Source organism: Aliiroseovarius sp. (assembly GCF_030148435.1).
In the GTDB taxonomy this organism is placed as follows: Bacteria; Pseudomonadota; Alphaproteobacteria; order Rhodobacterales; family Rhodobacteraceae; genus JASBTN01.
This window is the reverse complement of sequence record NZ_JASBTN010000030.1, coordinates 1-44,927: the sequence shown is the minus strand read 5'-3', so window position 1 is coordinate 44,927 and position 44,927 is coordinate 1. Positions and strand designations below refer to the sequence as shown.

The 44,927-nt window shown below is 63.0% G+C and carries 43 protein-coding genes; 25 read left to right on the top strand and 18 right to left on the bottom strand.

Going from position 1 to position 44,927, the window contains the following annotated elements; all coding sequences use genetic code 11:
- Positions 1-206 precede the first annotated feature (206 nt).
- The 3 genes from Q1V43_RS05700 (at position 207) to Q1V43_RS05690 (ending at position 4,061) form a co-directional block, all read left to right on the top strand.
- Positions 207-1,208 carry a hypothetical protein gene (locus Q1V43_RS05700; RefSeq protein ID WP_300515069.1) on the top strand — a complete coding sequence of 334 codons (1,002 nt, stop codon included), beginning with the start codon at positions 207-209 and terminating at the stop codon, positions 1,206-1,208.
- Positions 1,209-1,481: 273 nt separating this feature from the next.
- Positions 1,482-2,471 (top strand): response regulator, encoded by a 990-nt coding sequence (locus Q1V43_RS05695; protein ID WP_300515067.1) that lies wholly within the window; start codon positions 1,482-1,484, stop codon positions 2,469-2,471.
- Positions 2,472-2,771: 300 nt separating this feature from the next.
- On the top strand, positions 2,772-4,061 hold the full coding sequence (locus Q1V43_RS05690; protein WP_300515065.1) for an O-acetylhomoserine aminocarboxypropyltransferase/cysteine synthase family protein: 1,290 nt from the start codon (positions 2,772-2,774) through the stop codon (positions 4,059-4,061).
- 98 nt (positions 4,062-4,159) lie between these two features.
- Here the strand turns inward: Q1V43_RS05690 and Q1V43_RS05685 are convergent, their stop codons facing one another.
- Positions 4,160-4,867 carry an SIMPL domain-containing protein gene (locus Q1V43_RS05685; RefSeq protein ID WP_300515062.1) on the bottom strand — a complete coding sequence of 236 codons (708 nt, stop codon included), beginning with the start codon at positions 4,865-4,867 and terminating at the stop codon, positions 4,160-4,162.
- 155 nt (positions 4,868-5,022) lie between these two features.
- Between Q1V43_RS05685 and Q1V43_RS05680 the strand changes: the two genes are divergently transcribed.
- Positions 5,023-8,571, top strand: coding sequence for a hypothetical protein (locus tag Q1V43_RS05680; RefSeq protein ID WP_300515059.1), 3,549 nt, complete (start codon positions 5,023-5,025; stop codon positions 8,569-8,571).
- A gap of 9 nt (positions 8,572-8,580) precedes the next feature.
- Here Q1V43_RS05680 and Q1V43_RS05675 read toward each other — a convergent pair whose 3' ends face one another.
- Entirely contained in the window at positions 8,581-9,066 is a 486-nt protein-coding gene (locus Q1V43_RS05675) for a flavin reductase family protein (protein WP_300515056.1), read from the bottom strand.
- 255 nt (positions 9,067-9,321) lie between these two features.
- On the opposite strand from Q1V43_RS05675, the gene Q1V43_RS05670 reads away from it, so the two are divergent.
- Positions 9,322-11,739, top strand: coding sequence for an FAD-dependent oxidoreductase (locus Q1V43_RS05670; protein WP_300515053.1), 2,418 nt, complete (start codon positions 9,322-9,324; stop codon positions 11,737-11,739).
- Between the two features lie 62 nt (positions 11,740-11,801).
- Positions 11,802-12,401, top strand: a complete 600-nt coding sequence (locus Q1V43_RS05665; RefSeq protein WP_300515048.1) for a dimethylsulfonioproprionate lyase family protein — start codon at positions 11,802-11,804, stop codon at positions 12,399-12,401.
- A gap of 9 nt (positions 12,402-12,410) precedes the next feature.
- On the opposite strand, the gene Q1V43_RS05660 is transcribed toward Q1V43_RS05665, so the two are convergent.
- From Q1V43_RS05660 to Q1V43_RS05650, 3 genes are all read right to left on the bottom strand, one after another.
- Positions 12,411-13,469 carry a YeeE/YedE family protein gene (locus Q1V43_RS05660; RefSeq protein WP_300515045.1) on the bottom strand — a complete coding sequence of 353 codons (1,059 nt, stop codon included), beginning with the start codon at positions 13,467-13,469 and terminating at the stop codon, positions 12,411-12,413.
- Positions 13,470-13,513: 44 nt separating this feature from the next.
- Entirely contained in the window at positions 13,514-13,882 is a 369-nt protein-coding gene (locus Q1V43_RS05655; protein ID WP_300515042.1) for a metalloregulator ArsR/SmtB family transcription factor, read from the bottom strand.
- Between the two features lie 99 nt (positions 13,883-13,981).
- Complete coding sequence (locus Q1V43_RS05650; protein WP_300515071.1) at positions 13,982-14,383, bottom strand: thioredoxin family protein; 402 nt, start codon at positions 14,381-14,383, stop codon at positions 13,982-13,984.
- 86 nt (positions 14,384-14,469) lie between these two features.
- Here Q1V43_RS05650 and Q1V43_RS05645 point away from each other — a divergent pair, with 86 nt between their 5' ends.
- The 18 genes from Q1V43_RS05645 (at position 14,470) to Q1V43_RS05560 (ending at position 29,668) form a co-directional block, all read left to right on the top strand.
- Entirely contained in the window at positions 14,470-15,207 is a 738-nt protein-coding gene (locus Q1V43_RS05645; protein ID WP_300515038.1) for a cytochrome c biogenesis protein CcdA, read from the top strand.
- Between the two features lie 113 nt (positions 15,208-15,320).
- Positions 15,321-15,455, top strand: coding sequence for a hypothetical protein (locus tag Q1V43_RS05640; RefSeq protein ID WP_300515035.1), 135 nt, complete (start codon positions 15,321-15,323; stop codon positions 15,453-15,455).
- A gap of 215 nt (positions 15,456-15,670) precedes the next feature.
- On the top strand, positions 15,671-16,141 hold the full coding sequence (gene soxX, locus Q1V43_RS05635) for a sulfur oxidation c-type cytochrome SoxX (protein ID WP_300515032.1): 471 nt from the start codon (positions 15,671-15,673) through the stop codon (positions 16,139-16,141).
- Between the two features lie 44 nt (positions 16,142-16,185).
- Positions 16,186-16,602, top strand: a complete 417-nt coding sequence (soxY, locus tag Q1V43_RS05630) for a thiosulfate oxidation carrier protein SoxY (RefSeq protein ID WP_300515029.1) — start codon at positions 16,186-16,188, stop codon at positions 16,600-16,602.
- A gap of 23 nt (positions 16,603-16,625) precedes the next feature.
- The gene (gene soxZ / locus Q1V43_RS05625) at positions 16,626-16,955 is read left to right on the top strand and encodes a thiosulfate oxidation carrier complex protein SoxZ (RefSeq protein ID WP_300515026.1); all 330 of its coding nucleotides are present in this window, start codon (positions 16,626-16,628) and stop codon (positions 16,953-16,955) included.
- Positions 16,956-16,981: 26 nt separating this feature from the next.
- A complete protein-coding gene (gene soxA / locus Q1V43_RS05620; RefSeq protein WP_300515024.1) occupies positions 16,982-17,851 on the top strand; it encodes a sulfur oxidation c-type cytochrome SoxA in 870 nt (289 codons plus the stop codon).
- Positions 17,852-17,943: 92 nt separating this feature from the next.
- Complete coding sequence (gene soxB, locus Q1V43_RS05615) at positions 17,944-19,641, top strand: thiosulfohydrolase SoxB (RefSeq protein WP_300515022.1); 1,698 nt, start codon at positions 17,944-17,946, stop codon at positions 19,639-19,641.
- Between the two features lie 36 nt (positions 19,642-19,677).
- The gene (gene soxC, locus Q1V43_RS05610) at positions 19,678-20,958 is read left to right on the top strand and encodes a sulfite dehydrogenase (protein WP_300515019.1); all 1,281 of its coding nucleotides are present in this window, start codon (positions 19,678-19,680) and stop codon (positions 20,956-20,958) included.
- Positions 20,942-22,027, top strand: coding sequence for a c-type cytochrome (locus Q1V43_RS05605; RefSeq protein ID WP_300515016.1), 1,086 nt, complete (start codon positions 20,942-20,944; stop codon positions 22,025-22,027). The genes soxC and Q1V43_RS05605 overlap by 17 nt, the downstream gene beginning before the upstream one ends.
- A gap of 246 nt (positions 22,028-22,273) precedes the next feature.
- Positions 22,274-22,879, top strand: coding sequence for a c-type cytochrome (locus Q1V43_RS05600; RefSeq protein WP_366146208.1), 606 nt, complete (start codon positions 22,274-22,276; stop codon positions 22,877-22,879).
- 38 nt (positions 22,880-22,917) lie between these two features.
- Complete coding sequence (locus tag Q1V43_RS05595) at positions 22,918-24,192, top strand: NAD(P)/FAD-dependent oxidoreductase (RefSeq protein WP_300515010.1); 1,275 nt, start codon at positions 22,918-22,920, stop codon at positions 24,190-24,192.
- 55 nt (positions 24,193-24,247) lie between these two features.
- Entirely contained in the window at positions 24,248-24,694 is a 447-nt protein-coding gene (locus Q1V43_RS05590) for a DUF302 domain-containing protein (RefSeq protein ID WP_300515007.1), read from the top strand.
- A gap of 248 nt (positions 24,695-24,942) precedes the next feature.
- Positions 24,943-25,365 carry a YeeE/YedE family protein gene (locus Q1V43_RS05585; RefSeq protein ID WP_300515004.1) on the top strand — a complete coding sequence of 141 codons (423 nt, stop codon included), beginning with the start codon at positions 24,943-24,945 and terminating at the stop codon, positions 25,363-25,365.
- 4 nt (positions 25,366-25,369) lie between these two features.
- Positions 25,370-25,819: a DUF6691 family protein gene (locus Q1V43_RS05580; RefSeq protein ID WP_300515001.1), complete on the top strand. Its 450-nt coding sequence runs from the start codon at positions 25,370-25,372 to the stop codon at positions 25,817-25,819.
- A gap of 9 nt (positions 25,820-25,828) precedes the next feature.
- Positions 25,829-26,716, top strand: a complete 888-nt coding sequence (locus Q1V43_RS05575; RefSeq protein WP_300514999.1) for an MBL fold metallo-hydrolase — start codon at positions 25,829-25,831, stop codon at positions 26,714-26,716.
- Positions 26,713-27,063 carry a TIGR01244 family sulfur transferase gene (locus tag Q1V43_RS05570; RefSeq protein WP_300514997.1) on the top strand — a complete coding sequence of 117 codons (351 nt, stop codon included), beginning with the start codon at positions 26,713-26,715 and terminating at the stop codon, positions 27,061-27,063. The genes Q1V43_RS05575 and Q1V43_RS05570 overlap by 4 nt, the downstream gene beginning before the upstream one ends.
- Positions 27,060-28,826, top strand: a complete 1,767-nt coding sequence (sulP, locus tag Q1V43_RS05565) for a sulfate permease (RefSeq protein WP_300514995.1) — start codon at positions 27,060-27,062, stop codon at positions 28,824-28,826. The genes Q1V43_RS05570 and sulP overlap by 4 nt, the downstream gene beginning before the upstream one ends.
- Before the next feature lie 74 nt (positions 28,827-28,900).
- Complete coding sequence (locus Q1V43_RS05560) at positions 28,901-29,668, top strand: SDR family NAD(P)-dependent oxidoreductase (RefSeq protein WP_300514993.1); 768 nt, start codon at positions 28,901-28,903, stop codon at positions 29,666-29,668.
- A gap of 55 nt (positions 29,669-29,723) precedes the next feature.
- Here the strand turns inward: Q1V43_RS05560 and maiA are convergent, their stop codons facing one another.
- The 13 genes from maiA to Q1V43_RS05495 all read right to left on the bottom strand — a co-directional run bounded on the left by maiA (position 29,724) and on the right by Q1V43_RS05495 (position 43,789).
- Positions 29,724-30,359: a maleylacetoacetate isomerase gene (maiA, locus tag Q1V43_RS05555; RefSeq protein ID WP_300514991.1), complete on the bottom strand. Its 636-nt coding sequence runs from the start codon at positions 30,357-30,359 to the stop codon at positions 29,724-29,726.
- Between the two features lie 98 nt (positions 30,360-30,457).
- Complete coding sequence (locus Q1V43_RS05550; protein ID WP_300514988.1) at positions 30,458-31,657, bottom strand: MFS transporter; 1,200 nt, start codon at positions 31,655-31,657, stop codon at positions 30,458-30,460.
- Between the two features lie 6 nt (positions 31,658-31,663).
- Complete coding sequence (locus Q1V43_RS05545) at positions 31,664-31,927, bottom strand: metal-sensing transcriptional repressor (RefSeq protein WP_300514986.1); 264 nt, start codon at positions 31,925-31,927, stop codon at positions 31,664-31,666.
- A gap of 957 nt (positions 31,928-32,884) precedes the next feature.
- A complete protein-coding gene (locus tag Q1V43_RS05540; RefSeq protein ID WP_300514984.1) occupies positions 32,885-34,189 on the bottom strand; it encodes a TRAP transporter large permease subunit in 1,305 nt (434 codons plus the stop codon).
- A 3-nt stretch (positions 34,190-34,192) separates the two neighbouring features.
- A complete protein-coding gene (locus Q1V43_RS05535) occupies positions 34,193-34,744 on the bottom strand; it encodes a TRAP transporter small permease (RefSeq protein ID WP_300514981.1) in 552 nt (183 codons plus the stop codon).
- Between the two features lie 75 nt (positions 34,745-34,819).
- The gene (locus Q1V43_RS05530) at positions 34,820-35,833 is read right to left on the bottom strand and encodes a TRAP transporter substrate-binding protein (RefSeq protein WP_300514978.1); all 1,014 of its coding nucleotides are present in this window, start codon (positions 35,831-35,833) and stop codon (positions 34,820-34,822) included.
- Between the two features lie 223 nt (positions 35,834-36,056).
- Positions 36,057-36,962 carry a dihydrodipicolinate synthase family protein gene (locus Q1V43_RS05525; protein ID WP_300514975.1) on the bottom strand — a complete coding sequence of 302 codons (906 nt, stop codon included), beginning with the start codon at positions 36,960-36,962 and terminating at the stop codon, positions 36,057-36,059.
- Positions 36,949-38,094 carry a galactonate dehydratase gene (gene dgoD / locus Q1V43_RS05520; protein WP_300514972.1) on the bottom strand — a complete coding sequence of 382 codons (1,146 nt, stop codon included), beginning with the start codon at positions 38,092-38,094 and terminating at the stop codon, positions 36,949-36,951. The genes Q1V43_RS05525 and dgoD overlap by 14 nt, the downstream gene beginning before the upstream one ends.
- A 7-nt stretch (positions 38,095-38,101) precedes the next feature.
- Positions 38,102-38,854 (bottom strand): SDR family NAD(P)-dependent oxidoreductase, encoded by a 753-nt coding sequence (locus Q1V43_RS05515; protein ID WP_300514969.1) that lies wholly within the window; start codon positions 38,852-38,854, stop codon positions 38,102-38,104.
- A 43-nt stretch (positions 38,855-38,897) separates the two neighbouring features.
- Positions 38,898-40,676: an IlvD/Edd family dehydratase gene (locus tag Q1V43_RS05510; protein WP_300514966.1), complete on the bottom strand. Its 1,779-nt coding sequence runs from the start codon at positions 40,674-40,676 to the stop codon at positions 38,898-38,900.
- Positions 40,677-40,685: 9 nt separating this feature from the next.
- Positions 40,686-41,534, bottom strand: coding sequence for a fumarylacetoacetate hydrolase family protein (locus Q1V43_RS05505; RefSeq protein ID WP_300514963.1), 849 nt, complete (start codon positions 41,532-41,534; stop codon positions 40,686-40,688).
- 12 nt (positions 41,535-41,546) lie between these two features.
- Positions 41,547-42,848, bottom strand: a complete 1,302-nt coding sequence (gene eno / locus Q1V43_RS05500) for a phosphopyruvate hydratase (RefSeq protein WP_300514960.1) — start codon at positions 42,846-42,848, stop codon at positions 41,547-41,549.
- Positions 42,845-43,789, bottom strand: coding sequence for an aminoglycoside phosphotransferase family protein (locus tag Q1V43_RS05495; RefSeq protein WP_300514958.1), 945 nt, complete (start codon positions 43,787-43,789; stop codon positions 42,845-42,847). The genes eno and Q1V43_RS05495 overlap by 4 nt, the downstream gene beginning before the upstream one ends.
- Before the next feature lie 110 nt (positions 43,790-43,899).
- Here Q1V43_RS05495 and Q1V43_RS05490 point away from each other — a divergent pair.
- Positions 43,900-44,927 (top strand): LacI family DNA-binding transcriptional regulator (locus Q1V43_RS05490; protein WP_300514956.1); only part of this gene is annotated, 1,028 nt, incomplete at its 3' end.

Below are 44,927 nucleotides of genomic sequence, written 5' to 3'. Positions count from 1 at the left end.
GTCCTTGGTGGCCGACAGCATTGGCTTCACCTCGGCGGCTGAGGTGAATTGCTGCGCCATGGCCGGTCCGGCCAGAAGCGCTGCCGCCAGGAAACCTGTCTTCCAGTTCATCCGCGTCCCTCCTTCGGGCAAATCGCATACGCCGCATTCCCACGCGCCGTGTTCCACCCTATAGTGACAGAAAAATTTCGGGCAGGCAAAAGACGATGGCACGATCAGTGAAAAAGCGTTCTGAGTTCAACATCTTCGTCGTGGCGCAGGCTGGGCGTCTTGGTTACGAAGCCCTATTGTTCGCGGCCTCACTTAAGCACTCGGACCCGGGTTTCAAGGGGCGGCTCCTGGTCGGTGAACCCCAGCCGGGGCCGCGTTGGGACCGCGATCCGCGCCTGCCGGACCACATCCGTTCCGCGTTGGAAGCGTTGGGGGCGGAAATCGTGCCCTTCGACACGCCGGTCTTTGGCGGCCCTTACCCCAACGGCAACAAGATCGAGGGGCTCCTGGCCCTGCCCGAGGGCGAGCCTTTTGTCTTCTTCGACACCGATACGCTGGTGACTGGACCCCTGTCCGAGGTGCCCTTCGATTTCACCCGCCCGTCGGCCTCGATGAAGCGCGAGAACACCTGGCCGGTGATCGAGCTCTACGGTCCCGGCTACGCGGCGATCTGGCGGTCGCTCTATGACAAGTTCGGGCTGGATTTCGCCGCCACGCTGGACCTGTCCCAGCCCGACGAATACTGGCAGCGTTACATGTATTTCAACGCGGGCTGGTTCTTTGGCCCATGCCCGCGCGCCTTCGGGCGGCGGTTTGTGGAATATGCGCAAGCGATCAATGACGACCGCCCCGAGGAACTGGTGTGCCAGCAGATCTATCCCTGGCTCGATCAGATCGCGCTGCCGCTGGTGATTGCCTCTTTCGGTGGCGGGCGACCCGGGCCGGAGCTTTGCGGGCTCGATGGCGCGGTGACGTGCCACTGGCGCATCCTGCCGCTGATGTATGCGCGAGAGAGCGACCGGGTGATCGAGGTGCTGGAAGAGGTCTCGGCCCCGAACAGGATCAAGAAGGTGCTGAAGGAATACGACCCGATGCTGCGCATGATCTATCAGGGGCGCGGGCGGAAGGTTCGTGCGCTGTTCGACCGGGACAATCTGCCGCGCCGCGAGCAGGTGATCCGCAACAGGATCAAGCGCGAAGGGTTCTGGATGCGCTGAAAGACGGTTTTCGGGATGGTTATCACGTTAAGCGGTTTTTTCCGACATTATTCGCAAGTCCCGATTGCATTGAATTTGTTGTAAAATCGTCTATGAGTTGTTTTTCAAACTTGAGTACATGTGCTTTTCCTCTCACACGTTTCACGGGAAAGCAGTTCGATTTTCCTCCGTTGGTTGTGCGCGGCGCAAAAATACCCCAACATGGTCCCATTGAATTCAAATTTTTCGTGTGTACCTAGTGCGTGATCACCGTATCCGAAACTGAGGTGTCAAATGAAACTGCTTGTCGTCGATGACGATCCCATTTTTCTCGCGCTGATAGAGCTCAGCCTGGAGAGTGCCGGGTATCGTGATTACGTTACGGCAACTTCCGCGGAAGATGCGTTGAAGAAGATCGAGCAGCAGAAGGACGCGTTCGAGTGTTTCTTGCTGGATATTCAGATGCCCGGGATGAACGGTATAGAGCTTTGCAAGAAGATCCGTTCCGGGATGGGGGCGGTGGGCAGTCAGATTATCATGGTGACAGCCGCGAAAGACAAGGGATCCATGGAAGATGCATTCCATGCCGGGGCAAATGACTATGTAAACAAACCGCTCGACTTTGTGGAGTTCCAGACCCGGCTGCGCCTCGCCGAAGAACTTGTGGAGAAATCAAAGGAACTGGGTGAGTTTACCGAACAGGTCTCGAAACTGCAGCGGCAGGTGTCGGGGCTGGACGATTTTACGATTTCCACCGCGATCACGCTCCCGGACATTCCGAACTTCATCAGCAAGATTGCGATGGAGAACTATTTGCTGGCTCTCACGAAACCGGGATTGTTCAAAACGAAAACAATCGGGTTCGCAATTGCGGAATTCGAGGAAATTTTCCTGAAGGCTGAGCCCGAGGACGTGTATTACCTGCTATGCGACGTGGCAAACGCAATCGCCGCAAGCCTGAGGGACACCAGTTTCCTTTTGACCTATGCTGGGTATGGAAAGTTCATCTGTGCGACCGGGCGACAAGCCGGGATCGATGTCGAGGAACTTGAATCCCACGTGATGAATGAAGTTGTCGCCATGGGTTTGGAGTATGATACCGGGGAGGCCCTGGATCTGCATGTCCTGGTAGGAAGCCCACAATTCTGCACGCTCATGCAATTGGCCGCGCCGCTATCCCTTGCAAGAAACGCGATATCCTCGGTCGAGGAAGCCCGCATCAAGTGGAACAGCGACCACAGTATCGGGTTCCGTTCGGATAGCTACCGGCAGATGCGCCAGTAAGCGGATGAGCGAATAGGAAGCCTGTTCGGTTTCGCCGAGCGAAGCCTTCGGGATCGAAGGTCGGGCCGCTGCCCTGAGGCCGCCATGAAAGACACGCGCAGGATTGGTGCGGTGAAACCGGTCGCCAGGTGACTCGGGGTGGGCCTACCTACCCGCGTGACGAATTTCCCGCGATACAGCTGCGACGTGGAACAGTTTCCCCCGGTCGCGGGGAAATCCCCCTTCCGAACCGTCAAACCCCCGTTGATGCCCGCGCGCCAAGCCAATACGCTGCGGCGGAATGATTTCAGGGAGACAGACATGACCGATCAACCACAAGGCTTTGACACGCTGCAGATCCACGCGGGCACCGAGCCCGATCCGGCCACCGGCGCGCGCCAGGTGCCGATCTACCAGACCACCGCTTACGTGTTCAAGGACGCCGCCCATGCCGCGCGGCTCTTCAACCTCGAAGAGGTCGGGTACATCTATTCCCGCCTGACCAACCCCACCGTGAGCGCGCTACAGAACCGGATCGCCGCGCTGGAAGGCGGGGCAGGGGCGGTCTGCTGCTCCTCCGGCCACGCGGCGCAGATCATGGCGCTGTTCCCGCTGATGGGGCCGGGGCTGAACATCGTCGCGTCGAACAAGCTCTATGGCGGCACCGTCACCCAGTTCACCCAGACCTTCAAGCGCTTCGGCTGGGAAGCCAAACTGGTCGATTTCGACGATCCGGCCGCCGTGGAGGCCGCGATTGACGACAATACCCGCGCGCTGTTCTGCGAGACCCTGGCCAATCCGGCGGGAGTGCCGGCGGATATCGCCGCCCTTGCCGCGATCGGCGACAAGGCCGGCATTCCGCTGGTTGTCGACAACACCTCGGCCACGCCCTACCTGGTGCGCCCGATCGAACTGGGCGCGACACTGGTCGTGCATTCGACCACCAAGTATCTGACCGGAAACGGCACCGTGACCGGCGGCGCCATCGTCGACAGCGGCAAGTTCGACTGGATGCAGAACGACAAGTTCCCGTCGCTGTCCAAGCCCGAACCGGCCTATCACGGGCTGTGCTTCGGTGACGCTCTGGGGCCGATGGCCTTTACATTCCACTCCATCGCCATCGGACTGCGCGACCTGGGCATGACGATGAACCCGCAGGCGGCGCATTACACGCTGCTGGGCATCGAGACCCTGTCGCTGCGAATGGAGAAACACCTGGCCAATGCCCAGAAGGTTGCCGAATGGCTGGAAGCCGACGACCGGATCGAAGCGGTGAATTATGCCGGTCTGGACAGTTCGCCCTACAAGGCGCTGGCGGACAGGATCAGCCCGAAGGGGGCGGGTGCCCTGTTCACCGTGGCGGTGAAGGGCGGGTATGAAGCCTGTGTGAAACTGGTCGACAATCTGAACCTGTTCAGCCACGTGGCCAACCTGGGTGACGCGCGCTCTCTGATCATCCACTCGGCCTCGACGACGCACCGCCAGTTGTCGCCCGAACAGCAGGTCGCTGCCGGCGCCGCGCCCAACGTGGTGCGCCTGTCGATCGGGATCGAGGATGCGGCCGACATCATCGCCGACCTGGATCAGGCCCTGGCCGCTGCCACCGCCTGATCGGGTCTCCGGCCTGAAAGAAACGGAACCCCCGCCTCATCCGAGGCGGGGGTTCCTGTTTGTCCAGCTTGTGAACATTGGCCTGCAAGCCTTTGGGACTAATCTGAAATCCTGAATTCCATTACCACTTCGGCGCGCAGCTCAAGCTCTCCCTGTGCAATCGGTACCCCGCCGCCATCAGCCATGGCCATTTCGGCGCGTATCATCGGCACCGGGGCGGGTTGTGCGGAGGGTTCGCGGATCGCCATCACGGGACCAAGGCGCAGCCCGGCAGCTTCGGCATAGAGCGCGGCCCGGGCCATGGCGTCCGCCACCGCGCGTTTGCGCGCCGTGTCCAGCAGGGGCGCGGGGTCTTGAAGAGCGAACCGCAAGCCACGGAATTCATTGGCGCCATCGGTGACGGCCGCGTCCAGAATTCCACCCAGAGCGGTCAGGTCGCGGGCGCGAATGGTCACGGTGTTCGACGCCTCGTATCCGATCACCCGCGGCGGTGCATTGCGGTCATTGTCATGCGCCCGAACCGGGGTCAGGGTCAGGCCGCTGGTCTGCATGTCCCGCGCGGCGATCCCGGCCTCGGACAGCCGGGACAGCACGACAGAGGCGCCTGCATTGGTGGCCGCCAGGGCCTCGGCGGCGGTGGCGCCCTGGTTGCGTACCCCCAGGGTCAGCACGGCCATGTCGGGCGCCGCACGGGCCACGGCCTCGCCGGTTACGGTGATCCGCCGGGCGTTTTCCTCGGCGAAAGCCGCACCGCTGCCCACAAGCCAGCCGACCGCAAGCGCCAGACTCAAAACAATTTTCCTCATCACGTCCTCCATAGCTGCCCACAGGATGCGCTGTTTCCCGCCCTTGCCAAGCCCCGTCGGGACTGGACCCTTTCCATGGGCAGAATCCTGCTGTAGTTTCAACGCGGTGGCGGCGTGGGTGCCTCCGCAGGGGAATATTGCAGGCAAGGTACTCTATGAAACCGAATTTCGCTCTGGACCTCAGTCACGAGGGCATTGGCCTGTTTCACCGCGCCAAGGGCGGCTGGACCCTGGTGGGCGACGTGGCGCTGGACGACCCGGAGCTGGCGAACAAAGTCGGGATGTTGCGCAAGACCGCCGCCGACCTGTCGCCCGGCGGATTCACCACCAAGCTGATCATCCCTGAAAGCCAGATCCTTTTCACCACCCTGACCGCGCCGGGACCCGATGACATTACCCGCGAAGTGCAGATCCGCGCCGGGTTGGAGGGGCTGACGCCCTATGAGGTTGGCGAGCTGGTTTTCGACTGGCAGGCGGATGGCGATCAGGTCCATGCCGCTGTTCTGGCCCGCGAGACCCTGGCCGAGGCCGAGGCCTTCGCCGTCGAGCACCGCATGAACCCGGTCAGCTATGTCGCGCGCGGCAAGCGCGGCACCTTTAAGGGCGAGGCTTTCTTTGGCCGCACCGGGGCGGCCTCGGGCTTGTTGGGCCCGGCGCAGCAGGTGGAGCGGGACAGGAAAGACGTGCCCCTGATGAAAGGGGCTGGGGCCCGCGCCGGAGACACATCCGGAGACACATCCGCGACCCTTTCCGCGCCTGAGGCCCTGCCGGCGCAGCCCCCGGAGCCCGCGCCGCAGCCGGTCCGCCTGGAAAATCCGATCACCCCAGGGGCCACGACCGAGGAGGCCCAGGTCGACCTGGCGCCGTTCCCGGACCTTCCCGCAGAGGAGGCGGAACCCGTGGCGAAGGCCGCGCCCGCCCCGGAGACTGAGGCCCCGCCAGCCCCGACCATCGCGCCCGAACCTGAACCCGCACCTGAACCTGAACCCGATCTGGCGCTCGACCCCTTCCTGCCGGTGGAGGCCCCGGCAAACGCTTCGCAGGCGGAAGAAACCTTCGAGGACCTGCTGGCCAGCGTACCGGACCCGGCCTCCGCTGACGACGAGGCAACGGAAGTTGATCTGCTGGCGCCCTTCCCGCCTCCTCCGGTGGAGGGGGATGAAGAGCCGAACCTGCCGCCGGTCATCCCGGTCATCCGCGATCTTCCCGAAGAAGCGGCCGAACCGCACCCCCTTGGCAAGCGTGGGGCGAGGTCCGAGAAGGCGACGGCGGACGGACCCATGCGCGCCGCGGTCGAGAAGGCGGAAACGGTGCGTGACGACCGCGCGGAAAAAACCGCCGAAACCGCCGTTTTCGAGCCGCCCGAAGAAACATCGTCCCCGGGCGCCGACCCGGGGGAAGCGCCGTCGGACACACCGGCCCCGCCCGCCGAAAGCAATGCGCCGGCCGATCCCGCCGGGCCGCAGGCCTTTGTCTCGCGCCGGGTGAAACCGACCGAGGCCGCGGGCACGAAGGCCGAGACCCCCAAAGACGCTGCAGACGTGGCGCCCGCCTCCCCGCCAAAGCCTGCCGAAGACACCGCAGAATCCACCCGCGTGGCATCCGACCCGGCGCCGTCCATGCCTCCCCCGGCCCTGGGGGCGGTGGACCGTGGGGCGATGCCCAAGGGTGCGCCGGGGGTTGCGGGCCGGAAACGTGAGGCAGCGGTGCCTCCGGGCAAGGCTCTCAAAGCTGAAAGCAAACCCGCGACCGCGCATGTGCCGGTGACTGCCGATCACCTCCCCGAAGATCCGCAGCCGAAGCCCAAACGGGCCGCGCGGGCCAAGGGTCGGGGGGCGGCCCTGGCCAAGGATATCGGCAAGTCCGGCAAGTCGCTGTTGTCCTCTGCACGCAAGGGGCTGGGCAAGGGGTTGGCGGGGGCCGCCGGTGTTGCCGGTCGGCCCGGTCGCGCGAACACCGGGGCGGCGTCTTCGGACGCCGGGGGCAAGCGCGCCGCGAAGGCCGATCCCTCCGCCGCGGCCATAGCGTCACCGCCCCCGCCTGTTGTCCGGGAGAACGAGGCAGGAGAAGGGGGAAAACCCTCGGCCTTTGCCGCGATCCTGGCCCGTCACAAGGAGGGTCTGACCCGTCAGGACGAGGGTGCGGGATCAACCGGGCGCGCGGGGGAGGCGAAGACCACCGAGAAGATCGGGACGTCCACCCGAAGGAGCGCCGAAAAGACCACTCCGAAGACCACCCCAAAATCTGGCGCCCGGAAAGGCGCGGCCGCCCCCCAGGCCGACACTGCCATCGCCCCGCCACCCGAACCTACGGAAATGGAGGCGATGACCGTGTTCGGCGCGCGCCAGACCCAGTCCGTGGGCGGGAAGCCGCGCCATCTGGGGCTTGCGCTGACCCTGCTTCTGCTGCTTGCCATGGCGGTGGCCGCCGTGTGGTCGATGATGTCGTTCTCGGACTTGCCACAGGCCCGGTTCGACGAACCTGACAGTGAACTTGCCGTCGGGGTTGAACCCGAAGCTGCCCCGGAACCTGCCCCTGTCCCGGACGACGTGGCGATTGCGCCGGAACCGGACGCGGCAGCTGCCCCCCTGCCGGTGGACGAGCCGACCCCCGAGGAACTTGCGGAAATCGCGCCGGAGGAGGCGCCGCTGCCCGAAGAACCGATTGCCGCGCCGGTGGACCCCGAACCCGAGGTGCCCCTGGTGCCAGAGTTGCTGGACCGAGAGGCCGCCGCGGCGCGCTATGCGGCGTCGGGCATCTGGGAACGGGCTCCGGAGGCCACCGAAGCCCCCCTGGGGGACCGCATCAGCGACATTTATATCGCCTCGATCGACCCGGAAATCCGGGGCCGCGACCCGGTTGCCCTGCCGCGCCTGGGCGAGGCGCAGCGCCAGGACCGCCCGGACCTGCCCGGAGCTCCTGCACCGCCGGGCATCACGTTTGACTTCGACGAGCGCGGCCTGGTTCGCGCCACGCCCGAAGGCGCGCTGACCCCTGACGGCATCCTTGTGTTCAGCGGAACGCCCGAGGCCACGACCGGTCGCCGCCCGGGTACGGTCGTGCCCGAAACCAGCGTTGACGACGGCCTGGACATTCCGCGCATCCGCCCGACCCGCCGCCCGGAAGGTCTGATCGAGAACAATGAACGCGCCACGCTTGGCGGTCTGTCACGCGATGAATTGTCGGTGATCCGGCCAACCCGCCGACCAGAGGCGCTGGCGGCCGCTGCAATCGCCGCCCCGGATGCCGACGCCGTGGATGCTGCCGTGGATGCGGCCATCGAAGGGTTGAACGAAGAGGCGCTGGCCGGTGCGACCTCTTCGGCCGTCGCCACATCGCCGCGCCCCGACAAGCGTCCGAACAATTTCGACCGGATCGTTGCGCGGGCCGGGGACAATTCCGACGGGTCCGTCGCCGTAGCTGCCCCTGCGGCCGCCCCGCAGCCCTCGATCCCGACCAGCGCTTCGGTGGCCGACCAGGCCACGATTGACAGCGCGCTGAACCTGCACCGTATCAACCTGATCGGCGTTTACGGTGCGGCGAACTCGCGCCGTGCCCTTGTGCGCCTGCCCTCGGGGCGTTTCGTGAAGGTCAGCGTGGGCGATCGCCTGGACGGCGGCAAGGTCACTTCGATCTCAACCAACAAGTTGATCTATCAGAAGAGCGGGCGAAATCTGACGCTGGAAGTGCCGCCGCTGGGCTGACCGTAGCCGCTATTTCACCGTGCCGTAGGTGCCACCCAGAAAGGCCAGCGGCACGGCCTCTTCGGTGGTCACGCGGGTCACGCGGCCCAGCACGATGGAATGGTCGCCGGCCAGGGTCACGCTCTCGGTCGCGCATTCCAGCCGCGCCGCCGTGCCGTGGATGAGCGGCATGCCATGCGGGCCGGAGGTCCAGTCACACAGGTGAAACGGCTGGGCTTCGCGGGCAAACGCCTCCGACAGGGGGCGCTGTTCGGCGGTCAGGATATGAATCGCGAAATGGCTGGCCTGCGCAAAGGCGTCATGCCGTTCGGACACCAGCGCCGGGCACCAGAGCACCAGGGGCGGGTTCAGCGAGACCGAGGTAAAGCTGTTCGCGGTCATGCCGATCGGTCCGGCCTCGGTGCCGGTGGTTATCACGGTCACGCCCGTGGCGAACTTGCCAAGGGCGGCGCGAAGCTCGATCGCGTGTTCCGGGCCGGGGTTGAAGCTGTTCATGGTCGTCCTGTTGCGCGCAGATAGCAGAGCGTTTCAGGCGCGCACCCTACTGTCGGCGGGCGGGAAGGAAAAGGGTGAATTGGGCCAATCTGTCGCAGCGCGGCCGCAAGGGATTCCCGGCCTGCGCCCTGGGTGGTCCCGCCGTCCGCACGGTTTCATGTGCCAAAAACGGCATTTCATGTCGGGAAGCGGCGCAGGGTCGGAGAATCCGCCGTTATTCTGACCTTCAGGATCGTTATTCGGGAGATTTTGGGCATGAAGACCCAGGCAAAGGTCGTAGTCATTGGCGGGGGCGTCGTCGGCTGTTCGGTACTCTATCACCTGGCGCGGGGCGGCTGGACCGACGCGCTGCTATTGGAACGGTCCGAGCTGACCTCGGGCTCCACCTGGCACGCGGCGGGGGGCATGCACACGATCAACGGCGACCCCAACGTGGCCAAGCTCCAGCAATACACGATCGACCTTTACAAGGAGATCGAGGAACTGTCCGGTCAGGCCACCGGCGTGCACCTGACCGGGGGCGTGATGCTGGCGGCGACAGAGGCGCGGATGGACTGGCTCAAGGGGCTGGTTGCCAAGGGACGCTATCTGGGCATCCAGGCCGATATCATCACCCCCGAGGAAGCTCATGAGGCGATGCCCCTGCTGGATCCGTCCAAATTCGTCGGCGCGGTGCGCACCTATGTCGATGGCCACCTTGACCCCTCGGGCGTGACCTATGCCTATGCCAAGGCCGCGCGCAAACTGGGCGCCAGCATCGAGACCCACACAAAGGTCGAGGCAATCACCCGTCACGAGGACGGCTGGAAGCTGACCACGAACAAGGGCGAGGTGATCTGCGAACACGTGGTCAACGCGGGCGGGCTCTGGGCACGGGAAGTCGGGCGCATGGTCGGGCTGGAGCTGCCGGTCCTGGCGATGGAACACATGTATCTGCTGACCGAGGACATGCCCGAGGTCGCCGAGATCAATAAAAGGACCGGCACCGAAGTGCTGCACGCGGTCGATTTCGACGGGGAATTGTACCTGCGTCAGGAACGTGGCGGCATGCTGATGGGCACCTACGAGAAAGCCTGCGTGCCCTGGTCGCCGAAGCAGACGCCGTGGAACTTCGGTCATGAGCTGTTGCAGCCGGATATCGAACGCATCGCGCCCTCGCTCGAGGTCGGGTTCGAGCATTTCCCGGCGTTCCAGAACGCGGGCATCAAGCAGATCATCAACGGGCCCTTCACCTTCGCGCCCGACGGCAACCCGCTGGTCGGCCCGGTCAGGGGCCTGCCGGGATACTGGTGTGCGCTTGGCGTGATGGCCGGGTTCAGCCAGGGCGGCGGCGTGGGGCTGGCGCTGGCCAACTGGATGATCGACGGCGACCCCGGGTTTGATGTCTTTGCCATGGATGTGTCGCGTTTCGGGGACTATGCGACGCTCGCCTATACCAATGAAAAGGTTCAGGAAAACTATTCGCGCCGCTTCTCGATCCGGTTCCCGAACGAAGAGCTGCCGGGTGCGCGCCCGCTGAAGACCACGCCGATCTACGACCTGCTGGCCGCCAGGGGCGCCCGGTTCGGTGTCGCCCATGGGCTGGAGGTGCCGCTGTGGTTCGCGCCCGAGGGCGTCGAGGACGAGTTCAGCTGGCGCCGCTCGACCGATTTCGACTCGGTGGGCGCCGAAGCGCGCGCGGTGCGTGACAGCATCGGCCTGATCGAAACCTCGGGCTTTGCCAAATACACCGTGACCGGGACGGGCGCGCAGGCCTGGCTGGACAGGATGCTGGCCTGCAGGATCCCGGCCGAGGGCCGCATGACGCTCGCCCCGATGCTAAAGGACGATGGGCGCGTCATCGGGGATTTCTCGCTCGCCAATCTGGGCAATGGAGAGTTTTTCATCGCCGGCTCCGGTGTGGCCGAGGATTACCATATGCGTTGGTTCGACCAGCATATGCCGGGCGATGGTTCGGTATCGCTCGTCGCCCATGGCGCGAACATGGTCGGCCTGTCGATTGCCGGTCCCAATGCCCGCAAGCTGCTGGAAAAGTTGGTGGATCGCGATCTGGACGCGTTCCGCTTCATGGATATCGCGCGCATGGACGTGGGCATGGCGCCCTGCCTGGTCGGGCGCGTCAGTTACACCGGCGATCTGGGCTACGAGCTGTGGATGGAGCCCGCCTACCAGCGCTATGTCTATACCCGGCTGATGGAGGCAGGTGCCGAATTCGACATCCGCCCGGTCGGCATGCGCGCGTTGAATGCTCTCAGGCTGGAGAAGAACTTCGGTTCCTGGGCGCGGGAGTTCCGCCCGATCTATACTGCCGACGAATGCGGAATGGGCCGCTTCGTGGCGCTGGGCAAGGAGGCGGAGTTCATTGGCAAGGCCGCGGCCAGGGCGCATCGTGACGACGGCGGCAAGCTGCGGCTGGTGAGCTTTGTGATCAATGCAAAGGACGCCGATGTGATCGGCGACGAGCCGATCTGGAAAGACGGCGCGGTGGTCGGTTGGGTCACGTCGGGCGGCTATGCCCATGCTTCCGGCGTCTCCGTGGCGATGGGCTATGTCCCGCGCGAACAGGCGGGCGAGGACAGCGGCTGGCAGGTGGAGCTGCTGGGTGAGCTGCTGGAAGCCCGTCCGGAGCGGGTGGCGCTGTTCGACCCGGACGGCGCACGCATGCGCGGCTGAACTTGCACAGGACCGGGCGCCCTAAAGCAGGCCGTTCCCGGCGTCCCAACAGGGAGGCACCCATGTCGATCGATGCCCGCTGGCGGACTCTTCTGTCCGCCGCCCGTACCGCCCATGACAGGATCCCGGCGCTGGGGAACTTCTGCCCGTTCCCGGAGGATCTGCGCCCGGCAGAACCCGCGCCGCATCACATTCCGGCCTCGGACCTGCTGGTGGCCGATCGCGGGCTCTATGCGGGGGACGCCACCCGCCCGTTGCGCGATGCTTTCACCGCCGTCGCCCCCATCGCCCAGTGGCGCGAGACCTACAGGGGCACGGGTATCGGCGAGGATTTCCTGTCCCGCTTCGGCTGCTATTGCCTGATCGGACAGGGCGGTGCCTGGCGCAGCGGGCGGATGGCGGCCTATGTCGTCTACATGCCGCCGGGGCTGCATTACCCCTGGCACCATCACCCGGCCGAAGAACAGTACCTGGTCTTGGGCGGCGAGGCGCGGTTCATGCGAGGGGGGGAGCCGGACGAGGTGCTGCGGCCAGGTGACGTCAGCTTTCACGCCTCGAACCAGCCCCATGCGATGGAGACCGGGGATCATCCGGTCATGGCCTATGTGCTCTGGCGTAACGGATTTCAGACCGCGCCGGTGCTGTCCGGAGATGTGACCTGACCGGCGCGATCACGCGGCGGGCGCGAATCCCGAGATGAGCTGGCGCAGACCGATCGCCGCTCCTGCCAGGATGGCGAGGAAAGTCACCGGGGCGGACCAGGCCAGCAGCGAAAAGGCGGAAAGCCCCTGGCCGATCGAACAGCCCACCGCCAGTACCGCGCCCTGACCCATGATCACCGCGCCCAGGATCTGGCGTTTCAGCTCGCGCGGGTCTTCGCAGGCCTCCCAGCGGAAATGGCCCTTGAAGAGCGAACCCAGGAAGGCGCCCAGCAGCACCCCTGCGACAGAACCCACGCCGAAGTTCACGTGGTTGCCGGACGAGGTCATCAGGTAGAGGATCGTATCGCCCAGCGGGGCAGAGAATGTGTGGCTTTCCACCGGGATGGCCGAGAATCCATTTTGCAGGATGAACCAGGTGCCGGCCCAGCCGGTGATCACGGCAACGCCCGCCATCGCAGCCCAGAAAACCTCCTTGTGGGCCGCGCGGAGCTCGGCAGAGGTGAACATGGCGGCAAAGATCAGCGCGCCGGTCAGCAGGCCCAACCCCGCGACCGGCAGCCCGGTCCAGGCGGAAATGCCATGGGCAAACCCGGGCAGCGGGCCGTCGATCACATCCATTTCGGGAAAGATCGCCACGCGCAGCGGAGAGAGAGGGCCGGAAATCGCCACATAGGCCGACAGCCCCATGACCAGCACGATGACAAAGGCCCGCAGGTCGCCGCCGCCCAGCCGCGCCAGCGCGCCGTAACCGCAGTTGCCCGACAGGGCCATGCCATAGCCGAACAGAAGCCCGCCCAGGATCGAGGCCAGCGGGTTCCATTGCTGACGAAGATAAGTGGCCTCTTCCGCGCCCAGCCAACCCAGGCCGATCAGGGCGAAGGAGCCCATGACCGCCACGCCGATGGCGATGCCCCACATGCGCATGCGCAGGGATGATCCGGCATAGAGCATGTCCTCGATCGCGCCCAGGGTGCAGAACCGGCCCAGCCGGGCGGCGAGGCCCAGCAAAAGCCCCCCGAACAGCCCGACAAGGGCCGCGAGGCTGGAGTCACTGATCCAATCGAACATGTCTTTTCTCCCGTGCGCCCAGCAGCAGCCACCGGGAGCCCGGCCTATTCGGCCGCTTTCGCCCGGGGCGCGTCGTCGTCCTCCTCGGCGCAGAACATCTCGTAGATGGTCTCGAGGATGCGTCGCGGACGGTCGTCGGTCAAGGAGTAGTAGATCACCTTGCCATCGCGTCGCGGCGTCACCAGCCCTTCGAGGCGCAGGCGCGCGAGCTGTTGCGACACGGCGGCCTGACGGGCGTGCAGGAGCTGTTCCAGCTCCGTCACCGATTTCTCACCAGTGACCAGATGGCACAGGATCATCAGGCGGCCTTCATGAGAGATCGCCTTGAGCAGATTCGACGCATCACAGGCGCTGGCCATCATCTTGTCCAGCTCCTCGGGTGCCATGTCCTCTCGGATCACCGGCAGTGCCATATCGTCGTCCTTTCCGCTCTCAACACGATTTACCCCCCATACAGCAACGGGGGCGGGGGGTGCAACCGGACCGCAGGTCGCAGTCTCCGGGGTGTGGCTTCAACCCTGCACGGGGTCGAACCCCAGGTGGTCGGCCAATATCCCACCAAGCAGGCCCCAGAAGAAGTCCTCGCCCGGATATCCTTCGATCCGCGCCAGTTCCCGGCCATCCTCGACCAGCACGAAAGTCGGGGTGAACAGCACCGGCCGGGCAAAGGCAATACCGGAGGTATCGTCGCGGGTTTCGACGATTTCCACCTTGCGCAGCGGAGCCAGCTGGCCTTCGGGCGTCTTGGGGTAGATCGCGCCCAGCTCGGCTTCCCACCGGGCGCACCACACGCAGCCGGATTCCTCGACCATGACCAGTTCGGCGGCACGGGCGGGCAGGCCAGCGGTCAGGCCTGCGGTCAGGGTGGTCAGGGCCAGCGCCGCCGCAGCGGCAAGTTTGCGAAAGAGCGCCATCATCTTCCCGTATCCATGGTTCCGGCCAGTTGACCGGGATGTTCAAACTATAATAACTGAATATGTGCAACAATCAAGGACCGGTCATGTTCGACATCTCCCTTGCCGGGGCCGCGCTGGCCGGATTTCTGAGCTTTTTCACCCCGTGCATCCTGCCGATGGTCCCGTTCTACCTAAGCTATATGGCGGGTCTTTCCATGTCCGAGCTGACCTCGGAGGGCGAGATCGCCCCGGGGGCGCAACGGCGTATGGTCACTTCGGCGGTGATGTTCGCGCTGGGTGTCTCGACGATCTTCATGCTGATGGGTATGGGCGCCACCGCGCTGGGTCAGGCCTTCGCGCAGTGGAAACAGGTGCTGGCCTATGCGGGGGCAGGGCTGCTGTTCCTCTTCGGGCTGCATTTCCTGGGTGTGATCCGCATCGGCCTATTCAACCGTGAAGCCCGGATGGAGAGCAGATCCGAGCCCACGACGATGATCGGCGCCTATCTGATGGGGCTGGCCTTCGGGTTCGGCTGGACCCCCTGCGTGGGCCCGGCGCTGACCGCGATCCTGATGATGGCGGCAGGCATGGGGTCACTTGCACAGGGGGCGGGGCTCCTGGCGGTCTACGGGCTGGCGATGACCGTCCCCTTCGTGGTGGCCGCGCTGTTTTCCCGGCCTTTCCTGGCCTGGATGGCGCGCAACCGGCGGCACCTTCCGATGGTCGAGAAAGCGATGGGCGGAATGCTGATCCTGTTCGCCGTACTGATCGCCACCGGGTCAGTGAACATGATTTCGAACTGGCTGATCCGGACCTTTCCGGGGTTTCTGAATATCGGGTGAATTGGCGCGTTTCACGCCCCGGGTGGGGGCAACTTGCGACAATTCGGAGCATTGGTCGGCGGTGTCGAAGTGACCGTTTCGACGGCGATATGCGCGCGGAAAAGGATATGGCGATGAATTCGGGAATCATGTTCACACCGCCCCTGATGTTCTTCCCGAAAACGGTGGACGACAGTCTGCCGGCAAGCGCCGCAGCGGTGGTCCAGAGCCCCGGTGCCTGCGAGGTCGGCACCGCAGGCACCTTCTGAGCCGGACGGTGGAAGCGGTCCCCCTGAGAGAGGATAATTTCCAGAAATATCATGCCCGTAAGATCAATGGCCACCGCGCCGAGAACCCGTGATCTCCACCCCTCGAAGCGCCGGTTCCGGGCTGCCGGAAGTCAAGAATTCACAAAATCGAATTCGTTGTTGCGAATATATCTGGCCCTCGCTACGTTATGTCGCACAACGTCATGGGAGGAAACATGAAGCGGACAATGATCGCGCTCGCCGCCTTGCTTGCAGGGCTGGGATCGGCGCATGCCGAGATGGTGGCACCGGAGGATGTCGTCTGGACCGACGGAGCCATTGAACAGTCGCTGACCGGCGTACCGGGCAATGCCACCGAAGGGGCCAAGGTCGTCTCGACCAAGTCCATGGGCAATTGCATCGCCTGCCACGAAATCACCGACCTGGCCGAGGTGCCGTTCCACGGCGAGGTGGGACCGCTTCTGGACGGGGCCGGAGACCGCTGGTCCGAGGCCGAATTGCGGGGCCTGCTGACCGACGCCAAGATGGTTTTCGACGGCACGGTGATGCCGGCATTCTACAAGACCACCGGCTTCAACCGCCTGGGCAAGGCCTATACCGGCAAGGCCCATGAAGGCGAGGTCGAACCTCTGCTGACTGCCCAGCAGATCGAAGATGTGGTCGCCTATCTGATGACGCTGAAATAAGCGGCCCGGATCGGCGAAACCCGAATACTTTCAAGGAGAAACTGATGAAACTCACGCGACGTGATGCATTGGCGATCGGCCTCGGGGCCACCGCCGTTGCCATGCTGCCCCTGCGCGCCAGCGCCGCCGCCGAAGAGGCGATCGCCGCCTTTACCGGTGGTGCCGAAGTGGGTGCGGGCGACATTACCCTGACCGCCCCTGAAATCGCCGAGAACGGCAACACCGTGCCGGTGTCGGTGGAGGCGCCCGGTGCGGGCTCGATCATCATTCTGGCCACGGCCAACCCGACCCCGGGTGTGGCCCGGTTCAACTTCGGCGAAGCCGCAGGCAGCCAGGCTGCCTCGACCCGGATCCGCCTGGCGGGCACCCAGGATGTGCTCGCCATCGCCCAGATGGCCGATGGCAGTTTCATCCAGACCAAATCGACCGTGAAGGTCACTATCGGCGGCTGCGGCGGCTAAGTAGTTATAAGGAGAACGCAACCATGGCAACCGGTGTCAAACCCCGCGTTAAAGTCCCGAAAACCGCCGCTGCCGGCGAGACGGTGACGCTGAAAACCCTGATCAGCCACAAGATGGAAAGCGGCCAGCGCAAGGACGGCGACGGCAACGTGATCCCGCGCTCGATCATCAACCGCTTCACCTGCGAGTTCAACGGCAAGCCGGTCATCGACGTGACCCTCGAACCGGCGATCTCGACCAACCCCTTTTTCGAATTCGAAGCCGTGGTCGATGCCGAGGGTGAGTTCAAGTTCACCTGGTATGACGACGACGGTGACGTCTACGAAACGGCGAAGTCGATCAAGATCGCCTGAGGAGGGCGAGCAGGGAGGAGAAACGTATGAAAAGCCAAGCGCATAAAAGCATCGCAGGCATCGCCACAGCGATCGTCGCCGCCTCGGTCATCGGGGCCGGAGCAGCCTTCGCCGACGAAGAGGCCGAACTGACCGTCAACGGCGAAATCGACATGATCACCAAGACTGCCGCGCCTGCGCATCTGTCCGACGCGCTGGACGAGGTCCTGTCGGGCTGGCGGTTCCGTTCGGACACCACGCAGGACATGCAGATGGACGACTTCGACAATCCGGGCATGATCTGGGTCGAGGAGGCGCGCGAGAAATGGGCCACAGCCGAAGGCAGCGAGGGCAAGTCCTGCATGGATTGCCATGGCGAGCCCGAGGATATGTCCGGTGTGAAAGCCGTCTATCCCAAGTGGAACGAAGGGGCCGGTGAGGTCTATACGCTGCAGATGCAGATGAACGAGTGCCGCACCGATCGCATGGGCGCCGAAGCCTGGGACACCGACAAGGGCGACAGCATTCCGATGGAGGCGCTGCTGGCCTCGGTTTCGCGCGGATTGCCGGTGAATGTCGCGATCGACGGGCCGGGGCAGGCGACCTGGGAGAAGGGCCGCGAGCTTTACTACACCCGTACCGGTCAGCTGGACCTGTCCTGTGCCTCGTGCCACGAGGAAAACTACGGCAACATGATCCGCGCCGACCATTTGTCGCAGGGCCAGGTCAACGGTTTCCCGACCTACCGTCTGAAGAACACCAAGCTCAATGGCGTGCAATCGCGGTTCAAGGGCTGTGTTCGCGACACCCGCGCGCAGACCTTCAGCCCCGGATCGCCCGAATTCGTGGCGCTGGAAATGTATGTCGCCTCGCGTGGCAACGGTCTGTCGGTCGAAGGCCCCTCGGTCCGCAACTGAACTCTGACCCCGCGCGGCACGGGCTGCGCGGGGTTTTTCGCATCTGAACGCATTCAGGAATCCGCATATGAGCGGAAAAGAAGGACACACGCATGATCTCTCGTCGCGATTTCCTCCAGGTGGGCATGGCCGCCTCGGCCATGGTCGGCGCCTCGGGCTTCGGCAACTGGGCGCGGCTGGCCGCGCAACAGAGCCTGACCCAGGACCAGCTGCTCGGGTTCGACACGTTTGGCAATGTCAGCCTGATCCATGTGACCGACATCCACGGCCAGCTGATGCCGATCTATTTCCGCGAACCCGAGATCAACCTGGGCGTCGGCGCCGCGCGCGGCCAGATGCCCCATGTCACCGGCGCCGATTTCCGCCGCGCCTATGGGATCGAGGATGGATCGCCCTCGGCCTACGCGATGACCTACAACGATTTTTCCGCACTGGCCAAAGGGTACGGCAAGGTCGGCGGGCTGGACCGCGTGTCCACGGTGATCAATGCGATCCGCGCCGACCGCCCCGACGCGCTGCTCTTGGACGGTGGTGACACCTGGCACGGTTCCTACACCTGCTTCCAGACCGAAGGGCAGGACATGGTCAACGTGATGAACGCGCTGAAGCCCGATGCGATGACCTTCCACTGGGAGTTCACCCTGGGCTCGGACCGGGTGAACGAGCTGGTCGAAAGCCTGCCCTACGCCGCATTGGGTCAGAACATCTTTGACGCCGAGTGGGACGAGCCGGCCGAGCTGTTCAAACCCTACAAGTTCTTTGAACGCGGGGGCGTGAAGGTCGCCGTGATTGGCCAGGCTTTCCCTTATATGCCGATCGCCAATCCGCGTTGGATGTTTCCCGAATACAGCTTTGGCATCCGTGACGAGAACATGCAGGCCATGGTCGATGAAGTGCGGTCGATGGGTGCGGAATGCGTCGTCGTGCTGTCGCACAACGGGTTCGACGTGGACAAGAAGATGGCGGGCCGCGTGACCGGCATCGACGTGATCCTGTCGGGCCACACCCATGACGCTCTGCCCGAACCGGTGCAGGTCGAACAGACCTTCATCGTCGCCTCGGGCTCGAACGGCAAGTTCGTGAGCCGCGTCGATCTGGATGTGCGCGACGGCAGGATGATGGGGCTGAAGCACAAGCTGATCCCGATCTTCTCGGACGTCATCGCGCCGGATCCGGTCATCACCAAGGTGATCGAGGACCAGCGCGCGCCCTATGCCGACCAGCTGTCCGAGGTGATCGGTCGCACCGATACGCTGCTGTATCGCCGGGGCAATTTCAACGGCAGCTGGGACGACCTGATCTGCGACGCGCTGATTTCCGAACGCGAGGCCGATATCGCCATGTCGCCCGGCGTGCGCTGGGGCCCGTCGATCCTGCCGGGTCAGGAGATCACCCGCGAGGATATCTGGAACGTGACCTCCATGTCCTATGGCAAGGCGTACCGGACTGAAATGACAGGAGAATTCATCCATACCATCCTGGAAGACGTGGGCGACAACCTGTTCAACGAAGACCCCTATTACCAGCAGGGCGGCGACATGGTGCGTATCGGCGGCATGGGCTACCGCATCGACATCACCAAGCCGCAGGGCGAACGCATCAGCGACATGACCCTGCTGAAGACCGGTGAGCCGATCGACCCCGCCAAGACCTACGTGGTCGCCGGCTGGGCCTCGGTCAACGAGGGCACCGAAGGGCCGCAGATCTGGGACGTGGTGGAAAATCACATTCGCAAACAGGGCACTGTCCAGCTGGATCCGAACAACTCGGTCCAGGTGGTGGGCGCCTGAGCACAAGAACGACGACGCATTGAGGAGATTTGACAGATGTCAGATGAATTCGAAGGGGCGAAGACCTCGCGCCGCAGCTTTCTGACCGGCGCCGCCGCGGCAGGTGCCGCGATGGGCGCCGCCACGTCCGCGCAGGCGGCAGGCGACCCGCTGATTACCGAAGTGCAGGACTGGGCTGCCGGCCTGGGCGACGGCGTGGATGCTTCGCCCTATGGCCTGCCGATCGAGTTCGAAAAGGACGTGGTGCGCCGCAACGTGGAATGGCTGACTGCCGACACGATCAGCTCGATCAACTTCACGCCGATCCACGCTCTGGATGGGACCATTACCCCGCAGGGCTGTGCATTCGAGCGCCACCATTCCGGTGCGATTGAGCTGCGCAAGGAAGATTATCGCCTGATGATCAACGGGTTGGTCGATACGCCGCTGGTCTTTACCTATGCGGATCTGGAACGTTTCCCGCGCAGCCAGAAGACCTTTTTCCTGGAATGCGCCGCCAACACCGGCATGGAATGGGCGGGGGCGCAGCTCAATGGCGCGCAATACACCCATGGCATGATCCATAACATGGAGTACATCGGCGTGTCGCTGCGCACCCTGCTGGAAGAGGCAGGGCTGGGGGCCGCCGGGGACATCAGGGACAAGTGGGTCTATGTCGAAGGGGCGGATGCTTCGTCGAACGGCCGCTCGATCCCGTTGGAAAAGGCGCTGGACGACTGCATGATCGCCTTCAAGGCCAATGGCGAAGCCCTGCGCAAGGAGCACGGCTACCCGGTGCGCCTGGTCGTGCCCGGCTGGGAAGGCAACATGTGGGTCAAGTGGTTGCGGCGCATCGAGGTGATGGACAGGCCGGTTGAAAGCCGCGAAGAGACCTCGAAATACACCGACACGTTGGAAAACGGCACCTCGCGCAAATGGACCTGGGTGATGGATGCCAAATCCATCGTCACCTCGCCCAGCCCGCAAAAGCCGATTGCCCATGGCAAGGGGCCGCTGGTCGTCACCGGCCTGGCCTGGTCGGGCCGCGGTGCGATCACCGCGGTCGACGTGTCGCTGGACGGCGGTGTTTCGTGGCAGGAGGCCCGCCTGGCCGAACCCGGCAAGCCGATGGCGCTGAGCCGCTTCTATCTGGATATCGACTGGCAGGGGGAAGAGATGTTCATCCAGTCGCGCGCCATGGATGAAACAGGCTACGTCCAGCCGACCAAGGCGCAGTTGCGCGAGGTGCGTGGGCTGAACTCGATCTATCACAACAACTGCATTCAGACCTGGCACGTGAACGCCAACGGGGAGGCCAACAATGTCGAAGTTTCCTGAACTGGCGCTGGCGGCCGCCCTTGCGACCCTGACAGCGACGCCCTTGCTGGCCGAGAAGCTGGGGATCGGGCGCCCGGCGACGCCTGACGAAATCGCCGCCTGGGATCTGGACGTGTTCCCCGATGGCTCGAACCTGCCTGCGGGGCAGGGCGATGTCTGGACCGGCGAAGAGGTCTTTGCGGAATACTGCGCCGCCTGTCACGGCGATTTTGCCGAAGGTGTGGACAACTGGCCGAAACTGGCCGGTGGCGCCGACACACTGGCCGACGAAGACCCGCTGAAGACCGTGGGCAGCTACTGGCCGTATCTTTCGACCACCTTCGATTACGTGCGCCGGTCGATGCCCTTCGGCAATGCGCAGTCGATGACGGATGACGATGTCTACGCGATCGTGGCCTATATCCTCTATTCGAATGACCTTGTGGACGATGATTTCGTCCTGTCGAAAGAGACCTTCGCGGACGTGGTGCTGCCCAATGCCGACGGGTTCATTGTCGATGACCGTGCCGAGACCGAACTGCCCGGATTTACTGACCGCTGCATGGCCGACTGCAAGCCGGCTGCGGTGGAAATCACCACCAACGTGGTCTTTCCGGGCGATCCGAACTCGGGCACGGATGCAACACCGATCAGCCAGGCTGTAATGGGCACGGCCCCTGCCGCCGTCCCGGAAGCCGCCACGGAACCCGAGACCGAGGCAGCCGTGGAACCGGTCGCCGAGCCTCCGGCCAAGCCGATGATCCTGGATGCCGCTCTGGTAGAAAAGGGCGCCAAGGTCTTCAAGAAGTGCAAGGCCTGTCACAAGGTCGGGGAAGGCGCCAGGAACGGCACCGGGCCGGTGCTGAACGGCATCTGGGGGCGTACCGCTGGCAGCTACGAAGGGTTCAAATACTCGAACGTGATGGCGGATGCCGGGGGAGGAGGGCTCACCTGGGATGCCGAAACGCTGGCGGGTTATCTTGAAAATCCGCGCAAGTACCTGAAAGGCAACAGGATGTCCTTCGCCGGTCTACGCAAGGAAGGCGATATCGCGGCGATCCTCGAATACCTGAAATCAGTATCGCAGTAACAGCCGGGCCGGGTGGGGAAGCCCCCTCCCGGCCTCTTCGCGCCGACGGGGTGCCCGAGCGGTGAACAAGAAAACCGAACTGGGTGCATGGATCGAGAAATGACTGAAGCAGCGGACAAGGAATCGCGCCACCACAGGTGCCGGAGGGGAAAGATCCGCGCGACGGTTGCGTCGGCCCTTGTGGGCGCCGCCCTTGGAGCCCCGGTCCTTGCGAATGAATTCGGCGATCCTGAACAAGGTCTCAGGGTGTTTGACGACTGCAAGTCCTGCCACGCGGTGGGCGAGGGGGCAAAGAACCGCGTCGGCCCGCACCTGAACGGTGTTTTCGGACGACGCGCCGGGGCCGAGGACGGGTTCAGCTACTCCAATGGTCTGGCCCGCATGGGCCGCAAGGGGCTGGTCTGGGATTTCGACCTGCTCGACCGCTATATCGAGAACCCCAAGGCCTTCGCCTCGGATACGCGCATGGCCTATCGCGGCTTGAAGGATGAACAGGACCGCGCCGACCTTCTGGCTTTTCTGCGCCAGTATTCGGACAACCCGGGCGACATCCCCGAGGCACCGCCCACCCTTACCGGCACCGACCATTCCGTTGCGCCCGAGATCCTGGCGATCCAGGGCGACCCGGACTATGGCGAGTACCTCAGCTCGGAATGCACCTCGTGCCACCAGTTGTCGGGGAGCAATGACGGTATTCCCGGCATCATCGGCTGGCCCGCCGAGGATTTCGTCATCGCCATGCACGCCTACAAGGACGAGTTCCGCCCGCATCCCGTCATGCAGATGATGGCCGGGCGTCTTTCGAATGAAGAGATTGCGGCCCTGGCCGCGTATTTCGAGGTCGTGGAGTAACACGGCCCATTGCCCCAAAAACGGGAGGGAATTGGGACATGAAACTGAACAGACGCGGATTTCTGGGTGCCACGGCGGGCGCTGCGGCAGCGGCCAGCCTGTCGGCGCCCATGGCTCAGGCCTCGGGCAGCGGCAAACCAAAGGTCGTGGTGATCGGCGGCGGTGCGGGCGGGGCAACCTGCGCGCGCTACATCGCCAAGGATTCGAATGGCGAGATTGACGTCACCCTGATTGAGCCCACCCGCACCTATTACACCTGTTTCTTCTCGAACCTCTACATGGCGGGTATCCGCGATCTGCGCTCGATTTCCCATAGCTACGGCAAATTGGCCTCGGATTACGGTATCAACGTGGTGCATGACTGGGCGGTGAATATCGACCGCGAGGCGCGCACCGTGTCGCTTGCCGGTGGCGCGACGCTGACCTACGACCGCCTGGTGCTGTCGCCTGGCATCGACTTCGTCGACGGCGCGGTGCCCGGCTGGGACCTGACCCGGCAGAACAAGATGCCCCATGCCTATAAGGCGGGCTCGCAGTCGGAATTGCTGAAGGCCCAGATCGAAGCCATGCCCGAGGGCGGCACATTCGCCATGGTCGCGCCGCCGAACCCGTTCCGCTGCCCGCCAGGGCCGTATGAACGTATCTCGATGATCGCCCATATCCTGAAGAACAGGAACCCGACCGCCAAGATATTGATTGCCGATCCCAAGCCGAAATTCTCGAAACAGGCGCTGTTCCAGGACGGTTGGAGCCGTCACTACGACGGCATGATCGAATGGGTCGGTCCCGACTTCGGTGGCGGCGCCGTCGAGGTCAATGCGGACGAGATGACGGTGAGCATTGACGGCGAGGTGACGAAGGTCGATGCCTGCAACGTGATCCCGGCGATGAAGGCCGGCCGCATCTGCGACATGGCTGGCATTACCGAGGGCAACTGGGCCCCGGTCATCCCCCACACGATGCAGAGCCGCGTGGACGGGAGCATCCACGTGCTGGGCGATGCGTCGAACCAGGGTGACATGCCGAAATCGGGCTTTGCAGCCAACAGCCAGGCGAAGGTCGCGGCGATGGCCGTGCGCTCGGCCCTGACCGGATCAAAGCTGTTCCCGGCCAAGTTCACCAACACCTGCTGGTCGCTGATCGACGAGGGCGACGGCGTCAAGGTCGGGGCCTCCTACGAGGCCACGGACGAGAAGATCGCCAAGGTCGACGGGTTCATCAGCCAGGTGGGCGAGGATGCCGAACTGCGCCAGGCCACTTACGAGGAAAGCGTCGGCTGGTACCGGGGCATGACCTCGGACATGTTCGGCTGATTGAAAATTCCGACAGGGTCACGCAGACCCCGACTTCACACAAGGATATGAAAATATGCGTAAATTTCTGATAGCTGCCGCTGCGATCGCCCTGGCCGCCCCCGCGTTTGCCGATGGCCATGGGGCCGGTCTTGCCACCATCTATGATTTCGACGGCAGCTTCGAAGATGCCACTTTTGCCGTCGAAAGTGCCATCGTCGGTGCCGGTCTGGTGATTGACTATGTCAGCCATACCGGCGAGATGCTGAACCGCACCGGCGCGGATGTTGGCTCGGACGTGAAGATCTTCGAGGCCGCGGACATCTTCCTGTTCTGCTCGGCGGTTCTGAGCCGCAAGGTGATGGAAGCCAACCCGATGAACCTGGCCCATTGCCCCTATGGCATCTTTGTTGCCGAGCGTGAAGACAAGGTGATGATCGGCTATCGCAACTACCCCGAGGGCGAAATGCAGGAGGTGCAGGCGCTGCTGGACCAGCTGGCCCGTGAAGCCGCGGAGAACTGAGCACTTCAGACAGACCCTGTTGGTTTCGGCCCCAGACTGACCCGCGCGCCCGGTTCGCGCGGGTTATTCGTTGGGGATGGTCAAGCAACGGGGCGTGTGAGCCGTCGCTGCAGGCGCTCGACCTGCCAACGGTTTTTTGATCGGGGAAGTATTTCGATTTCCAGATATTGGGCTTGGCCCGTACTTCTGCGGCTGGTACAGTGCCTGCGCGTACAGGCGGGGCGGGATCAGCCCCTGAAAGGAGAGCAATGGAAACCGAATTTACCCCCTTGGCCTCGTTGATCGGCGGGCTTCTGATCGGTGTGGGCACCGTGCTTCTGATGTGGACGCGCGGCAATGTCTTCGGCGCGACCGGCATCCTGTCGGGCGCGCTTGTCGGCCCGGATCGCGGCTGGCGGCTGACGTTGCTTGCGGGCATGATCAGCGGCCCATGGGTCTACAAGCTCGCCACCGGGGCCCTCCCTGCGGTGCAGCCGACTGTCGGCATGGGGGTCATGGTGCTGGGCGGGGTGATCGTCGGCATGGGAGCGACATATGGTTCGGGATGCACCTCGGGCCACGGGGTCTGCGGCATGGCCCGGCTGTCGCCGCGGTCGATCGTTGCGACTCTGGTGTTCATGGTGATGACGGGCGTGACGGTCTATGTCATCCGCCACGTGGTCGGAGGCTAGGCGGATGAAGCACCTGATCCTATATTTCGCCGGCCTGCTCTTTGGTTTCGGGATTTCCATGTCCGGCATGGGCAATCCCGCAAAGGTTCTGAATTTCTTCGACGTGGCAGGCACTTGGGATCCAAGCCTCATCCTGGTGATGGGGGGTGCCCTGGTGACGACCTTCATCGGCTATCGCGTGGTGCTGAAACGCCCGGCACCGGCCTTCGATGCGGCCTTCCACCTGCCCACTTCCCGGGTGATCGATGCGCGGCTCATCGGCGGGTCGGCAGTTTTCGGCATTGGCTGGGGCGTGACCGGCTTTTGCCCCGGCGGAGTGCTGCCGGTGCTGTCGACCGGTGCGCCCTCGGTTCTTTTGTTCACCGGTGCCATGATCGGGGGAATGTTCGCGGCTCGCGCCCTGATCCAGGCCCGGGCCAACCGCAACCCCGGCGTCGCCGGCCCAAATGTCTGAGGAGCTCACATGTCCTACCCGTCCAACATGCAGGTCAAACCCGAGGTAACACCCTTTTTCGACCCTGGGACAAACACGATCACCTATGTGGTCAAGGACCCCGCCAGCACTGCCTGCGCGGTGGTGGATTCGGTCATGGATATCGACTATTTCGCGGGCCGTATCACCTATGACAACGCCGACAAGGTGGTTGAATTCATTCGCGAAAACGGGCTTCAGCTGGAATGGCTGATCGAAACCCACGTGCATGCCGACCACCTGTCGGCCGCGCCCTACATCCAGCGGGAGCTGGGCGGCAAGATCGGTATCGGCGACCAGATCACCGTGGTGCAGGAGACCTTTGGCAAGGTCTTCAACGAAGGCACCGAGTTCCAGCGCGACGGCAGCCAGTTCGATGCGCTCTTCACCGATGGCGATACCTATGAGGTCGGCTCCATGACCTGTGTGGCCATGCACACGCCGGGCCATACCCCGGCCTGCATGGTTCATGTGATGGGTGATGCGGCTTTCGTGGGCGACACGCTCTTCATGCCGGATGCGGGATCGGCGCGGGCGGACTTTCCGGGGGGCGATGCCGGGCAGCTCTACGACTCGATCCAGAAGGTGTTGACCCTGCCCGATGAGACCCGGCTTTTCATGTGCCACGATTATGGCGGGCAGAACGGCCAGCGCGACATCGCCTGGGAGACAACCGTGGGCGAGGAACGCGCCGAAAACATCCACGCCGGCGGCGGCAAGTCGCGTGAGGAGTTCGTCAGGTTCCGCACCGAGCGCGATGCGACCCTGGCGGTGCCGCGGCTGATCATTCCCTCCCTGCAGGTCAACATGCGCGCCGGTGATGTGCCCGAGGATCCCGACGGCAACCCGATGCTGAAAGTGCCGGTGAACAAGCTGTGATTACGGGTCTGGAAGATATCGATGTAAAGGCGCTGGACGACCGCGTCGCCGTCGCGGGGCAGATCCGCGCCGATCACGTACCGGCCATCGCGGCGGCGGGCTTTGCCTGCGTGATGATGAACCGGCCCGCGCAGGAGGAATACGGTCAGCCTGACTGGGGCGAGATTGTTGCCGCCTGCGAAGCCGCCGGGATCGAGGCGCGCTATGTGCCGATGAGCGACCGCGCTTCGGCGATGCAGGCGCTGGAAGGCTTCCGCGCGGCCCTGGCCGAGGTGGACGGGCCTATCTTCGCCTTCTGCCGCTCCGGTGCGCGCTGCGAGATCCTTTATCGGGCGGCGCTTGGATGAGTCTTTCCCGGACGGCGCTCGGCCGCTATGTCCCGATCCTTGACTGGGGCCGCCGGTACGACGGGCGCGCGGCTGGGGCCGACCTGATGGCGGCGGTGATCGTCACCATCATGCTGATCCCGCAATCGCTGGCCTATGCGCTGCTGGCCGGGTTGCCGCCGCAGATGGGGCTTTACGCCTCGATCCTGCCGCTGGTGGCCTATGCGCTGTTCGGCACCTCGCGCGCGCTGGCGGTGGGACCGGTGGCGGTGGTCAGCCTGATGACCGCGGCGGCGGTTGGCGGGCTTGGCTTGCAAGGCCCCGCCGAATACGCGCTTGCCGCCATTACCCTGGCCTTTCTTTCCGGGTTGATCCTGCTGGTCATGGGGCTGTTCCGCCTTGGCTTCCTGGCGAATTTCCTCAGCCACCCGGTGATTGCCGGGTTCATCGCCGCGTCTGGTCTGCTGATTGCGGCAAGTCAGCTCAAGCATATCCTCGGGGTGGAGGCGAACGGCCACAGCCTGCTGGCGATGCTGGGGGGGGTGATCGGCGATCTGGGCCAGACCAACCCGATCACCCTGGCCATCGGCGCGGGCTCGGCTGCGTTTCTGTTCTGGGTGCGCAAGGGGTTGAAACCCTTGCTGATTTCGGTGGGGCTGCCACCGCGACTGGCGGACAGCCTGGCGAAGGCGGGGCCGGTAGGAGCGGTCGCGGTGACGACGCTCTTGTCCTGGGGCTTTGATCTGGCGGGCCGGGGCGTGGCCATCGTTGGCGAAGTGCCCAAGGGCCTGCCGCCGCTGACCCTGCCCAGCTTCGACATGGCGCTCTGGGGGCAGCTTTTTGCCTCGGCACTGCTGATTTCGATTATCGGTTTCGTTGAAAGCGTTTCGGTTGCGCAGACGCTGGCCGCGAAGAAGCGCCAGCGCATCGTGCCGGATCAGGAGCTGGTGGGGCTGGGGGCGTCCAATGTGGCGGCCGCCCTGTCGGGGGGCTACCCGGTGACTGGCGGGTTCGCCCGTTCGGTGGTGAATTTCGACGCGGGCGCCGAGACGCCGGCGGCGGGCGCGTTCACCGCGGTGGGCATCGCCGGGGCGGCGCTGTTCCTGACGCCGCTGCTTTTTTTCCTGCCCAAGGCCACCTTGGCGGCCACGATCATTGTGGCCGTGCTGGGCCTGGTCGACCTCGGCATCCTGAAACGTACCTGGAACTACCACCGCGCCGATTTCACCGCCGTGGCCGCCACCATTGCCCTGACCCTGGGGTTCGGGGTCGAGATCGGTGTGTCGGCGGGTGTGATCCTGTCCATCGCGCTGTTCCTTTACAAGACCTCGCGACCGCATATCGCCGAGGTCGGCGTGGTGCCCGGCACGCAGCATTTTCGCAATATCAACCGGCATGAGGTCTGGACCCACCCTGCGGTGGTGACGCTGAGACTGGATGAGAACCTCTATTTCGCGAACTCCCGGTTCATCGAGGACTACCTGCTGGAGCGCGTCGCGCGCGGGGGGGTGCGCCATGTCGTGCTGATGTGCTCGGCGGTGAACGAGATCGACCTGTCGGCGCTGGAGGCGCTGGAAGAGATCAACCGGCAGCTGGCCGATGAGAGCGTGACCCTGCACCTGTCCGAGGTAAAGGGCCCGGTCATGGACCGCCTGTCGCACACCCATTTCCTGGCCGATCTGACCGGCGAGGTCTTTCTGACCCAATATATGGCGCAGGCCACCCTTGGGCCGGTCGAGGGCTGCCCCCATTGGCGTGACGGCGGGCGCGAGAACGTGGCGTAACAGGGAAGTGGGATTTATTGAACGCTTGTGCAATTCCTGCTACGCCGGGCCCAACCGGATGAGGGAGGATACCCATGCAGATCACTGAAAACACCGTTGTCGTTGTCTCGGGGGGCGCCTCGGGCCTGGGCGGCGCCGTGGCACGCGCCTTCGCTGAGGCCGGCGCCAAGGTCGGCATTTTCGACCTGAACGAAGAGGCCGGTCAGGCCATGGCGGCCAAGATTGGCGGCGCTTTTGCCAAGGTCGATGTCTCGGATGCCGACAGCGTGGCGGAGGGGTTCAAGACCCTGCGTGCCGTGCATGGCCAGGAACATGTGATGGTCAACTGTGCGGGCATTGCGCCGGCGGCCAAGACCGCCTCCAAGGGCGTGGCGCATGACGCGGCGCTTTATGCCAAGGTGATCCAGGTCAACCTGATCGGCAGCTTCAACTGCGCCAGTCAGGCGGCGGCGGGCATGATGGTGGCCGAGCCGGTGACGGCGGACGGCGAGCGCGGCGTGATCATCAACACCGCCTCGATCGCGGCCTTTGACGGGCAGATCGGTCAGTTGGCCTATGCGGCGTCCAAGGGCGGCGTGGTCGGTATGACCCTGCCCATGGCGCGCGACATGATGCGCGATGGGGTGCGGGTGATGACCATCGCGCCGGGCATTTTCCGCACGCCGATGCTGGAAGGCCTGCCGCAGGAAGTTCAGGATAGCCTGGGCGCGCAGGTGCCCTTTCCGTCGCGCCTGGGCGATCCCGCCGAATACGCTGCCATGGCGCGCCATATCGTCGAGAACTCGATGCTGAACGGCGAGGTGATCCGCCTCGATGGTGCGATCCGCATGGCGCCGCGCTGAGGTACGCCAGCTTCTGGAACGACAAGGCCCGGGCAGTGCCCGGGCCTTTTCGGTTTCACACTGCGTCCGGCTGGTTTGGCGGAGCGGCCGCGACAAACTCGGGCAGGGCATCCAGCGCCTCGAAGATGCGGGTCACGGTCGGGTAGGGGGCCATATCGACCTCGAACCGCTTGTTGTTCCAGACCTGCGCATAGAGGCAGAGGTCGGCCATGGTGGGGGTGTCGCCGTGGCAGTAGCGCCCGGTGTCCGCACTGCCTGCCAGCGCGGCCTCCAGCGCGGCGAAGGTCACGCCAACCCAATGACGGAACCACGCCGCCTTGTCGCCGCCGAACTGGCTTTCGACATGTTGCAGCACCCGCAGATTGTTCAGCGGATGCACTTCGCAGGCGATCATGTAGGAGAGCGAGCGCACCCGCGCGCGGCCCACCGGATCGGCGGGCAGAAGGGCGGGCTCGGGGTGCATCTCTTCGAGCCACTCGATGATGGCAAGGGATTGGGTCAGGACGGTGCCGTCGTCCAGCTCCAGCGACGGGACCAGGCCGGCGGGATTCTTGGCCAGGTAGTCCGCGCCGCGGTTCTCGCCCTTCAGAAGGGCATAGGACAGGTATTCATAGTCCAGCCCCTTGACCTTCAGCGCCGCTCTCAGGCGGGTCGAGGTCGAGGACCGGAAATAGTTGTGCAGTTTCAGCATGCGCGCTCCGTTCGTTTCAGATGCAACATGCCATGGGAGGGGGCGGGGTGAAAGCCTGTCTGGCGGGCTGTCCGGGGGAAACGCCCTGAATTCCCCCCTCAGCCTGGCTCGTCGGGCCAGATGCGCCAGGCAAGCAGCAGGCAAAGCGCGCCGGACAGGGCCAGCCCCGCCATGGCCCAGGCGCTGCCGAACCCGGTGATCAGCATGCCCGACAGTGGGTAGGCCACCAGCCAGCAGGCATGGGACAGCGTGAACTGCGCGGCAAAGAGGGCCGGGCGATCCTCCGGCGGGCCGGAACGGGCGATGAGCCGCCCGGACGGGGTCAGCATGGCCGAATAGCCCAGACCGACCCCGGCCCAGCCGAGGGCCAGCCCCTCCAGTTGCAGCGGACCGCCAGCCCAGATCCCGGCGAGGACCGCCAGGGATGCGGTGCCAACAGCACCGCCTGCCAGCATCACTTGCCGCTCCGGCACCTGTTTCAACAGCCGTGGCAGGGCCAGTGCCGCCAGCATCGAGCCCAGTCCGAACCCGGCCAGCGCCAGCGCCACGGCGCTTTCGCCAAGACCCAGATCGACGCGCACGATCACCACAGTGTTGACGATCACCATGGCCCCGATCGACGAGATTACCCCGTTCAGCGCCAGAAGAGCCCGCAGCCGCGGTGTGGCCAGATACAGGCGCAGCCCCCGCGTGGTGCGGTCGTAGATCCCGCGACGTGCGGTGGCTTTGGGGCTGGGCAGGCTGACCGAGACCACCAGAAGCGCCGAGGCGGCAAAGCCGATGGCGGTGCCCCAGAACAGGTTGTCGAAACTCATCAGGGTCAGCAGCGCGGCGGCCAGCATCGGGCTCAGCAGGCTTTCCATGTCCATCGCAAGACGCGACAGCGACAGGGCGCGGGTGTATTCGTCCTCGGCCGGCAATACGTCGGGCACGCTGGCCTGAAACGCCGGGGTAAACCCGGCCGAGGCCGATTGAAGCAGGAAAATCAACACATAGACCTGCCAGACCTCGGTGACGAAAGGCAGGCCGATGGCGACCGCTCCCCGCACCAGGTCCAGCGCCACCAGCATGCGCCTGCGGTCCAGCCGCTCGGCCAGGGCGGCGGCCAGAGGGGCCACCAGAACGTAGGCGACCATCTTGATGGTCAGCGCGGTGCCCAGCACCAGCCCCGCACGCTCACCGGCCAGGTCATAGGCCAGAAGGCCAAGCGCCACGGTGGCCAGACCGGTGCCGGTCAGCGCCACCAGCTGTGCGCCGAACAGGTGGCGGTAGGTGCGATTTGCCAGGATGCCGGCCATTGGCCCTCACAGGTACTTGGTAATCCGCCGGAACCCGTCCGCGTCCGTGCCTCCGGGCGCTTCGGGGTCCAGGCAGTGGTCGATGTGATCGTGGATCAGCACCCGCTTGGCATTGGTGATCGCCTTTTCCACGGCAAAGAGCTGCTGGGCGATCTCGGGACATGGGGCACCCTCCTCGAGCATTGACAGGACTTTTGCCAGATGCCCATGCGCCCGTTTCAGCCGGGCAATGATCTGCGGGTGGGATTGGTGAAGATGCGAGTCGGTCATAGGCTTATCCCTATCCCCCCCATAGGGATGTCGCAAGGCAATGCGACCGCGACATCCGGCCTCGTCACGGCAGTTTCCACCATGTCCTGCACGAGCCGGCCCGTTATGCTAAACCACCTCGCACTCGATTCGCTGCCAAGGCGAAGAGGGCCGAACAAGCGCCGCGTTGTACCACAGTCCAGGGAAACCCATGGAGACCGACAAGACAAGACAGGCCGCCCGCCTAAGCGTGGCGCCGATGATGGATTTGTGAGACGGGGTGTATCCTGCTGATATTATGGGGTTTTCAGGGGTGATTTTGGCGTGTAGCGCATATGTAGCAACCGTTCCTACCTGATGATGAAGCCACACTTCACATGTTTGATGATGCAACATTCTCGGTACTTCGACAAGCGAGGGTGCCGAGGGAACGCCGGGTCTTACCTCGTTGTCGGGAAAGCCCAGAGTGAAGTACCTATTTGCAGCGTTCCGGCTGACCTACCGGAGGTCTGGGTCTTTCGATTCTGTGCGGGGCGGGATGGTTCTTCGGGGTTCATGACGAACTCCCGGAGAAACACCTGAGACCGCAAGTCGCGACTGATTTCTTTTTTGATTTTCAATGGGAGTTCAAAAGCAGTGCCGGTTTCTTCCTTCGTTTGTGTGAACTCATCTAACTTGTGCTTCTCCATGAACTGAAAATGGTACAGGAAAATGTTAGGCGGAATTCCGGGCCAAACCGGTCTTTCGGCTGAGAACCAAGATGCAACGTTGCGGCCCGTCGAAGGAGATATTCGCCGTGATCGCCAATGTAGATATGGGCTAACCCAAAGAAACGCGATGCAAAGCCGTCGTTTTCTTGTTTGTTAACGGCGAACATAAACAACCTTTAGCCGACGCAAGTATCGTATTCCAACGCTGCAGCGGGGCCCCGGCGAAGCGCCCTCTGGCGCTTCGCTCATGGTTTCTGATGTGTGAGCGTTACCTGCCAGTGATCCCTGGGAATGCGATCAGGAGGCCGACAGCCAGAATCTGCAGCGCGATGAAGGGGAACATCGAGCGGAAGATTTCTCCCAATGTGATGTCGGGAGGTGCAACGCTCTTGAGATAGAAGGCGGCCGGGCCGAATGGCGGGGACAGGAAGCTGACCTGCATGTTCATGGCGAACACCACCCCGAACCAGATCGGATCATAGCCCAGCTTGATCACGATCGGCACGAAGATCGGCATGGTCAGAAGCGCGATGCCGACCCAATCGAGGAACATGCCCAGCACGAACAGGATCAGCATCATGAACAGGATCACCACGATGGGTGTGTCCGAGATGCCGGTGATCAGGCCCGAGACAAAGCTGATACCGCCCATCAGGTTGAACACGCCGACCAGCGCCGAGGCGCCGATGCCGATCCAGACGATCATGCCGGTGGTTTTCAAGGTTTGCATGGCGGCGTCCATCAGCATTTTCCAGCTGAACTCTCCCCGCACGATGGTCGACAGCATCACACCGAAGGCGCCGATGGCCGAGGCTTCTGTCACTGAAGCGATGCCGCCATAGATCGAACCCAGCACGAAGGCCACGACCAGCAGCGGCAGGATCAGCCCGCGCAGCTTTGCCAGTTTCTCCGACATCGGCATGTCGTCCCCGTCAACAGGAGGGGCCACGTCCGAGGTGTAGGAACGGAACAGAATATAGGCGACGTAGAACGAGGCCAGCATGAAGCCTGGCACGAAGGCCGAGGTGAAGAGATCTCCGACCGAGACATTTGCCGTCAGGCCATAGATGATCAGAACAATCGAAGGTGGCACCATGGTGCCGAGGCTGCCGCCCGCGCACACCACGCCGATGGCCAGTTTGCGGTCATATCCCAACCGCAGCATCTGCGGCAGGGCCAGCATGCCCAGAAGCACGATCTCGCCCCCGATGATCCCGGACATCGCCGCAAGGATCACAGCCACAAAGATCGTCTGGATGGCGACACCGCCGCGAAGACGCCCACCAACGATTTTCATAGCATCGAACAGATCACGGGCAATGCCGGACCGGTCGAGGATCGCTGCCATCAGCACGAACATCGGCACCGAGACGAAGACAAAGGAGGACACAAAGGAAAAGATCCGGCTGGTGACCAGCGGTACCGCCATGGGACCGAACCAGCCCAGGGTAAAGATCAGGGCAACCAGAAGGGTCACGAAAGCCAGGGGCATGCCGGAGATCAGCAGCCCCAGCAGCATGATGAACATCACCAGGGTGCCGTATTCGACACCAAGAGCGCTCAGATCAAACATGGATTACTTCCCCCGCAGCCGGTTGATGACGAAAAGAGCGAACTGGATGGTCATGATCACCAGAACGATGAACAGAAACGCCCGAAGAAAGGTCGGGAAGGGCGGGTTCCAGGCGCTGCCAGAGGTGATCATGCGGAACTCGCCCGTGGGGGCGTAGAAGCTCTTGATTACCGTCGGCCAAAGCGCATAGCTGAACATTCCCGTCGCAAGCCCGCAGATCGTGTAGATGGCCATGTCGAGCCAGCGTTTTACCCTCTCACCGACATAGTCGTACACCAGCACAACCCGGATATGCCCGTCGCGGGACACCGAGTGAAGCCCGCCGAACACAAAGCAAACGGCGCACAGGAATATGGTGGTTTCATGCACCCAGATGGTCGGGCTGTCGAAGACATAGCGCATGATGACTTCGAAGATCAGGATACCCATCGACAACAGGAACAACGCTGCAAACAGGTGGCCGAGTTTCAGAATGCCGCCGGCCAGCATATCGGGCGCGACGTCTTCCTCTTCTTTCGGCTCTTCGGGAATGGGGTTTTGCTGTTCCTCGACCATGGTCTTTCCGTCTTCCGGTGTTTTGAGGAATAAGTGCCCGCGCCGATGGAGTCCTTTCGGCGCGGGCGGCAAGGTTTACTTGAGCAGACCTTGCGAGGTCAGGTAGGCGTTCAGACTGTCGAACACCTTCTGGGCGTTGGCGCTTTGCGACGCGATGTCGACCCATTGCTCCTTGGCGATGGCACGGAACTTGGCGCGCTCTTCCTGGCTCCAGTCATGAATGGTGATGCCCTTGGCGCGGGCTTCGGCCACGGCTTCGAGGTCTTTCATGAACAGCTGCGACGTCATATCGAGCGCCAGGTGATTAACCGACATTTCCAGCAGGTTCTGCAGGTCTGCCGGCATGCTGTCCCAGGTGGCTTTGTTGATCGAGACTTCGACCAGCGGCATCGAGTGGAAGCCCGGGTAGATCGGGTGGGGGGCGATGTCGTTCATGCCAGCGGCCTGGTTGGCCGAGAACACGGTATAGTCGGCCGCGTCGATCACGCCCTTGTCGAGCGAGGTGAAGACCTCGGAACCGGGCAGGTTCACCGGGACAGCGCCGGCTGCAGCGAACACCTTCTGAACCAGACCTTCGGGCGCGCGCATCTTGATGCCTTTCAGGTCTGCCACGCTATCGATCGGCACTTTCGAGACAAAGGCTTCGAGACCGCCCGAGGTGGCGCCGATGAACTGCAGACCATAGGGGTTCAGCAGTTCGTTCATCATCTCCTTGCCGCCGCCATAGTTGACATAGCGCAGCATTTCATAGGGCGAACCCCAAGCACCAACGGTGTTGCCGATCAGGGCAAAAGCCGGGTCCTTGCCCGAAATGTAGGCGGTGGCGGTGATGTGACCATCGAGAATGCCAGCGCCAACCGCGTCGTGAGTTTCGTTGTATTTCACAACCGAATCCACCGGCAGCATTTCGATTTCCAGATGGCCGCCCGAAGCAGCGGACACTTTTGCAGCCCATTCCTGTTCGATGATGAAGGTCGGGTTGCCGGCCGGGTCGGACGATTGGAATTTCAGGTTGTAATCTGCAGCCATCGCCGGAATGGCGGTGACACAAGCGACCGCAGTGGCGATCAGCGTCTTGCGAAGTGACATAGTGTTCTCCTCCTTGATCGGTAGTGCGCATTTCGGCACGCAGCCCCTGGCACACCACCCATTTCACAAGGTCCGGCCCCGCTTGTGGTCCGGACATTTCTCCAGGCGAGCGCAGCCCCCCCAAACCAATTACTCCGGCAGGTGATTCACCTGCCTTGAGCAAAATCCTACTTTGTTCACGTGAACAACTCAACAAAAAAGTTCACGTGAACAGGGGTGCTTGTCAGCCTCGCGACAGGCTCTGCAAACGGTTCGAGTGTTGCCTTGCGAGCGCGAGCCCGAAATCGGATGGCGCAAGAAAGGGCGCGCGGTCAAAAGTCCCGATCCCCAGCGCCTCGGCATGGATGCGTTTGCCGTAGGTGATCAGGTGCTCCAGGGATTGCATGACGAAGGCGATGGCCGGAAGGGCCTCTGCATGGAGGTTTGCCGCGTCTTCCTTTCGGCCTTCTTTCCAGTGCTGCATGATCTGAACCGCCACTGGTACGATGTCCGGTGCCAGCACGAACCCAGAGCAACCTGCCTGCAAGAGATCGATCATGTCGAGCCCGCCGCGGCCTCCAAGAATGGTCAGATCGTCGCCCGCGGCTTCGATCACACCCTGAACGGCCAGCGCCGAATCCTCGCTTTTGACCGCCTGGAAGGTGAGGCACCGATTTTTCAGCCGGGCGATATCTGCGGCAGACAGGGCACGGCCCAGATAGGCCGGTGCATTCTGAATGGCGATGGGCAGCGAAGTGGCATCGGCGACGCGCTCGAACATGTCCAGATAGACGTCTGCACCGTAACTCCCCACCATGGCGGGTTGCAGGATCAGCCAGTCGGCACCGTTGCTTTCGGCCACCCGCACCATTTCAATCTGCTCGGCGACGGAGTTGCCCGCGATGGTCACGGAAAAGGGTTGTCTTCCTGACACCGCACGGCCAGCGATTTCCACCATACGGTGGCGTTCGGACGGTGTCAGTTTCAAGACTTCGGTTGCCAGCCCCAAAACCGTTATGCCATCGCACCCGGCATTCAGGCAATACTCGACCTGCGCCGTCATGGCGCCTGGGTCGATATTCTCATCACGCTGAAAAAACGCGTAAAGCACCGCGTGAATGCCGGTGAACATGTCCTTACCACTCGGCAATGGAGCCATCCTCATGCCGCCAGATCGGTGCGCGCCAGCGATGGCCTTGGGCGGCCCGTTCTTGCACCACCTTTTCGTTCACCTCGATCCCCAGCCCGGGGCCGTCCGGGATGTGCAGGAACCCGTTTTCCAGTTTGAAATCCCCCTCGGCTACGTAGTCCAGCAGGTCGCCACCCTGATTGTAGTGGATGCCAAGGCTCTGTTCCTGGATGAAGGCGTTGTGGCAAACCGCGCCCACTTGCAGGGAAGCGGCCAGGGCGATCGGTCCCAGCGGACAATGCGGGGCCAATGCCACGTCATAGGCCTCGGCCATGTGCCCGATCCGCACCATTTCGGAAATGCCGCCGACATGCGCCGTGTCCGGGTTGATGATCGCTGCCGCACGGGCCTCGAACACCCGGCGGAAATCATACCGCGAATGCAGCCGTTCGCCGATCACCAGCGGGATCGATGTGGCGCGGGACAAGTTGGCCATTTCCTCGACATGGGCCGAGGTCACTGCATCTTCGACAAACAGCGGGCGCAAAGGTTCCAGCTCTTTCAGCAAAACCTTTGCCATGGGCGCTTGCACGCGGCCGTGAAAATCGAAGGCCAGATCCATGTCTGTGCCCACCGCATCACGAAGATCACCCAGTTTGCGGACGATCCCGTCGATCTTGCGGTGGCTATCGACGATCTGCAGTTCTTCGCAGATATTCATCTTGCAGGAGTCGAACCCGGCGGCCATCAATTCGCGCGCGCCTTCGATCAGGTTGTCAGGACGGTCCCCGCCAATCCAGCAATAAGAGCGGATCTTGTTGCGCACCGGCCCACCCAACAGCGCATGCACCGGCGCCCCAAGATCCTTGCCCTTGATATCCCAAAGCGCCATGTCGATGCCGGACATGGCGCTCATCAGCACCGGGCCGCCACGATAGCAGCCGTTGCGATACAGCATTTGCCAGATGTCTTCGACATGGCGCGGGTCGCGCCCGATCAGGGCATCCGCGAATTCGTCGATCTTGGCGGCCAGGGTCTCGGCATGGCCTTCAAGCACCGGCTCACCCCAGCCAGTCAGACCCGCATCGGTGTCGATTCTCAGAAACAGCCAGCGCGGCGGCACGACATAGGTGGTGAGGCCGGTGATTTTCATGGCTTCCTCAATAGGTTGCGCGTCCACCAGACAGGTCGAACACGAAGCCGGTGGTATAGGAACAGTCGTCGGAACACATGAACGACACCATGGCGGCAATTTCATCTACCGTGCCGGGGCGGCCCATCGGGATCTTGGCCAGCATGTAGCCAAGCTGCTCTTCGGTCACGTCGTCCAGCATTTCGGTCATGATCACTGCCGGGCAAAGTGCATTGACCCGAATATTCGAGGTCGCCAATTCCTTGCCCAGCGATTTTGTCAGCCCGATCACCGCCGCCTTGCTGACCGAATAGGCCGAGGCATTGGGATTGCCCTCTTTGCCGGCGATAGACGAGATGTTGGCGATCCGGCCGTAATCGCTTTTCTGCATGATCGGCACAATGGCGCGACAGGTGTGGAAAATGCCGTTAAGGTTGACGTTCTGCACCGCGTACCAGGTCTCCAGCGGGTAATCGACCACCGGCATATTCACCCCGGCAATCCCGGCAGAGTTGACCATCAGTTCGATCCCGCCCAACTCGGCTTCGACCTCTGCCGCGGCGGCTTCGACGCTGTCATAATCCGACACATCGACCTTCTGAGTGATCACGGTGCCCAAGGGCGACAGAGCTTCCTTGGCCTTCGCGAGCGTATCTTCGCTGATGTCCCACAGGGCCACCGAGGCGCCATTTTCCAGGAACCGTTTGGCGATGGCAAAACCCATGCCCCGACCACCCCCGGTGATGACGGCGCGCTTTCCGCTCATATCAGTCTTGTTCATGTCATCTCGTCCTTTTGCTTGGTGGCGGCGCCGCCGCTCATAGTCAATGGTTGTCGCGGGGCGTCGCGCGGGCGGCGATCCGCTGGTGTTTCACCGCCGGTTTCAGAACCATGCCCTTGTCGAACTGGTCGACCATGCCGCGCTGGATTTCCTGCCACGGGCTTTGGTGGTCCGGCACCTGGTAGCCGCCAGAAACCTGCAACGCTGTACGCCGTGCCTCGATCTCATCCACTGATACCTGCATGTCGGCGCGCCCTTTGCGCAGATCGACCCGGATCATGTCTCCGGTTTTCAGCAGTGCCAGCCCACCCCCGGCGGCTGCTTCCGGGGCGGCATTCAGGATCGACGGGCTACCTGAGGTGCCCGATTGCCGCCCGTCACCTATGGTGGGCAATTCGGTGATCCCGGCCTTCAGCATTGCAGCGGGCGGCTGCATGTTCACCACTTCTGCCCCGCCCGGATAGCCGATCGGCCCGACGCCACGGATCACCAGAATGCAGTTCTGGTCGATTTCCAGCGCCGGGTCATCGATCCGGGCATGGTAGTCCTCGGGCCCGTCGAACACGATGGCGCGGCCTTCGAACGCCTCGGGGTCATTCGGGTTGGACAGATAGCGTGCCCGGAAGCCTTCCGAGATCACGCTGGTCTTCATGATCGCGCTGTCGAACAGGTTGCCGGTCAGGTTGATGAACCCGGCTGCCGGTTTCATCGGCTCTGCGAAGCGGCGGATGACTTCCGTGTCTTCGATCTCTGCCCCACCATAGCTTTCCACCATGGCGGCATCTGCCACGTTTCCAGCTTGCGGGTGGGGCAGGGCGCCGGCCCGGATCAGCTCACCGATCACCGCAGGCACACCCCCGGCGCGGTGGAAATCCTCGGCCAGATAGTCCCCGGCCGGTTGCATGTTGCACAACAGCGGGATGTCATGGCCCAAACGCTGCCAGTCGTCATTGCTCAGTTCGACACCCACATGGGCAGCGACGGCGTTCAGGTGGATCGGCGCATTGGTGCTGCCGCCCAGTGCGGAATTGACCACGATGGCGTTTTCGAACGCCGCGCGGGTCATTATGTCCGAGGGCTTCAGGTCTTCGCGCACCATGTCCACGATCCGCCGCCCGCTCTCGTAAGCCATTTGGCCGCGCTCACGATAGGGCGCTGGAATCAGGGCCGAACCTGGCAACTGCATCCCCAGCGCCTCGGACAGTGAATTCATCGTGCTGGCCGTGCCCATCGTGTTGCAGAACCCGACCGAGGGCGTCGAGGCCGTGGCCATTTTCATGAACTCGGCATAGTCGATCTCGCCCGCCGCCAGCAGACGCCGTGCCCGCCAGATCGAGCTGCCGGTGCCGGCGCGCTCCCCTTTGTGCCAGCCGTTCAGCATCGGACCGACGGAAAAGGCGATGGCCGGAATGTCGACCGTGGCCGCGCCCATCAGCATCGCCGGTGTGGTCTTGTCACAGCCGATGGTCAGGACCACCCCGTCGATGGGATAGCCGTAGAGGCTTTCCACCAGGCTCAGATAGGCGAGATTGCGGTCAAGCGCTGCCGTCGGGCGCTTGCCGGTTTCCTGGATTGGGTGGACGGGAAACTCGATACAGATTCCGCCCGCCGCAACGATGCCTTCGCGCACCCGCTTGGCCAGTTCGACATGGTGCCTGTTGCAGGGGCTGAGGTCAGATCCGGTCTGGGCAATACCGATGATCGGCTTGTCCGACTGTAACTCTTCCAACGTGATCCCGTAATTCAGGTAATGCCCGACATAAATCGCGGTCATTTCCGGATTGTCGGGATTGTCGAACCATTTGCGTGAACGCAGCGCCATTTTCGCCTCCTATAGCGGGACGACCGTCTGAGACTGTTCGCCCAGCCCGTCGATCCCCAGGGTCACCTTGTCACCCACCTTGAGCCAGACCTGCGGGTCCATGCCCGCGCCCACGCCCGGAGGGGTGCCGGTGCAGATCAGGTCGCCCGGCTGTAGCTCGGTGAATTCGCTGAGATAGCTGACGATGGTTGCCGCGTCGAAAATCATCGTGTCGGTGTTGCCGGTTTGCATGCGCTCGCCGTTGACGTCCAGCCACATGGGCAGGGCCTTGGCATCGTCCAACTCGTCACCGCTCACCAGCATCGGGCCGGTGGGACAGAAATTCGGGAAGGATTTGCCCTTGGCCCATTGCCCTTCGCGTTCCATCTGCCAGGCGCGTTCGCTGATATCATTGACCAGTACATAGCCAAGGATATGGTCCAGCGCCTCGTCCTTCGAGATATTCAGAGCCGGCTTGCCGATCACGATGCCCAGTTCGACTTCCCAGTCGAGCTTGGTCATTTTGGGGCTGTACAGGATATCGTCATTCGGACCGCAATAAGTGATCGAGGATTTGTTGAACAGGATCGGCTGGCTCGGGATCGGCAGCCCGGCTTCGGCTGCATGGTCGGAGTAATTCAGCCCAATGCAATAGATGTTGAAAGGCTGGGCGGCCGGCGGGGCCAGTCGCTTGCCCTCGATATCTGCCACCGGGAGGCTGACCGGATCGGTGGATTTCAGCTGGGCGATCACGTCTGGCGTCAGGCTGCGTGGGCCAAAATCACCAACAATGGACGAGGCATCGCGGGCCACACCTTCAGCATCGAGGATACAAGGGATCTTGGCGCCGTGCCGGTCGCCGTAACGCATCAGTTTCATGTTGTTCGTTCCTTACTTCTGTTCCTTGCCCCACCAGGTCGAAGCCATGGGTTTTCCGCCAACGAATTTGCCAGCCCCCAGTTCGTCCTGAATGCGAAGACATTCGTTCCATTTCACCATCCGTTCCGATCGCTGGAACGATCCGACTTTCAACTGACCGCCACCCAGACCGGTGGACAGGTGGCTGATCGAAGCATCTTCGGTCTCACCCGAGCGGGCCGAGACCACGGCACCCCAACCGGCTTTTTGCGCAGCAAAGAAGGTATCGATGGATTCCGTGACGGTCCCGGCCTGGTTGACCTTGACCAGAACCGCATTGCAGGCCCCGTCTGTGGCCCCCTCTCTGACAAGGTCCGCGTTGGTTACCAGATAGTCGTCGCCGATGATCTGAACCCGGTCGCCGAAACGGCGGGTGAACTCGATCATGCCTGCCTTGTCGTCCTCTCCGACCGGATCCTCGATCGAAGCTATGGGGTAGGCGTCAAGCCAGCCGCCCAGCATGTCGATCAGTGCGCCGCTGTCCAACTCGCGGTCTTCCAGAGCGAGGCGGTATTTGCCATCTTTGCCGAATTCCGACGCAGCGACGTCGAGCGAGATCACCACCCGCTCTCCCGGCTTCTCTCCGGCTTTCTCGATGGCGGCCACCAGGGTTTCAAGCGCCTCTTCATTGCTGTCGAACATCGGCCACCAGCCGCCCTCGTCAGCGATACCGGCCAGTTTGCCGCGTTCGGCCATGATGTCGCCAGCAGCGAAATAGACTTCGTTGGTCACTTCCATGACCTCGTCGAAACTGGATGCTCCGGGTACCATGATCATGAAATCCTGGATGTCGACCCGACGCCCGGCATGAGCGCCGCCACCGAAGATCTGGATCTCGGGCAGGGGGACGGACGGGGTGCAACCATAGTGGTCCGCAACATGGCGCCAAAGTGGCTTGCCCGCGTCTGCTGCGGCCGCGTGCAACAGGGCCAGCGACGTGGCCACGGTGGCGTTACCGCCCAGAACCTCTTTGAAAGGCGTGGAATCAAGCGCCAGCATGGCCTGGTCGGCCCCGGCCTGATCCGAGACCTCACGCTCTGCCAGAGCCTCGGCAATCGGCCCGTTCACACTGGCCAACGCCTTGCCAACTCCTTTGCCACGCAGAGCGTTCCCGCCATCGCGCAGGTCAATCGCCTCCCTGGTGCCACGCGACGCGCCCGCCGGGGCGATCGCCCGACCCAACACACCGTTTTCCAGAACCACATCCACTTCCACGGTCGGGTTCCCTCGGGAATCCCAGACACGTCGTCCCTTGATCGTCTTGATTACGGTCACGCGCTTTCTTCCTTCAATTCTGAGGCCACTCTCTTGACAAATGCGTCAAGCCGGTCGGTCGGCTCGCAGATCAGAGAGATGGCAATGCGGCGCACCTGCGCGCGCTCGGTTTCGTCGAGGTATTCCACCGGGGATTTGCCATCGACCCGCCCCAGCATCAAAGCTGGCAGAAGCCGGCAGATACGGGCTTCAAGGTCTTGAGCCGGTTCCCAGCCGATATGTTGGGCATAGGCGTTCCAGAACCGTCCGACATCAGCCAGCAAACGGCCCCGAGAACCGGGCAGATGCACAGCCTTGAGAACCAGATGGTTGAGACAAAAGGAAGGGTCGAAACTCGCATCCCCCATCGTCGCGCATTCGGCATCCAGCAGCACAGGCCCGCCAGTTCGGAAAAGGATGTTCTTGGGGCTGACATCGCCATGCACCAGAACTTGCTGACTGTCATACAGCATGGCTTCAAGCGCCCCGATAGGCTCTGCCAGATCCGGGTGATTACCAGCCGTGTATGTCAGATACGGCTCGATGCGCAGGGCACGGAAATCGTCGCGGTTCTGGAACGGAGCCGCATCAAAACCTGGCTTGGATGACGCCGCATGAATTCTCCCGATCATGTCGGCAACGCGCGCGGCCTCTCCTTGATCCGGCGCCTCTGCCAGAAGGGATGCTTTCCACAGATAGACATCGTCGCCGTCAAGGAACTCCATGGCAAAACCATGCTGCTCTTCTGACCGTCCAAATAGCTGCACCGCGCTTTCCGGTAGCAGGTCCGCCGCCACCTTCAGCCAGGCGTATTCCGCCGCATTGCGATGCACCGGCGCATGCCAGTCGGCAGCCACTTTCAGTTTGGGCAGGGCGAACTTCACGCAGAACCGACGGTTTTTTTTCGCCACCATGGCGATATCCGAAGCGACCCCTCCGGTCAGGGGTTCGACTTCGGTCACGTCTGCAGCGGCTCCCAGTCCGAGTTCAACCACAAGCGACCGGCATCTTTGATCCAACTCGGTTGGCAAATTCGAATCTCCTTGATTTGTTCACGTGAACATTTAGGTTGATGGAGGAAAAACTGTCAAGACACGAATACTCCACTTTGTTAGAAGGATCAGAAACCGAAGGAAAAACCTTGTCCGAAAGAGTCACGATCAAATCCATCGCCAAGGATCTGGGCATCTCGCACATGACCGTTTCGCGGGCTTTGTCGAACCACCCCAACGTCCACAAAGATACGCGCGACACCATCATCAAGCGCGCCAAGGAGCTGGGCTATGTCAAAAGCGCAGCCGCCAAGGCGATGCGTGGCGATGCAACCCAGATCGTCGGCCTGCTTCTGCCCAATATCGTCAACGAGTTTTACGCCCGCTTTGCAAATTCCATGGCGCAAGCCTGCGAAGAACACTCGCTCCATCTGCTCATTCACCTGACCAATGACGACATCGAACAGGAGCGTCAGGCGCTTGATCGGCTACGCGAGGTTCAAGCCATGGCAGTGGTCATGGTGCCATCCCCGGACGGAGAGGACCCAGCGGAGCAGAACGTTTCTGGGATGAAGGTCATTCAACTCATTCGCCAGCGACGGAGCGATACACCGACTGCAGCTATTCTGGTTGATGATCATGACGCCATCCGCGATGCAGTTGTCTATCTGGCTCAGCATGGGCATCGCACGATCGGGTATATCGGCGCCAACAGCGAGCTGTCTTCGGGACGGGAACGGTTGAAGGCATATCTGGACGGCCTGGAACAAGCAGGCCTGACCGGTAATCCGGAACTGGTTCACACTGACGCGCCTTCCTTTGAGATGGGGCAGGCCTGCGCCAAGAAGCTGCTGGATGCGGGCCTTGCCACCGGGATCGTCTGCGGTGGTGTCGAGATATCCAATGGCGCCCTGAGTGCCCTTATGGATTGCGGTCTGCAACCGGGCAAGGATTTCGCCTTCGTTGGTTATGGTGACCCCTCTTTCTATGCCTGGGTTGGCGGTGGCATATCAACCGTGCGGCTGCCTGTCGAAAGATTGGCGTATCAGGCGGTCGAGTTGTTGGGTATGAATTGGGAAACCTGTCTGGAACAAGAACAGGGTATCCG

Coding starts and splice junctions, on each gene's coding strand:
- Q1V43_RS05580 (WP_300515001.1), top strand. CDS start 25,370: ATGAAGCACCTGATCCTATATTTCGCCGGCCTGCTCTTTGGTTTCGGG.
- dgoD (WP_300514972.1), bottom strand. CDS start 38,094: ATGAAAATCACCGGCCTCACCACCTATGTCGTGCCGCCGCGCTGGCTG.
- Q1V43_RS05695 (WP_300515067.1), top strand. CDS start 1,482: ATGAAACTGCTTGTCGTCGATGACGATCCCATTTTTCTCGCGCTGATA.
- Q1V43_RS05540 (WP_300514984.1), bottom strand. CDS start 34,189: ATGTTTGATCTGAGCGCTCTTGGTGTCGAATACGGCACCCTGGTGATG.
- soxY (WP_300515029.1), top strand. CDS start 16,186: ATGAAACTCACGCGACGTGATGCATTGGCGATCGGCCTCGGGGCCACC.
- Q1V43_RS05660 (WP_300515045.1), bottom strand. CDS start 13,469: ATGTTCGATTGGATCAGTGACTCCAGCCTCGCGGCCCTTGTCGGGCTG.
- Q1V43_RS05640 (WP_300515035.1), top strand. CDS start 15,321: ATGAATTCGGGAATCATGTTCACACCGCCCCTGATGTTCTTCCCGAAA.
- Q1V43_RS05560 (WP_300514993.1), top strand. CDS start 28,901: ATGCAGATCACTGAAAACACCGTTGTCGTTGTCTCGGGGGGCGCCTCG.
- Q1V43_RS05665 (WP_300515048.1), top strand. CDS start 11,802: ATGTCGATCGATGCCCGCTGGCGGACTCTTCTGTCCGCCGCCCGTACC.
- maiA (WP_300514991.1), bottom strand. CDS start 30,359: ATGCTGAAACTGCACAACTATTTCCGGTCCTCGACCTCGACCCGCCTG.
- Q1V43_RS05595 (WP_300515010.1), top strand. CDS start 22,918: ATGAAACTGAACAGACGCGGATTTCTGGGTGCCACGGCGGGCGCTGCG.
- Q1V43_RS05575 (WP_300514999.1), top strand. CDS start 25,829: ATGTCCTACCCGTCCAACATGCAGGTCAAACCCGAGGTAACACCCTTT.
- Q1V43_RS05700 (WP_300515069.1), top strand. CDS start 207: ATGGCACGATCAGTGAAAAAGCGTTCTGAGTTCAACATCTTCGTCGTG.
- soxC (WP_300515019.1), top strand. CDS start 19,678: ATGTCAGATGAATTCGAAGGGGCGAAGACCTCGCGCCGCAGCTTTCTG.
- Q1V43_RS05605 (WP_300515016.1), top strand. CDS start 20,942: ATGTCGAAGTTTCCTGAACTGGCGCTGGCGGCCGCCCTTGCGACCCTG.
- Q1V43_RS05650 (WP_300515071.1), bottom strand. CDS start 14,383: ATGGCGCTCTTTCGCAAACTTGCCGCTGCGGCGGCGCTGGCCCTGACC.
- Q1V43_RS05505 (WP_300514963.1), bottom strand. CDS start 41,534: ATGAAACTGATGCGTTACGGCGACCGGCACGGCGCCAAGATCCCTTGT.
- soxX (WP_300515032.1), top strand. CDS start 15,671: ATGAAGCGGACAATGATCGCGCTCGCCGCCTTGCTTGCAGGGCTGGGA.
- Q1V43_RS05590 (WP_300515007.1), top strand. CDS start 24,248: ATGCGTAAATTTCTGATAGCTGCCGCTGCGATCGCCCTGGCCGCCCCC.
- soxB (WP_300515022.1), top strand. CDS start 17,944: ATGATCTCTCGTCGCGATTTCCTCCAGGTGGGCATGGCCGCCTCGGCC.
- Q1V43_RS05510 (WP_300514966.1), bottom strand. CDS start 40,676: ATGGCGCTGCGTTCACGCAAATGGTTCGACAATCCCGACAATCCGGAA.
- Q1V43_RS05645 (WP_300515038.1), top strand. CDS start 14,470: ATGTTCGACATCTCCCTTGCCGGGGCCGCGCTGGCCGGATTTCTGAGC.
- Q1V43_RS05685 (WP_300515062.1), bottom strand. CDS start 4,867: ATGAGGAAAATTGTTTTGAGTCTGGCGCTTGCGGTCGGCTGGCTTGTG.
- Q1V43_RS05670 (WP_300515053.1), top strand. CDS start 9,322: ATGAAGACCCAGGCAAAGGTCGTAGTCATTGGCGGGGGCGTCGTCGGC.
- Q1V43_RS05690 (WP_300515065.1), top strand. CDS start 2,772: ATGACCGATCAACCACAAGGCTTTGACACGCTGCAGATCCACGCGGGC.
- Q1V43_RS05530 (WP_300514978.1), bottom strand. CDS start 35,833: ATGTCACTTCGCAAGACGCTGATCGCCACTGCGGTCGCTTGTGTCACC.
- Q1V43_RS05655 (WP_300515042.1), bottom strand. CDS start 13,882: ATGGCACTGCCGGTGATCCGAGAGGACATGGCACCCGAGGAGCTGGAC.
- Q1V43_RS05585 (WP_300515004.1), top strand. CDS start 24,943: ATGGAAACCGAATTTACCCCCTTGGCCTCGTTGATCGGCGGGCTTCTG.
- Q1V43_RS05535 (WP_300514981.1), bottom strand. CDS start 34,744: ATGGTCGAGGAACAGCAAAACCCCATTCCCGAAGAGCCGAAAGAAGAG.
- Q1V43_RS05545 (WP_300514986.1), bottom strand. CDS start 31,927: ATGACCGACTCGCATCTTCACCAATCCCACCCGCAGATCATTGCCCGG.
- soxZ (WP_300515026.1), top strand. CDS start 16,626: ATGGCAACCGGTGTCAAACCCCGCGTTAAAGTCCCGAAAACCGCCGCT.
- Q1V43_RS05675 (WP_300515056.1), bottom strand. CDS start 9,066: ATGAACAGCTTCAACCCCGGCCCGGAACACGCGATCGAGCTTCGCGCC.
- sulP (WP_300514995.1), top strand. CDS start 27,060: ATGAGTCTTTCCCGGACGGCGCTCGGCCGCTATGTCCCGATCCTTGAC.
- Q1V43_RS05680 (WP_300515059.1), top strand. CDS start 5,023: ATGAAACCGAATTTCGCTCTGGACCTCAGTCACGAGGGCATTGGCCTG.
- Q1V43_RS05515 (WP_300514969.1), bottom strand. CDS start 38,854: ATGAACAAGACTGATATGAGCGGAAAGCGCGCCGTCATCACCGGGGGT.
- Q1V43_RS05550 (WP_300514988.1), bottom strand. CDS start 31,657: ATGGCCGGCATCCTGGCAAATCGCACCTACCGCCACCTGTTCGGCGCA.
- soxA (WP_300515024.1), top strand. CDS start 16,982: ATGAAAAGCCAAGCGCATAAAAGCATCGCAGGCATCGCCACAGCGATC.